The organism is Vibrio sp. 10N.261.45.E2 (assembly GCF_002875705.1).
GTDB lineage: Bacteria > Pseudomonadota > Gammaproteobacteria > Enterobacterales > Vibrionaceae > Vibrio.
On sequence record NZ_MCZZ01000093.1, the window covers coordinates 57,399 to 115,069 of the forward strand.

At 45.6% G+C, this 57,671-nt stretch carries 56 protein-coding genes (2 of these 56 cut by a window edge); 54 read left to right on the plus strand and 2 right to left on the minus strand.

Features of this window, described 5'->3' with window-relative positions; all coding sequences use genetic code 11:
* The 54 genes from BCT34_RS05190 to BCT34_RS05460 all read left to right on the plus strand — a co-directional run.
* Nucleotides 1-423, plus strand: the 3' portion of a protein-coding gene (locus BCT34_RS05190; RefSeq protein ID WP_019825277.1) for a flagellar basal body rod protein FlgF. Its footprint begins 327 nt before the window's first position; only the last 423 of its 750 coding nucleotides appear in the window; the start codon falls outside the window, past its left edge; it ends in the stop codon at nt 421-423.
* A gap of 21 nt (nt 424-444) precedes the next feature.
* Nucleotides 445-1,233, plus strand: a complete 789-nt coding sequence (gene flgG, locus BCT34_RS05195) for a flagellar basal-body rod protein FlgG (RefSeq protein ID WP_004739713.1) — start codon at nt 445-447, stop codon at nt 1,231-1,233.
* Nucleotides 1,234-1,320: 87 nt separating this feature from the next.
* Complete coding sequence (gene flgH, locus BCT34_RS05200) at nt 1,321-2,097, plus strand: flagellar basal body L-ring protein FlgH (protein WP_076651687.1); 777 nt, start codon at nt 1,321-1,323, stop codon at nt 2,095-2,097.
* A gap of 94 nt (nt 2,098-2,191) precedes the next feature.
* Nucleotides 2,192-3,283 (plus strand): flagellar basal body P-ring protein FlgI, encoded by a 1,092-nt coding sequence (locus BCT34_RS05205; protein WP_076651686.1) that lies wholly within the window; start codon nt 2,192-2,194, stop codon nt 3,281-3,283.
* A 10-nt stretch (nt 3,284-3,293) separates the two neighbouring features.
* Nucleotides 3,294-4,211 (plus strand): flagellar assembly peptidoglycan hydrolase FlgJ, encoded by a 918-nt coding sequence (gene flgJ, locus BCT34_RS05210; RefSeq protein WP_076651685.1) that lies wholly within the window; start codon nt 3,294-3,296, stop codon nt 4,209-4,211.
* A gap of 209 nt (nt 4,212-4,420) precedes the next feature.
* Nucleotides 4,421-6,301, plus strand: coding sequence for a flagellar hook-associated protein FlgK (flgK, locus tag BCT34_RS05215; protein ID WP_076651684.1), 1,881 nt, complete (start codon nt 4,421-4,423; stop codon nt 6,299-6,301).
* A gap of 10 nt (nt 6,302-6,311) precedes the next feature.
* Nucleotides 6,312-7,502 (plus strand): flagellar hook-associated protein FlgL, encoded by a 1,191-nt coding sequence (gene flgL, locus BCT34_RS05220; RefSeq protein WP_076651683.1) that lies wholly within the window; start codon nt 6,312-6,314, stop codon nt 7,500-7,502.
* Between the two features lie 420 nt (nt 7,503-7,922).
* Nucleotides 7,923-9,059 (plus strand): flagellin, encoded by a 1,137-nt coding sequence (locus BCT34_RS05225; RefSeq protein ID WP_076651682.1) that lies wholly within the window; start codon nt 7,923-7,925, stop codon nt 9,057-9,059.
* A gap of 648 nt (nt 9,060-9,707) precedes the next feature.
* Nucleotides 9,708-10,841, plus strand: coding sequence for a flagellin (locus BCT34_RS05235; RefSeq protein ID WP_010436625.1), 1,134 nt, complete (start codon nt 9,708-9,710; stop codon nt 10,839-10,841).
* Between the two features lie 583 nt (nt 10,842-11,424).
* On the plus strand, nt 11,425-12,555 hold the full coding sequence (locus tag BCT34_RS05240; RefSeq protein ID WP_076651681.1) for a flagellin: 1,131 nt from the start codon (nt 11,425-11,427) through the stop codon (nt 12,553-12,555).
* 81 nt (nt 12,556-12,636) lie between these two features.
* On the plus strand, nt 12,637-13,062 hold the full coding sequence (gene flaG, locus BCT34_RS05245; RefSeq protein ID WP_076651680.1) for a flagellar protein FlaG: 426 nt from the start codon (nt 12,637-12,639) through the stop codon (nt 13,060-13,062).
* 30 nt (nt 13,063-13,092) lie between these two features.
* Nucleotides 13,093-15,120 carry a flagellar filament capping protein FliD gene (fliD, locus tag BCT34_RS05250; RefSeq protein ID WP_076651679.1) on the plus strand — a complete coding sequence of 676 codons (2,028 nt, stop codon included), beginning with the start codon at nt 13,093-13,095 and terminating at the stop codon, nt 15,118-15,120.
* A gap of 3 nt (nt 15,121-15,123) precedes the next feature.
* On the plus strand, nt 15,124-15,429 hold the full coding sequence (locus tag BCT34_RS05255) for a flagellar protein FliT (RefSeq protein WP_076651678.1): 306 nt from the start codon (nt 15,124-15,126) through the stop codon (nt 15,427-15,429).
* A 12-nt stretch (nt 15,430-15,441) separates the two neighbouring features.
* Complete coding sequence (gene fliS / locus BCT34_RS05260; RefSeq protein WP_004736194.1) at nt 15,442-15,852, plus strand: flagellar export chaperone FliS; 411 nt, start codon at nt 15,442-15,444, stop codon at nt 15,850-15,852.
* Between the two features lie 229 nt (nt 15,853-16,081).
* A complete protein-coding gene (locus BCT34_RS05265; protein WP_076651677.1) occupies nt 16,082-17,548 on the plus strand; it encodes a sigma-54 dependent transcriptional regulator in 1,467 nt (488 codons plus the stop codon).
* Between the two features lie 184 nt (nt 17,549-17,732).
* A complete protein-coding gene (locus tag BCT34_RS05270; protein ID WP_076651676.1) occupies nt 17,733-18,773 on the plus strand; it encodes an ATP-binding protein in 1,041 nt (346 codons plus the stop codon).
* Nucleotides 18,774-18,806: 33 nt separating this feature from the next.
* Nucleotides 18,807-20,216 carry a sigma-54 dependent transcriptional regulator gene (locus BCT34_RS05275; RefSeq protein ID WP_076651675.1) on the plus strand — a complete coding sequence of 470 codons (1,410 nt, stop codon included), beginning with the start codon at nt 18,807-18,809 and terminating at the stop codon, nt 20,214-20,216.
* Nucleotides 20,217-20,348: 132 nt separating this feature from the next.
* On the plus strand, nt 20,349-20,660 hold the full coding sequence (fliE, locus tag BCT34_RS05280; RefSeq protein WP_017060684.1) for a flagellar hook-basal body complex protein FliE: 312 nt from the start codon (nt 20,349-20,351) through the stop codon (nt 20,658-20,660).
* Nucleotides 20,661-20,676: 16 nt separating this feature from the next.
* On the plus strand, nt 20,677-22,419 hold the full coding sequence (fliF, locus tag BCT34_RS05285; RefSeq protein ID WP_076651674.1) for a flagellar basal-body MS-ring/collar protein FliF: 1,743 nt from the start codon (nt 20,677-20,679) through the stop codon (nt 22,417-22,419).
* Nucleotides 22,412-23,473 carry a flagellar motor switch protein FliG gene (fliG, locus tag BCT34_RS05290; RefSeq protein ID WP_076651673.1) on the plus strand — a complete coding sequence of 354 codons (1,062 nt, stop codon included), beginning with the start codon at nt 22,412-22,414 and terminating at the stop codon, nt 23,471-23,473. Before fliF ends, fliG begins: the two co-directional genes overlap by 8 nt.
* Before the next feature lie 120 nt (nt 23,474-23,593).
* Nucleotides 23,594-24,394 carry a flagellar assembly protein FliH gene (fliH, locus tag BCT34_RS05295; RefSeq protein ID WP_076651672.1) on the plus strand — a complete coding sequence of 267 codons (801 nt, stop codon included), beginning with the start codon at nt 23,594-23,596 and terminating at the stop codon, nt 24,392-24,394.
* Nucleotides 24,394-25,713 (plus strand): flagellar protein export ATPase FliI, encoded by a 1,320-nt coding sequence (fliI, locus tag BCT34_RS05300; protein ID WP_076651671.1) that lies wholly within the window; start codon nt 24,394-24,396, stop codon nt 25,711-25,713. The genes fliH and fliI overlap by 1 nt, the downstream gene beginning before the upstream one ends.
* A gap of 19 nt (nt 25,714-25,732) precedes the next feature.
* Nucleotides 25,733-26,170 (plus strand): flagellar export protein FliJ, encoded by a 438-nt coding sequence (gene fliJ, locus BCT34_RS05305; protein WP_017631772.1) that lies wholly within the window; start codon nt 25,733-25,735, stop codon nt 26,168-26,170.
* 182 nt (nt 26,171-26,352) lie between these two features.
* The gene (locus BCT34_RS05310; RefSeq protein ID WP_076651670.1) at nt 26,353-28,473 is read left to right on the plus strand and encodes a flagellar hook-length control protein FliK; all 2,121 of its coding nucleotides are present in this window, start codon (nt 26,353-26,355) and stop codon (nt 28,471-28,473) included.
* Between the two features lie 93 nt (nt 28,474-28,566).
* Nucleotides 28,567-29,055 (plus strand): flagellar basal body-associated protein FliL, encoded by a 489-nt coding sequence (gene fliL, locus BCT34_RS05315; protein WP_076651669.1) that lies wholly within the window; start codon nt 28,567-28,569, stop codon nt 29,053-29,055.
* Between the two features lie 7 nt (nt 29,056-29,062).
* The gene (gene fliM / locus BCT34_RS05320; RefSeq protein ID WP_017631770.1) at nt 29,063-30,106 is read left to right on the plus strand and encodes a flagellar motor switch protein FliM; all 1,044 of its coding nucleotides are present in this window, start codon (nt 29,063-29,065) and stop codon (nt 30,104-30,106) included.
* A gap of 29 nt (nt 30,107-30,135) precedes the next feature.
* Nucleotides 30,136-30,546 carry a flagellar motor switch protein FliN gene (gene fliN / locus BCT34_RS05325; RefSeq protein WP_076651668.1) on the plus strand — a complete coding sequence of 137 codons (411 nt, stop codon included), beginning with the start codon at nt 30,136-30,138 and terminating at the stop codon, nt 30,544-30,546.
* Entirely contained in the window at nt 30,546-30,986 is a 441-nt protein-coding gene (gene fliO, locus BCT34_RS05330) for a flagellar biosynthetic protein FliO (RefSeq protein WP_076651667.1), read from the plus strand. Before fliN ends, fliO begins: the two co-directional genes overlap by 1 nt.
* Nucleotides 30,973-31,902: a flagellar type III secretion system pore protein FliP gene (fliP, locus tag BCT34_RS05335; RefSeq protein ID WP_174571133.1), complete on the plus strand. Its 930-nt coding sequence runs from the start codon at nt 30,973-30,975 to the stop codon at nt 31,900-31,902. Before fliO ends, fliP begins: the two co-directional genes overlap by 14 nt.
* An 11-nt stretch (nt 31,903-31,913) precedes the next feature.
* Nucleotides 31,914-32,183 carry a flagellar biosynthesis protein FliQ gene (fliQ, locus tag BCT34_RS05340; protein WP_029235191.1) on the plus strand — a complete coding sequence of 90 codons (270 nt, stop codon included), beginning with the start codon at nt 31,914-31,916 and terminating at the stop codon, nt 32,181-32,183.
* A 6-nt stretch (nt 32,184-32,189) separates the two neighbouring features.
* On the plus strand, nt 32,190-32,972 hold the full coding sequence (gene fliR, locus BCT34_RS05345) for a flagellar biosynthetic protein FliR (RefSeq protein ID WP_076651666.1): 783 nt from the start codon (nt 32,190-32,192) through the stop codon (nt 32,970-32,972).
* 9 nt (nt 32,973-32,981) lie between these two features.
* Nucleotides 32,982-34,112 carry a flagellar biosynthesis protein FlhB gene (gene flhB, locus BCT34_RS05350; protein ID WP_076651665.1) on the plus strand — a complete coding sequence of 377 codons (1,131 nt, stop codon included), beginning with the start codon at nt 32,982-32,984 and terminating at the stop codon, nt 34,110-34,112.
* A gap of 212 nt (nt 34,113-34,324) precedes the next feature.
* Nucleotides 34,325-36,424, plus strand: coding sequence for a flagellar biosynthesis protein FlhA (gene flhA, locus BCT34_RS05355; RefSeq protein WP_076651664.1), 2,100 nt, complete (start codon nt 34,325-34,327; stop codon nt 36,422-36,424).
* 27 nt (nt 36,425-36,451) lie between these two features.
* On the plus strand, nt 36,452-38,017 hold the full coding sequence (flhF, locus tag BCT34_RS05360) for a flagellar biosynthesis protein FlhF (RefSeq protein WP_076651663.1): 1,566 nt from the start codon (nt 36,452-36,454) through the stop codon (nt 38,015-38,017).
* 13 nt (nt 38,018-38,030) lie between these two features.
* Nucleotides 38,031-38,918 carry a MinD/ParA family protein gene (locus BCT34_RS05365; RefSeq protein ID WP_076651662.1) on the plus strand — a complete coding sequence of 296 codons (888 nt, stop codon included), beginning with the start codon at nt 38,031-38,033 and terminating at the stop codon, nt 38,916-38,918.
* Nucleotides 38,911-39,645, plus strand: a complete 735-nt coding sequence (locus BCT34_RS05370; RefSeq protein ID WP_017631763.1) for an RNA polymerase sigma factor FliA — start codon at nt 38,911-38,913, stop codon at nt 39,643-39,645. The genes BCT34_RS05365 and BCT34_RS05370 overlap by 8 nt, the downstream gene beginning before the upstream one ends.
* Before the next feature lie 42 nt (nt 39,646-39,687).
* Complete coding sequence (gene cheY / locus BCT34_RS05375) at nt 39,688-40,056, plus strand: chemotaxis response regulator CheY (RefSeq protein WP_016767062.1); 369 nt, start codon at nt 39,688-39,690, stop codon at nt 40,054-40,056.
* A 105-nt stretch (nt 40,057-40,161) separates the two neighbouring features.
* Complete coding sequence (locus BCT34_RS05380) at nt 40,162-40,893, plus strand: protein phosphatase CheZ (protein ID WP_076651661.1); 732 nt, start codon at nt 40,162-40,164, stop codon at nt 40,891-40,893.
* 9 nt (nt 40,894-40,902) lie between these two features.
* The gene (locus tag BCT34_RS05385; protein ID WP_076651660.1) at nt 40,903-43,089 is read left to right on the plus strand and encodes a chemotaxis protein CheA; all 2,187 of its coding nucleotides are present in this window, start codon (nt 40,903-40,905) and stop codon (nt 43,087-43,089) included.
* A 13-nt stretch (nt 43,090-43,102) separates the two neighbouring features.
* Nucleotides 43,103-44,224, plus strand: a complete 1,122-nt coding sequence (locus BCT34_RS05390) for a chemotaxis response regulator protein-glutamate methylesterase (protein WP_076651659.1) — start codon at nt 43,103-43,105, stop codon at nt 44,222-44,224.
* Between the two features lie 10 nt (nt 44,225-44,234).
* Nucleotides 44,235-45,017: a ParA family protein gene (locus BCT34_RS05395; protein ID WP_076651658.1), complete on the plus strand. Its 783-nt coding sequence runs from the start codon at nt 44,235-44,237 to the stop codon at nt 45,015-45,017.
* Nucleotides 45,004-46,122 carry a chemotaxis protein CheW gene (locus BCT34_RS05400; RefSeq protein ID WP_102305771.1) on the plus strand — a complete coding sequence of 373 codons (1,119 nt, stop codon included), beginning with the start codon at nt 45,004-45,006 and terminating at the stop codon, nt 46,120-46,122. The genes BCT34_RS05395 and BCT34_RS05400 overlap by 14 nt, the downstream gene beginning before the upstream one ends.
* A gap of 72 nt (nt 46,123-46,194) precedes the next feature.
* A complete protein-coding gene (locus BCT34_RS05405) occupies nt 46,195-46,689 on the plus strand; it encodes a chemotaxis protein CheW (protein WP_017064109.1) in 495 nt (164 codons plus the stop codon).
* Complete coding sequence (locus tag BCT34_RS05410; RefSeq protein WP_076653471.1) at nt 46,689-47,201, plus strand: DUF2802 domain-containing protein; 513 nt, start codon at nt 46,689-46,691, stop codon at nt 47,199-47,201. The genes BCT34_RS05405 and BCT34_RS05410 overlap by 1 nt, the downstream gene beginning before the upstream one ends.
* A 276-nt stretch (nt 47,202-47,477) precedes the next feature.
* A complete protein-coding gene (ccmA, locus tag BCT34_RS05415) occupies nt 47,478-48,095 on the plus strand; it encodes a cytochrome c biogenesis heme-transporting ATPase CcmA (protein WP_048607846.1) in 618 nt (205 codons plus the stop codon).
* A 1-nt stretch (nt 48,096) separates the two neighbouring features.
* Nucleotides 48,097-48,765: a heme exporter protein CcmB gene (gene ccmB / locus BCT34_RS05420; RefSeq protein ID WP_004736228.1), complete on the plus strand. Its 669-nt coding sequence runs from the start codon at nt 48,097-48,099 to the stop codon at nt 48,763-48,765.
* Nucleotides 48,766-48,913: 148 nt separating this feature from the next.
* On the plus strand, nt 48,914-49,654 hold the full coding sequence (locus tag BCT34_RS05425) for a heme ABC transporter permease (RefSeq protein ID WP_017064107.1): 741 nt from the start codon (nt 48,914-48,916) through the stop codon (nt 49,652-49,654).
* Nucleotides 49,655-49,668: 14 nt separating this feature from the next.
* Entirely contained in the window at nt 49,669-49,875 is a 207-nt protein-coding gene (gene ccmD, locus BCT34_RS05430; RefSeq protein ID WP_009848525.1) for a heme exporter protein CcmD, read from the plus strand.
* Nucleotides 49,872-50,354 carry a cytochrome c maturation protein CcmE gene (gene ccmE, locus BCT34_RS05435; RefSeq protein WP_017631756.1) on the plus strand — a complete coding sequence of 161 codons (483 nt, stop codon included), beginning with the start codon at nt 49,872-49,874 and terminating at the stop codon, nt 50,352-50,354. The genes ccmD and ccmE overlap by 4 nt, the downstream gene beginning before the upstream one ends.
* Nucleotides 50,351-52,321 (plus strand): heme lyase CcmF/NrfE family subunit, encoded by a 1,971-nt coding sequence (locus BCT34_RS05440; protein ID WP_076653474.1) that lies wholly within the window; start codon nt 50,351-50,353, stop codon nt 52,319-52,321. Before ccmE ends, BCT34_RS05440 begins: the two co-directional genes overlap by 4 nt.
* Before the next feature lie 5 nt (nt 52,322-52,326).
* Complete coding sequence (locus BCT34_RS05445; RefSeq protein ID WP_076653477.1) at nt 52,327-52,878, plus strand: DsbE family thiol:disulfide interchange protein; 552 nt, start codon at nt 52,327-52,329, stop codon at nt 52,876-52,878.
* Nucleotides 52,875-53,363: a cytochrome c-type biogenesis protein gene (locus BCT34_RS05450; protein WP_076653480.1), complete on the plus strand. Its 489-nt coding sequence runs from the start codon at nt 52,875-52,877 to the stop codon at nt 53,361-53,363. The genes BCT34_RS05445 and BCT34_RS05450 overlap by 4 nt, the downstream gene beginning before the upstream one ends.
* The gene (gene ccmI / locus BCT34_RS05455; protein ID WP_076653482.1) at nt 53,363-54,583 is read left to right on the plus strand and encodes a c-type cytochrome biogenesis protein CcmI; all 1,221 of its coding nucleotides are present in this window, start codon (nt 53,363-53,365) and stop codon (nt 54,581-54,583) included. The genes BCT34_RS05450 and ccmI overlap by 1 nt, the downstream gene beginning before the upstream one ends.
* A 124-nt stretch (nt 54,584-54,707) precedes the next feature.
* Nucleotides 54,708-55,493 (plus strand): MlaA family lipoprotein, encoded by a 786-nt coding sequence (locus BCT34_RS05460; protein WP_076653484.1) that lies wholly within the window; start codon nt 54,708-54,710, stop codon nt 55,491-55,493.
* A gap of 89 nt (nt 55,494-55,582) precedes the next feature.
* On the opposite strand, the gene BCT34_RS05465 is transcribed toward BCT34_RS05460, so the two are convergent.
* Nucleotides 55,583-56,878: an outer membrane protein transport protein gene (locus BCT34_RS05465; RefSeq protein ID WP_076653486.1), complete on the minus strand. Its 1,296-nt coding sequence runs from the start codon at nt 56,876-56,878 to the stop codon at nt 55,583-55,585.
* A gap of 296 nt (nt 56,879-57,174) precedes the next feature.
* On the minus strand, nt 57,175-57,671 hold the final stretch of the coding sequence (locus BCT34_RS05470) for an OmpP1/FadL family transporter (protein WP_076653489.1). 769 nt of this gene lie beyond the right edge of the window; only the last 497 of its 1,266 coding nucleotides appear in the window; the start codon falls outside the window, past its right edge — the gene reads right to left on this strand; its stop codon occupies nt 57,175-57,177.

Below are 57,671 nucleotides of genomic sequence, written 5' to 3' on the forward strand. Positions count from 1 at the left end.
AACGGTTTGCTAACCAATGCAAGTGGCCATCTAGTGTTGGGTGAGAACGATGCGCCAATCACACTGCCTATCCCAATCAGTAAAGTAGAAATTGGCACTGACGGTACGATTTCGGTGATTCCTCAAGGCGCTCCAGCTGAAGAATTGGCCGTAGTTGATCGTATTAAGCTTGTACGTCCAGACAACCAAAGTTTGTTTAAAGATACGAATGGTCTATTCCGTTCGAAAAACCCAGATCAGGCATATGAAGCAGATGCAGCGGTAACGTTGTTAAAAGGTGCTATCGAAGGCAGTAACGTAAATGCCGTAGGTGAGATGACCAGCCTAATTGACTTACAACGTCAGTTTGAAATGCAGGTCAAGATGATGAGCACAGCAGAGGAAATGGACAAGTCGTCTGATTCACTGCTTCGTATGAGCTAATAGAATTTAAAGGAAATTGCTATGCATCCAGCATTATGGGTAAGTAAAACTGGTTTAGACGCCCAACAAACCAACATCTCAACGATTTCAAACAACCTTGCCAACGCCTCAACCATCGGTTTTAAAAAGAGTCGCGCGGTATTTGAAGATTTGTTCTACCAGAATATTAATCAACCGGGTGGTCAATCATCTCAGAATACAGAGCTACCAAGTGGTTTGATGTTGGGTGCTGGTTCTAAAGTTGTGGCAACTCAAAAGGTTCACACTCACGGCAACGCACAAACGACATCAAACAGCCTAGATATGATGATCGAAGGTGATGGTTTCTTCCAAGTTGAAATGCCAGACGGCGAAACAGGTTACAGCCGAAATGGTCAATTTACACTGAACGGTGACGGCGCGATCGTAACATCAGGTCAAGGTTATCCTCTACAACCAGAAATCGTGATTCCTGAAGATGCAATCTCGGTGACGGTAGGTAACGACGGTGAAGTATCGGTTCGTCTACGTGGTGAACAAAACAACGTCGTGGTTGGCCAAATCACCATTACTGATTTCGTAAACCCAGGTGGTTTAGAGCCAGTAGGTCAAAACCTTTACTTACCAACGGGTGCAAGTGGTGACCCACAAGAGGGTGTTCCGGGTTTTGATGGCCTAGGTAACATCCGCCAGTCGATGCTAGAAACATCGAACGTAAACGTAACCGAGGAGCTAGTAAACATGATTGAAGCTCAGCGTGTGTACGAAATGAACTCGAAAGTTATCTCGTCGGTCGACAAGATGATGAGCTTTGTTAACCAACAGCTGTAATTGGTTTATTCGCCGTTTACTTTTTAATTATTAGATCTGTTTCTGCTAATTGATTTATTTACCACTGTCTGCCGAGAGTATATCGCCATGAAACGTATTTTTTGTTTAGCTTTGTTTATGTCTATGACGGGTTGTTCTGTGCTGGATCCGATCGAGACTCCAGCAGAAGAGAATGCAACCACAGTGGTTGATGCAGTGGAAGGTGATAAGTCGGCGGGTGAGAGCTCTGGTATTATCGACACGCTTCGTGGTAGAACTGACCCAATTGCTGGTGATCCAGCATGGGCGCCAATTAATCCAAAACAAAAGCCAGAGCATTACGCAGCGGCAACAGGGTCACTGTTCAATGTGAACCACATTGGCAGCATGTACGACGATTCCAAACCTCGTGGCATTGGCGACATCATTACCGTAGCGCTGGATGAAAATACCCGTGCGACCAAAAAAGCCAACGCAGATATGTCTAAGTCGAATGATGCATCAATGGAGCCTTTGGCTGTTGGTGGCCAAGAGTTGACTATCGACAAGTACAACTTATCTTATGACCTGAGCAACACTAATACCTTTGCGGGCGACGCGTCAGCCAACCAAAGTAACAGCATCAGCGGCTACATTACCGTAGAGGTCATCGAAGTATTAGCCAATGGTAATCTAGTGGTTCGTGGTGAAAAGTGGATGACATTGAACACGGGCGATGAGTACATCCGCCTAAGTGGCACCATTCGTCCGGACGATATTGATTTCGAAAACACCATCGCTTCAAACCGTGTTTCTAACGCGCGAATTCAGTACTCCGGTACGGGCGTGCAGAAAGATATGCAAGAGCCTGGATTCTTGGCACGATTCTTTAATGTAACTCTGTAGAGCTTAAGAGGGTGTCGACATACTGACAGCCTCTATTACTCCGCCATATTTAGCTAAGCTATTCTAAATTCAAGCAATACGGACAGGTTACTCAATGAAAAAACTCACACTCGTACTATTCGGCATGCTCTTTCTTGCCACCAGTGCCCATGCTGCGCGTATCAAAGACGTGGCAAAAGTGGCGGGTGTTCGCAGTAACCAACTTGTCGGCTACGGTTTGGTGACAGGTTTGCCGGGTACCGGTGAGACAACTCCCTTTACCGATCAAACATTTAACGCGATGCTGCAAAATTTTGGCATCCAATTGCCGCCCGGCACGAAGCCAAAAACCAAAAACGTAGCGGCAGTAATTGTTACCGCTGAACTACCAGCCTTCTCTAAGCAAGGTCAGGAAGTTGACGTGACCGTTTCTTCTATTGGTTCAGCAAAGAGCCTTCGTGGTGGTACCTTGCTACAAACCTTCCTAAAAGGTTTGGACGGTCAGGTGTATGCTGTGGCGCAAGGTAACTTGGTGGTAAGTGGCTTTAGTGCGCAAGGCAACGACGGTTCTAAGATTGTTGGCAACAACCCTAACGTCGGTATCATCTCTAGCGGCGCAACAGTGGAACAAGAGATCCCAACACCATTCGGCCGTGGTGACTACATCACGTTCAACCTAATTCAATCTGACTTCACAACGGCGCAGCGCATGGCTGACGCGGTTAATAATTTCCTCGGCCCACAAATGGCATCAGCGGTAGACGCAACTTCAGTAAAAGTGCGTGCACCTCGAGAAATCAGCCAGCGTGTAGCTTTCTTATCGGCAATCGAAAACATAGAATTCGACCCAGCAGAGGGCTCTGCAAAGATTATTGTTAACTCTCGTACCGGTACCATTGTGGTTGGTAAGCACGTTCGTTTAAAAGCGGCTGCGGTAACGCACGGTGGTATGACGGTCGCCATCAAAGAGAATCTAAATGTAAGTCAGCCGAATGCATTCTCTGGCGGCCAAACGGTAGTGGTTCCTGATACTGATATCGAAATCACGGAAGGCGATGGCAAGATGTTCAAATTTGAACCTGGTCTAACGCTGGACGATTTGGTTCGCGCAGTCAATGAAGTGGGCGCTGCACCTTCTGATTTAATGGCAATCCTTCAAGCACTGAAACAAGCTGGTGCGATTGAAGGGCAGTTGATCATTATCTAAGGAACAGAGCATGATTAAGAATAACAATGACATCGGCTTTATTCACGATATCGGCAGCCTAGACCGTCTTCGTCAACAAGCGGTAAATGGTGAAGAGGGTAGCGAGAAAGAAGCTTTGACTGCGGCGGCAAAGCAGTTTGAATCGATCTTTACCTCAATGTTGTTTAAATCGATGCGCGATGCGAACTCAAGCTTCAAGTCGGACATGTTGAACAGCCAGAACGAACAGTTCTATCGTCAGATGCAAGATGACCAAATGGCGAGTGAGTTGAGTGCTTCAGGTTCGTTAGGTCTTGCGGATATGATTGTGGCGCAGTTAAGCGCGGGTCAAGCAAGCGATGCGACGGAAGATAAGGTTCGTAGTGAAGGCTTTGATACTTCATTACAAAGACCTCAATTCTCAGGTCGCTCAGAAGAGAGAGCATCTGAAGTTAAATCAGCGTCACAGGTTAAACAACCCGTCTCTTTCGATTCTCCAGAGTCGTTTGTAACCTCTATGAAGCCTTACGCAGAAAAAGCAGCGAGAGCGCTTGGTGTAGATTCATCTCTACTATTGGCACAAGCGGCACTTGAGACAGGTTGGGGTTCTAAAATGGTCAAGAACTCACTAGGTAACAGTAATAACCTATTCAACATCAAAGCTGACAGAAGTTGGAAGGGCGATAAGGTCGCGACTCAAACTCTCGAGTTCCACGGTAAAACAGCTGTTAAAGAATCTGCGTCTTTCCGTTCTTACTCAAACTTTGAAGATAGCTTTAACGACTATGTGAAGTTCTTGAACGAAAACCCAAGATACGAAACGGCATTGCAGCATCAAGGTAACTCAGAGAACTTCATCAAAGGTATTCACCAAGCCGGTTACGCAACTGACCCTAACTATGCAGACAAGGTTTTGCGAGTGAAAGCCAAGATTGACGAGATGAACTAGCGTTATTGAATGTATACGGGAGCTTGCCATTGGCAGGCTCTTTTCTTATCTATCACCTTAAATTTTGCTGCGAAGTCTGTAGTTATCTCCTTACACTTCAATAAATTATTGTCTTTTAACTCTCCATTATCTCTGTTGGCACATATATTGCTTTTTAAACGAGTAGTTAATCAGTTTATCCTGATTTGGTTAAGTTTTTTGGGGGCATTATGGCGTCGGATCTTCTGAATGTAGGGGCACAAAGTGTTCTTACTGCTCAGAGACAGCTAAACACCACAGGTCATAACATTTCTAACGCCAACACAGAGGGCTATAGCCGCCAATCTGTGATTCAAGGTGTGAATGACCCGCGTCAGTACGGTGGCCAAAGCTACGGTATGGGTGTGCATGTGGAAAATGTTCGCCGCTCTTGGGATCAGTTTGCCGTTAAAGAACTTAACTTATCGACAACCAATGCCGCTAACAAAGGCGATACTGAAGCCAACCTCGATATGCTGTCGAACATGTTGTCATCGGTCGCTTCAAAGAAGATTCCGGAAAATCTCAACGAATGGTTTGATTCTGTTAAAACACTGGCTGATACACCAAATGATGTGGGTGCGCGTAAGGTCGTGCTAGAGAAAGCAGGGCTATTAACTAAAACGTTGAACGAATTTCATGAAACAGTGCGCCAACAGTCTGATTCTACGAATAAAAAATTAGACATGGGTATCGAGCGAGTAAACCAACTCGCGATCGAGATCCGTGACGTACAACGCTTAATGATGCGAACTCCTGGGCCACATAACGACCTTCGAGATCAGCACGAAAAGTTGATCAATGAGCTGTCTGGTTACACCAAAGTCACGGTAACGCCGCGCTCGAATGCCGAAGGATTTAACGTTCATATCGGCAATGGCCACACCTTGGTCTCAGGTAGTGAAGCAAGCCAACTGAAAATGGTTGATGGCTTGCCCGATGCACATCAGCGTCGTTTGGCGATTGTTGAAGGAAAATCCTTAAAGCCAATCACTAGCAGTGATATCGATGGAAAAATCGGTGCCATGCTCGATATGCGAGACGAGCATATTCCAGCAATCATGGATGAGCTTGGACGTTTGGCGACGGCGTTCTCGTACAAGGTAAATAGTCTTCAAGAGCAAGGTTTGGATCTCAACGGCAACGTTGGCCAAGATATTTTCACCGATGTGAACTCTGAGCTAGTGGCAAAATCTCGTGTTACGGCTAGCGGGCAATCAAAAGCAGATGTTGCGGTATTCATTGATGATACTTCAGCTTTAAAAGGCGGTGAGTACGGTCTTAAGTATGACGGCAGTGACTACGTCGTGACTAAGCCGAACGGTGAGACCGTTAAGATGGTAACCGACTCTAGCGGCAACGCATTTTATCTTGATGGAATGCGAGTGGAAGTGCGCAATCCTCCTGAACTTGGAGAGAAACTGTTACTGCGTCCAACGCGTAATTTTGCTGCTCAGATTCAGATGGAAACCAAAGATCCTAAAGACATTGCCGCGCAAAGTTACGAGGCATCGACCACGTTTGCCAAAGGTACTGCGGGGTTCAAAATTCTCGCGGCTGGTCAATTGCGTGAATTCGAAGTGGTGGTATCACCCAAGGGTGAGCAATTTGCCGTTACCGACCCGAAGGGCAATATTTTAATGCAGCCTCAACCCTATCCGCCTGAAGGTCCAGTAACCATCAACGGAACAACGTTTGAGCTCACAGCGGGTGCGGTGGCAAACGATAAATTTACGGCAAACCTTGTCCCTTCAGAAGGCGACAACGGAAACCTGCGTAAGCTGCAAGATCTTCAAACAGGAAAGATCTTGAATGATGGTGAGTCTACGATTCTAGACCTTTACCACAACTTGAATACTAACACGGGCTTGAAGTCTTCAACGGCCAATCGCTTGAGTGATATTGCGACGTTAGAAAAACAGTCGGCTCAAGAACGTATTGCCTCTATCTCGGGGGTAAACCTCGATGAAGAAGCGGCAAATATGATGAAATTTCAGCAGGCGTATATGGCTTCGTCACGTATCATGCAAGCAGCCAACGATACGTTTAATACGATTTTGGCTCTGAGATAGGAAGGTATAAATGTTGAATCGTATCTCTAGCTTCCACAATTATCAGTCAGTACAAAATGACTTGCGCCGCCAAGAGAACAAGGTGCATCACAACCAAGCGCAACTCGCTTCAGGTAAGAAGTTACAATCGCCAAGTGATGACCCATTGGCTACGCACTATTTGCAGAATATTGGTCAGCAGTCAGAACAGCTTAAACAGTATGTAGATGCGATTACTCTTGTAAGAAACCGTCTTGAACATCATGAGGTGTTGGTTTCTAACACTGAAGGCTTTGCTGACGAAGCAAAACGAACCGTGATGGAAATGATCAACGGTGCACTTTCTCCAGAAGACCGTCTAGCTAAGAAGCGTGAAATTCAAGAGTTGGCGAATAACTTCCTGCATTTAGTTAACTCTCAAGATGAGTCAGGCAACTACACATTTGCAGGTACTAAGCCGAAGAATCAGCCTTTCTTTAGAGACAATCAGGGAAACGTGACTTATCAAGGCGATGATTACCAACGCAAGATGCGTGTAGCAAGTAGCTTTGAAATGGCAATGAATGACCCGGGCAGCAAGATGTTTATGGAAATAGACAACCCGTTCGGTGACTACGAGCCACAGTATGAGCTTGAATCTGCTTCTGAGTTGTTGCTAGAGCGCGCGACCAACAGAACTAAAGATTCATCAACGTACAAAGTGACGTTTGTCGATATGCAGACCGGAAACTATGCCTACCAGCTTGAGAAAGATGGGACAGTCGTCGCCGCGGAAGATTTTGATCCTTCGACAGGCATTGTTTACGAAGGTCTGAATATTCAACTTAAAGGCCAGATCACGAAAGGTGATTCGATCACCTTAGAGCCGAGAAAGACATTCTCCATCTTTGATACCTTTAAAGAAGCTGCTGAGCAAGCTGAAAACCCAGTATCAGATGCATCGGCTACGGCGAAATTGCATCAAGTGACAGAAGAGTTTCATGCTGCGTTTATCCATCTAACCAAGGCGAGAACCGATGTCGGTGCACGCTTGAGTACCTTGGATATTCAAGAGCAACAACATGAAGATTTTAAGTTGTCTTTGGCGAAAGCAAAAAGCAACTTTGAAGACTTGGATTATTCGAAAGCCATCATTGAATTCAATGAAAACTCTCGAGCACTCCAAGCTTCACAACAAGCGTTTGGCAAAACAAAAGACCTGACCTTGTTTAACTATATTTAATGATCAATCGGTATTGAGTGGTGAACGGCTGTTCATCACGGAGTCTATTCTTTGCCTTATGTGCTATGCCATACGTGCGAATGACTTCAATGCTTGCCGCTTTTTTGTACGAAACATTTTGTTTTTCAAGATAGCGGCAAAAAACGGCAATCAGGAGGGTATACGTTGTTCCACCCTCAAAGAGTAAACAATTACAATCGCGTTTAATTTTGTGTAAGTTTTTGATTTTTAATTAATTAAAAAATTATTTATACAAAATTAAACTTGGCATACAACTTGTATCTGTGTTGGTTATAAATGATTAATACAGGTCTTAAACCCTGAATAGGGTTTATCGAGTAATACACGGTCAGTGCTTATCCATATGAGAGTAAAGCTGGCCGCTTCGCAGAAAGTTTGCGAACTCATAAGGAGAGCAAAATGGCTATCAATGTAAGCACTAACGTATCTGCTATGACAGCACAACGTTACCTGAATAAAGCGTCGAATGACTTAGCGACTTCTATGGAGCGTTTGTCATCTGGTCACAAGATCAACAGCGCGAAAGACGATGCTGCGGGTCTGCAAATCTCGAACCGCTTAACAGCACAATCTCGTGGTCTTGATGTAGCAATGCGTAATGCTAACGACGGTATTTCGATTGCTCAAACCGCTGAAGGTGCGATGAATGAATCAACCAACGTACTACAACGTATGCGTGATCTAGCGATTCAATCATCAAACGGCACTAACTCTCCAGCAGAGCGTACAGCACTGAATGAAGAGTCAATGGCACTTCAAGATGAGCTTAACCGTATCGCGGAAACAACCTCTTTTGGTGGCCGTCGTCTATTGAACGGTTCATTTGGTGAAGCGTCGTTCCAGATTGGTTCTAACTCTGGTGAAGCGATGATCATGGCGTTGACTAGCATTCGTGCAGATGATTTCCGCATGGGTGGTACTACGTTTGATTCAGAAAACGCGAAAGATAAAGATTGGCAAGTGCCGCCAACCGCAAGCGATCTTAAGTTCGAATTTAAGACTAAAGCGGGCGAAGACATCATTCTAGATATCAACACCAAAGCGGGTGACGATATTGAAGAACTGGCGACTTACATTAATGGTCAATCTGATCTAGTGAACGCATCGGTTACCGATGAAGGCCGCTTACAGCTGTTTGTTGCTGAACCTGATCTTGAGGGTTCAATGTCTATCTCTGGTGGACTAGCATCTGAGCTAGGTATTAAGAGTGAAGGCCGTGCTACATCAGTTCAAGATATCAGCCTAACAAGCGTTGCAGGCTCACAGAACGCAATCAGTGTGATTGATTCTGCAATGAAGTACGTAGATTCACAGCGTGCTGATTTGGGTGCGAAACAGAACCGTCTAAGCCACAGTATTAATAACTTGGCAAACGTACAAGAGAACGTAGACGCTTCTAACAGCCGAATCAAAGATACGGACTTTGCGAAAGAGACGACGCAAATGACCAAGTCACAAATTCTGCAACAAGCAGGTACTTCGATACTTGCTCAAGCAAAACAGTTGCCTAACTCTGCAATGACATTGTTGCAATAGTTATTGGTTGAACTTGCTGCTCGTGTTCAGACGTGAGCCATGCAGCAAAGGAAACTGGCAAGCATACTTACTATTGAGTGTTTAGCTCTCTCATCTCTCACCTGCTATCCATTTTTACGGTAAGAATGCAACGGCAAGTCGGAAATGTGTTCATTTCTCGATGATCTCCACACAGGCTCTGACGCGCCAACTAGCCCCGGTTCTCTCAAAGGAAAAGGGGCTTTTTCCTTTCTGTGTTTCTTTTTTTTGCTATTTACTTCCCTGCGAATTTTCTCGCTCTACCTTTCTTAGATCTCTATTTGACTGCTCTTCTTCACGACAAATAATTTCATCTATTGCACAAAATTTGCCTACCCCGGAGATCTTTGATGATTGATCATTTCTCCACGTTGAGCAATTTAGACGGCGATTCGTACGTTTTTCAAACAGGTTAAGATCTTTTCTCAGTTGAAATCTATTGCTGTATTAGAAAATGATGAAAATTAAGTGACTGATAAATATAAAATTAATATTTTTTTTGTGGTTTTTTAAAAGTTTTTCTAAAGCTTCTGAATTTTGAGCCGTTATTAAAAGTAACTTTGAGAGAACTACTTGGTTTTCCGAGACGTCGGAAACCGCTATACCGGAAAATCAATTGGAGAAATCACCATGGCAGTGAATGTAAATACAAACGTTTCAGCGATGACAGCGCAACGTTACCTAAACAACGCAAACAGCGCACAACAAACATCAATGGAGCGTCTAGCTTCAGGTTCAAAAATCAACAGCGCAAAAGATGACGCTGCGGGCCTACAAATCTCTAACCGTTTGAACGTTCAGAGCCGCGGCCTTGATGTTGCAGTACGTAACGCGAACGACGGTATCTCTATTGCACAAACTGCTGAAGGTGCAATGAACGAGACAACGAACATCCTGCAACGTATGCGTGATTTGTCTCTACAATCTTCAAACGGCTCAAACTCAAAATCTGAGCGTGTAGCGATTCAAGAAGAAGTAACAGCTCTAAACGACGAACTAAACCGTATTGCGGAAACGACGTCTTTTGGTGGTAACAAGCTGCTTAACGGTACTCACGGTACTAAATCATTCCAAATCGGTGCGGATAACGGTGAAGCGGTAATGCTTCAACTGAAAGACATGCGCTCTGATAATGCTCAGATGGGTGGTAAGAGCTACCAAACTGAGAACGCGAAAGACAAAGACTGGAACGTTCAAGCGGGTTCTAACGACCTAAAATTGTCGTTCACTGATAACTTCGGTCAAGCACAAGAAATCGACATCAACGCAAAAGCGGGTGACGATATCGAAGAGCTAGCAACGTACATCAACGGTCAACAAGACTCTGTGAAAGCGTCTGTAACTGAAGATGGTAAGCTACAAATGTTTACTGGTAACAACAAAGTTGAAGGCGAAGTGGCATTCTCTGGCAGCCTTGCTGGCGAACTAGGCATGCAACCTGGCAAAGACGTAACGGTTGATACTATCGACGTAACGTCTGTTGGTGGCGCACAAGAGTCTGTAGCAGTAATCGATGCGGCACTTAAGTATGTAGACAGCCACCGTGCTGAGCTAGGTGCTTTCCAAAACCGTTTCGACCACGCTATCAGCAACTTAGACAACATTAACGAGAACGTTAACGCATCTAAGAGCCGTATTAAAGATACCGATTTCGCGAAAGAAACGACTCAGATGACTAAGTCTCAGATTCTTTCTCAAGCTTCAAGCTCGATTCTTGCTCAAGCGAAGCAAGCGCCGAACTCGGCACTTAGCCTACTAGGTTAATCGATTGAAAGGCTACGTTGACTATAATCATAAGCGTTAACGTTAGGCTTCCACAAATTAGCTCGTGGTGAGAGATGAGCGCTAAACAGACCCAGCTTCGGCTGGGTTTTTTATTGCCTGTTATTTGGTGAGAAAGGGGCTTGGGGAACTGTAGTCTTGGTGACCAGAAGCAAAAAGCGAGATTCCCTATCACGTTCGTTCCTCACTGTAGGGCATTACGAGTTGCTCATAAACTAATGGGGGTATCTGCCGTCATTCCAGAATCGAGTAAAACGAGATATCAGGGATCTCTTTTCGTTTTATATTCAACACCACACTCAATAATCGAGAAGCCGGGAAATTTTAGCGCATATCGGTCGATTAATTGAATGACGATCACACTTTTCCTTGTTGTTGAAAATAATACGAAAAAAAGCACATTTTTTATTAAAGCTTCTAATTAAGGGGCCGTTAAAGGGATTGAGAGAAATGATATGTACCAATGTAAGGTGAGAGAGACACTGGTGCGTAAACAAATTGATATGTATTTGTGTGAGGTGAGAGTCACATAGGTGCATTAAAAAATGCCTAAAGGAGATCAACTATGGCGATTAATGTAAGCACTAACGTGTCTGCAATGACGGCTCAGCGCTACCTAAATAGCGCGGCTGAAGGTACTCAAAAATCAATGGAGCGTTTGTCTTCTGGCTATAAAATCAATAGCGCAAAAGACGATGCTGCAGGCTTACAAATCTCTAACCGCTTAACGTCGCAAAGCCGTGGCCTAGATATGGCTGTGAAAAACGCGAATGACGGTATCTCTATTGCACAGACAGCTGAAGGTGCAATGAATGAGTCAACCAACATTCTGCAACGTATGCGTGACCTTTCTCTTCAATCTTCAAATGGTTCAAACAGCAAATCTGAGCGTGTTGCGATCCAAGAAGAAGTCTCTGCTTTAAATAAAGAACTTAACCGTATTGCTGAAACGACTTCTTTTGGTGGTAATAAGCTTCTTAACGGCTCTTACGGTAGCCAATCTTTCCAAATCGGTGCAGACTCTGGTGAAGCTGTAATGCTATCAATGAGCAACATGCGTACTGATACCAAAGACATGGGCGGTAAGAGCTACGGTGTAGAAGAAGGCAAAGATGCTTCTTGGCGTGTAGGTGCTGGTGCTGATCTAACGATCAAGTACAACGATAAGTTTGGTGAAGCTCAAGAGTTGTCAATTTCTGCGAAAGAAGGCAACGATATCGAAGAGCTAGCAACTTACATCAACGGTCAAAGCCAAGACGTTAAAGCGTCTGTTGGCGAAGGCGGTAAACTACAACTTTTCGCTTCAAGCCAAAAAGTTGAAGGTGATGTTGAGTTTGGCGGCAGCCTTGCGGGCGAGCTAGGTATCGGTGCTGGTAAAGACGTTACCGTTAACGACATCGATGTCACTTCTGTTGCGGGTGCAAACGAAGCGGTATCTATCATCGATGGCGCTCTAAAATCAGTGGATAGCCAACGTGCTTCTCTAGGTGCTTTCCAAAACCGTTTTGACCACGCAATCAGTAACTTAGACAACATCAACGAAAACGTTAATGCGTCTAAGAGCCGTATCAAAGATACCGATTACGCGAAAGAAACAACGGCTATGACTAAGTCTCAAATCCTACAACAGGCGAGTACTTCTATCCTAGCTCAAGCAAAACAATCACCATCAGCAGCTCTAAGCTTATTGGGCTAAACTTACCTTAGTAAGTAGCGGTAAACTCTACTCTGGGTAGAGTTTTACTGTTTGGCTCATAAAGGAGGGAGGGAGAGTGTTATGGAAATACCATCCAACGCATCGAACATCCAGCCTTATGGCTCACCTAATGGCATTAAAATTGCAAGCGATGAAGGTAGTAGTGCGTCGAGTGTTTCGCGACTAAAAGAAGCAACATCTTATGGCAAGGTAGAGAAATCGAAAGAGGAAGCTACCGAAGCGGCGAGTCAATTAGCTCAACATAGACAAGAGTTAAATGATGAAGAGCGAGTCAAAATGGTGGAGAAGGTAAACGAGTTTATCTCCTCTCTCAATAAAGGTGTGGCCTTTAAGGTCGATGAAGAGTCGGGGAGAGATGTGGTAACTATTTATGAGACCACAACAGGTGATATTATTCGCCAGATCCCTGACGAAGAAATGCTTGAAATTCTAAGACGCCTAGCAGCCCAAAACTCGAATAGTCGAATAGTCGAATATTTGAGGTGAAGGTTTAAGTCGTATTATTGAGGTGATTTAATGAGTTTTGGCCCAATGGGGATTTCGTCTGGCATGGATATCAATTCCATGGTCAGCAAAATTGTTGATTCGGAGCGTGTACCTAAACAGCAGCGAATCGACAATGAAAGAGCGCGAATCGATACCAGCATTAGTGCCTATGGAAGACTCAGAGAATCCCTTGATTCGATGAAAAACCTGATGACAAACTTTCGTCAGGAAAAAGCTTTCGCTGTGCGAACAGTTGAAAGTACCGATGAAGCTCTTGTTTCTGCAACCGCGACTACCGAAGCGATCGCTGGTAAATATGCCATCGATGTGTTGCAGCTTGCCCAAAGCCATAAAGTGGCTTCTGATGTACTGTCAGAGGACATGAAATTTGGCCCAGGTAAGCTGCAGGTTTCGCTTGGTGATAATAGCTTTGATGTACAAGTAGGCGACAGATCGAAACTTATCGATGTTGTTCGCAGTATAAACGGCGCAGATAGCAACCCAGGCGTTCGTGCATCGATTATCAATGATGTCGAAGGTCCAAGACTTATTATTGCCTCGAACCAATCAGGTTCAGATCAACAGATCAGCATTAATGTTGAGTCAGATGCTGCCAACCCCCTAAAAAAACTCGAATACAAAACGCTTGAAGAACGTGTTAAAGCTTTAGAGAAAGCGCGCGTGGCTGCTCAAGATATTCTAGCTCTAACCCCTGCAGGAAAAGCCGTTGAACTCATCGATGAAGTGAGCGAAAACGATGAACCAAATACGAGTGAAACACTCGACGAAGATGGCAATGTAATCCCCTCAGCTCAAACCGATCCTACTTCAGATGTTGACGGAGACTCTAAAAGCCTTAGCTACGGCGAGAAAGCTGCTGCCGATGGCCAAGCTGCCCTAGACGCAGCTCAAGCGGCAAAGTCGGTGATGCCTGAAGATAATATCCCTGGTTGGACTGAAACAGCGTCAGGGACTCTCTTAGATTCTTACTACACACCCGAGCTTGAGCTTGATGAAAAAGCGATAGAGAAGGCACCCGATGTGCCAGGGTGGTCAAATGCTGCCTCAGGTACTCTGACCGATTCATACGTGACACCGAAAGAAGCCCAACAGAAGCTAGAGGCCGAACAAGCGCGTATCGAAGATAAAATCTCCCAAGAAAAAGCGGAGTTGGCTGAGAAAGTTGAAAAAGGCGAACTCACCGCAGAACAAGCCAAGAAAATAGAGCGTGCCAAACTAGAACCTGAAGAGCGTGAGCTTTTAGAGAAGGTCGATAAAGCGCAAGCTGATCTAGAACAAGCACAACAATCTTTTGATACCTACAGCGGCATGACTGAAGTTCAGGCTGGCCAAGATTCTATGGTCGTCCTAGATGGTGTTGCTCAGCTCTCTAGCAACAACAATGTGATTGAAGATGCTGTTGAAGGTATCGATATTACGGTGAAAGGAAAAACGCCAAAAGATAAGCCACCGGCAGAAATTGGTGTGGAGTACGACCGCAATAGTGTGCGTCAAGACATTGAAGCTTTCGTTAACTCTTACAATCAGTTTTACCAAGTGTCTAAGAGCTTGGCCGGTGTTGATCCAACGACGGGTCAAAAAGGCCCGCTTTCTGGCGACAGTACCGTGCGTAATGCCGACTCCCGATTGAAAGGGGTGTTCTCATCAAGTATCGAAGGTGCGCCAGACAATCTAAAGTCTTTGACCGAATTCGGTATCACGACCACAAGACAAGGCTCGTTAGAAATCAACTACGACATGCTTGACCGTCAACTGAACAATAACTTTGATAAGTTGGGTGAGTTTTTTGGTGGCAACAACGGCTTCGCCAAAAAAGTGGAAGATGCGATTCAAGGCATCACAGGTATCACGGGTTCAATCCGTACTAGGGAAAAGAGCTTAGTCGAGCAAAACTACCGTTTGGTTGATGATCAAAGCGCCCTTGATCGCCGCATGGACAGCTTAGAGAGCCGTACTCACTCTAAGTTCACTGCTATGCAAGATGCGACTAGTAAGATGCAATCTCAGTTGGGGAGCATGATGAATGCGTTGGGCTAATAGATGAATAGCCAGCTGCAAGAGCTTTGTGAACTCGATCAATTAATTTTCTCTAAGCTTGAATTTAGTGAAATTAATGCTGAAGAAATAACGCTGCTTGTCGATAACAGAGAACAGTTATTGCAAAACGTGCTTCAAATTATCGACTCACATCCCGACGTTAAGCAAAGTTCTGAATGGTTTGAAGCCATTACCAGAACCAGAAAATTAGTCGAATTGATGCAGACTGAGACGAGTCGAGTAGGTAAGGCCCTACATAAGTATCGTCACGGCGCTAAATCAGTTCAACAATACAAAAAGTTTTTATAGAAGAGGTTTACTATGCGCGGTTCTTTACAGGCATATAAAAAGGTATCAGTGGATAGTCAGCTAACGGCTGCCTCACCGCATAAGATTGTACAAATGCTAATGGCAGGCGCTATCGAGCGTTTGATTCAAGGCAAAGCGGCAATGCAAGCAGGCAATATCCCAGTGAAAGGTGAGCGACTTGGTAAGGCTCTAGATATCATTATTAGCCTACGTAGTTGCCTATCTATGGACGATGGCGGCGATATTGCGAAAAACCTAGATCAACTTTATGAGTTCATGATCACGCAAATTTCTGCGGCAAATCACAAAAATGACCCACAGCCTATTGATGATGTTATCGATATTATTCGCGAAATTAAGAGCGCTTGGGACCAAATTCCGAACGAATATCACAACTTGACGTCCGCTGACGTAGGTATTTAAAGAAAAATTGCAGTTTTAACCAATCTCATATCCCTTAATTGGTTGGTTGCCTTATTTTTTTAATCAAATAAAATAGAAGCCATTAGATAGCCTAATGGCTTTTTTTCGTTGCTGATTTCCTAAATTTGTCCACGTAGACCATAACCATTGATACTTTTCACTGTTTTATAAACTACGTCGCTCACCGTTTTTCTGCATCGCACCAAAATAAAGGCAATAATTCCTACTTATGCAAGGTTTGGCAAAACTGCTTGTCGTCGACGATAGTGCTCAAGATCGTCACAATTTAAGCACAATATTAGAGTTTGTAGGAGAGAGCTGCGAAGTAATCAGCTCTGAACAAGCACGTAAAGTGGACTGGTCACTACAGTGGGCCGGTTGCATTATTGGTACCATTAAAGGTAAAGGCTTCAACGCATTACTGAATGAAAAGCTTGTTCACGCCAATCACATCCCTTTACTGGTGATTGGTAAAAACAACCACCCAGTTGACGAGTTGACTAACTATGTTGGTGAACTTGAGCTTCCTCTTAACTACCCGCAATTAAGTGATGCATTAAGGCACTGCAAAGACTTCTTAGGCCGCAAAGGTGTTCAAGTTGTGTCTTCGGCACGTAAGAACACACTGTTTCGCAGCTTAGTAGGGCAAAGTGCTGGTATTCAAGAAGTACGTCACTTAATTGAACAAGTCTCTTCTACGGAAGCAAACGTGCTGATTCTTGGCGAGTCAGGTACAGGCAAGGAAGTTGTAGCGCGTAATATTCACTATCACTCTAAACGTCGTTCTGGGCCTTTTGTGCCAGTGAACTGTGGTGCGATCCCACCTGATTTACTTGAAAGTGAACTGTTTGGTCATGAAAAGGGGGCATTTACTGGTGCGATTACCGCACGTAAAGGTCGTTTTGAATTGGCTGAAGGTGGCACACTGTTTCTTGATGAAATTGGCGATATGCCAATGGCGATGCAAGTTAAGCTGCTACGAGTGCTGCAAGAGCGATGCTTTGAACGTGTCGGCGGCAACAGCACCATCCAAGCAGATGTTCGAGTGATAGCGGCAACACACCGCAACCTTGAAGACATGATTGATGACGATTCATTCCGTGAAGATCTCTACTACCGCTTGAATGTCTTCCCGATTGAAATGCCTGCACTTCAAGATCGAAAAGAAGACATTCCACTGCTGCTTCAAGAGCTGATGACTCGAATGGAAGCGGAGGGCAGCATGCCTATCTGTTTTACCGCTCGTGCAATCAATTCTTTGATGGAGCATTACTGGCCGGGCAACGTTCGTGAACTCGCGAATCTTGTTGAGCGAATGGTTATCTTGTATCCAAATAGCTTGGTTGATGTTAATCACCTGCCAACCAAATATCGATACAGCGATATCCCTGAGTTCCAACCTGAGTTTAATAGCTTTGGGTCGGAAGAGGAGCAAGAGCGTGATGCACTTGCTGACTTATTCTCAGAAGATTTCAGCTTTGATCAGCAAGATGACATTGCCGACAATGCTAATGCTCCTCAAGAGTTACCGCCAGAAGGGGTTAACTTGAAAGAGCTACTCGCGGATATGGAAGTGAATATGATCAATCAAGCTTTGGAAGCGCAGGGCGGCATTGTTGCTCGTGCTGCTGACATGCTTGGAATGCGTAGAACCACTCTGGTGGAAAAAATGCGTAAATATAACTTGCAGCGATAGTGTCCAGTTTTAGATGAAAACGAAAAACTAGCACACATTTTTTAGCTATTTGGTAACTCTAGCTAAGTGAATAGATAAACCATAGTCGAGTTGTTGCTTGCTTAACTATGTGATAAATATAGCAAATAGCCTGATTCGTGTTGTACGTCTCAGGCTGTTTTAGTATTTGAGGCAAATTTTTGACATGCACGTATCTAACGAACCAGAAAATCAATCGCACCTAGATTCTGTTGAACAGCAGGTTGAGCGCTATAAGCAAGTACTCGACGTGATGCCAGCGGGGGTCATTTTGTTAGATACACATGGCGAAGTGAGAGAGGCTAACCCTGAAGCGCACCGTATTCTTGGGGTTGAGTTAGTCGGGGAGAAATGGTTTTCAGTAATTCAAAGCGCCTTCGACCCAAAAGACGATGACGGTCATGAGATCTCATTGAAGAACGGGCGAAAAGTACGCTTGGCGATTTCTGCTTCTACCACGGGTCAGCTGATTTTGATTACAGATCTGACCGAGACTCGTTTGCTGCAATCACGTGTCAGTGATCTGCAGCGTTTGTCGTCATTAGGACGCATGGTAGCGTCACTTGCTCATCAGGTTCGTACACCGCTTTCTAGTGCGATGTTATATGCGTCAAACCTTGCCGCCCCCAATTTACCTCCGGCAACAAAGACACGTTTTCAATCTAAGCTTATGGATAGATTGCATGACTTAGAGAAGCAAGTGAACGACATGTTGTTGTTTGCCAAGGGCGGTGACAACAAAGTGGTGAAGCCATTTACTGTGGCTGAATTGATCACCGAATTTCACCCTATGGTGGAAGCGGCATTGAAAACCAACCAGATTGATTATTGCCAGGAAGTGGAAGGCGAACAGACTCAAATGTTCGGCAACGCCAATGCTATCGCTTCAGCGTTAAGCAACCTAGTGTTGAACGCGGTTCAAATTGCGGGTAAGGAATCGCAGATTGATGTGTTTTTTAGACCCGTAAACGGTGAGCTTAAAATATCAGTACAAGACAGCGGCCCCGGCGTACCGAAAGAGCTTCAAGGTAAAATTATGGAACCCTTCTTTACCACTCGCTCGCAGGGTACAGGCTTAGGCTTAGCGGTTGTACAAATGGTATGTCGAGCGCACGAAGGCCGACTGGAATTGATATCAGAAGAAGGGGACGGCGCATGTTTTACTATGTGCCTACCGCTGGAAAGAAGCACTTCTTCTGAAGACTAATAAGTTTTAACTGAATTTACACTGGAGAATCCTATGGCTCAAAGCAAAGTGTTAATCGTCGAAGATGATGAAGGTCTACGCGAAGCCCTTGTCGATACACTCGCGCTTGCCGGATATGAATGGCTGGAAGCAGATTGTGCGGAAGATGCTCTGGTCAAATTAAAATCTAACTCCGTTGATATTGTCGTCTCTGATGTACAGATGGCGGGTATGGGCGGCTTAGCGCTATTAAGAAACATTAAGCAGCATTGGCCAAACTTACCCGTATTGCTAATGACCGCATATGCCAACATTGAAGATGCCGTTGCTGCAATGAAAGAGGGCGCCATCGACTACATGGCAAAGCCATTTGCGCCGGAAGTACTGCTCAACATGGTGAGCCGTTACGCGCCTGTAAAGTCGGACGACAATGGTGATGCCATCGTTGCCGATGAGAAAAGCATCAAGCTAATGATGCTGGCTGATAAAGTGGCAAAAACCGATGCAAACGTCATGGTGTTGGGCCCGAGTGGTTCTGGTAAAGAGGTGATGTCTCGTTACATTCACAATGCTTCTAGTCGTAAAGATGGCCCGTTTGTCGCAATTAACTGTGCGGCGATCCCTGACAACATGTTAGAAGCGACCCTGTTTGGTTATGAAAAAGGCGCATTTACTGGCGCTATTCAAGCATGCCCGGGGAAATTCGAGCAGGCGCAGGGCGGTACGATTCTATTGGATGAGATCAGTGAGATGGATCTTAGCCTACAAGCCAAACTACTGCGTGTACTACAAGAGCGTGAGGTTGAGCGTTTAGGTAGCCGCAAGAGCATTAAACTCGATGTTCGTGTACTAGCGACCAGCAACAGAGATTTGAAGCAGTATGTTTCTGAAGGGAATTTCCGTGAGGATTTATACTACCGCTTGAATGTCTTCCCAATTTCTTGGCCACCGCTGTGTGAGCGTAAAGGCGATATTGAGCCTTTAGCCAAGCATTTAGTTGAGCGTCACTGTACCAAACTGGGTATGCCTGTGCCGGTTATGTCAGCGCAAGCGATCAGTAAACTCGTCAATTATCCGTGGCCGGGTAATGTCCGTGAGTTGGACAATGTGGTACAGCGTGCGTTAATCTTGAGCGAACAAGAAAACATCTCTGGTGAACACATCCTTCTTGAAGGTGTCGATTGGCAAGATGCAAGCAGCCTGCAACAAATCGTCGAAGGTAATGATGTTGCAACGCCAGAAATTAAACCGATTGCCGAAGTAAACCCAATCAATAAAATCGCGGCTAGCAGCGAAGGGCTCGGGAATGAGCTTAGAGATCAAGAGTATGCGATCATCCTTGAAACATTGATCGCGTGTAATGGCCGACGTAAAGACATGGCGGAAAAACTGGGTATTAGCCCGCGGACATTGCGTTACAAGTTAGCAAAAATGCGTGATGCTGGAATAGATATCCCAAACTGAGGATAGATTAGTAGTGTCAGCTTTCTGACTAGTGTAATACGATATCTAGTCAATTTAATGTGTGGCACGCTAATTGCTCTGTCAATAATACAGCTAAATAGATAGTCATAATTTTGACTCCTGAGGTAGTAGATGAGAATAGATGGTTTACAAGGCGAAATGCAGGCAATGATGGTCGAAGCTGCCAGCGCTCGTCCCGCAGCAACGGGTCAAGCGGTCGGTGCAGATTTTGGCAACATGCTGACTAATGCCATCAATAATGTGAACTCATTACAAAAGACCTCAGGTGATCTTCAAGCTCGTTTTGATAGTGGCGACCAAAGCGTGTCTCTATCAGACGTGATGATTGCTCGTAATAAATCTAGTGTGGCTTTTGAGGCGACAATCCAAATTAGAAATAAGTTGGTTGAATCGTACAAAGAGCTGATGAACATGCCGGTATAAGTTGGGTAGTTAAATAGTGGCAGATAATAGTCAAACAACAGATTTAACCGTAAGCGGTAGCAACGACCACGCACTTATTGCAGGTTCTGAGCTAGACGGAGAAGGGCAAAATCCCGATCTAGGTGAACGCAGTTCATCAAAGTTCGATATGGCTGTCGGTGATCTCGATTTACTTCGTCAGGTCGTTTTAGTCCTTTCTATATCAATTTGTGTAGCGCTAATAGTGATGCTGTTTTTTTGGGTAAAAGAACCAGAAATGCGTCCACTAGGGGCTTACGAAACAGAAGAATTAATCCCAGTTCTTGATTACTTGGATCTGCAAAAGATCGAGTACACACTTGAAGGCAATACCATCTCAGTACCGGCGAATGAGTACAACTCATTGAAGCTTAATATGGTACGAGCGGGCTTGAACCAAGAGCGAAACGCGGGTGATGACATTCTCATGCAAGACATGGGCTTTGGTGTATCACAACGTTTAGAGCAAGAACGCCTTAAATTAAGCCGTGAAAGACAGCTTGCGAAAGCCATTGAACAGATGAAGCAGGTACGTAAAGCTCAAGTTTTATTGGCTCTACCTAAGCAAAGCGTTTTTGTACGTCATAATCAAGAAGCCTCCGCTTCCGTATTCCTAACCCTAAAAACCGGTACTAACCTCAAGCAGCAAGAAGTCGATTCTGTTGTGGATATGGTAGCGAGTGCCGTTCCGGGAATGAAAACCTCACGTATTACGGTGACCGATCAGCATGGTCGATTGTTGAGTTCAGGCTCTCAAGACCCTATGTCAGCGGCGCGTCGTAAAGAGCACGAGCTAGAACGCAATCAAGAACAAGCACTACGTGAAAAAATTGACTCTATTCTGATTCCTATTCTTGGGTTTGGTAACTACACCGCTCAAGTTGATATTCAGCTCGATTTTAGTGCCGTGGAACAAACGAGAAAACGTTTTGATCCGAACACACCGGCGACTCGAAGCGAATACACCTTAGAAGATTACAACAACGGCAATACTGTAGCGGGTATTCCTGGCGCGTTGAGTAACCAGCCTCCAGCTGACGCCTCAATTCCACAAGATGTTGCTCAAATGAAAGATGGTGCAATGACGGGGCAAGGCTCTGTTCATAAAGAGGCGACCCGAAACTTTGAGCTAGACACAACCATAAGCCATGAACGCAAACAGACTGGCACGGTTAACCGTCAGACGGTATCTGTGGCGATCAAAGACCGTCAATCATTGAACCCAGATACGGGTGAAGTGGTTCATACCCCAATTCCGGCGAACGAAATCAATGCGATTCGTCAAGTGTTAATTGGTACTGTCGGTTTTGATGAAAGCCGTGGTGACTTACTTAATGTCTTGAGCATGCAGTTTGCCCCTCAAGTAACAGATGTTGTGGCTGATGTGCCAATCTGGGAGCATCCAAACTTCAATGATTGGGTTCGTTGGTTTGCGAGTGCGTTAGTTATTATTGTGGTGGTATTAGTCCTTGTTCGCCCTGCAATGAAGAAACTGCTTAACCCAGCCGCTGACAACGACGATCAAATGTACGGCCCTGATGGAATGCCAATTGGTGCCGATGGTGAAACCAGCTTAATTGGTGGTGATATTGAAGGCGGTGAGCTGTTTGAATTTGGTTCAAGCATCGACTTACCAAACCTTCATAAAGACGAGGACGTGCTGAAAGCAGTACGTGCACTTGTAGCGAATGAACCAGAGCTAGCAGCTCAAGTAGTTAAGAATTGGATGGTAGATGGCTAACGAAATAGTTCCTCAACAAGCTGAAGGCGGTGAAGCGCTTGATGTTTCGAGCGTTGATATCGGCTCTATCTCAGGCGATGAGCGTGCTGCGATCTTGTTACTCAGTTTAAATGAAGAAGATGCTGCTGGTATTATTCGTCACTTAGAGCCAAAGCAGGTTCAGCGTGTGGGTAGTGCGATGGCGAGAGCTACAGACCTATCCCAAGAGAAAGTAGGCGCAGTGCACCGTGCTTTCTTAGATGATATTCAGAAGTACACCAACATTGGTATGGGCAGCGAAGACTTTATGCGTAATGCGTTGGTTGCTGCTCTGGGTGAAGATAAGGCGAATAACCTTGTTGACCAAATTCTTCTCGGCACAGGTTCGAAAGGTTTGGACTCACTTAAGTGGATGGATCCTCGTCAGGTGGCGAGTATCATCATCAACGAGCACCCTCAAATTCAAACTATTGTGTTGTCTTACCTCGATGCCGATCAGTCGGCTGAGATCCTGTCTCAGTTCCCAGAACGCGTTCGTCTGGATCTGATGATGCGTATTGCCAACCTTGAAGAAGTTCAACCGTCAGCGCTTGCTGAACTGAACGAAATCATGGAGAAACAGTTCGCGGGTCAAGCGGGTGCTCAAGCTGCCAAAATTGGTGGCCTGAAAGCCGCGGCTGAGATCATGAACTACATGGACAACAACGTCGAAGGCGTCTTGATGGATCAAATCCGTGACCAAGACGAAGACATGGCAACACAGATCCAAGACCTGATGTTTGTCTTTGAAAACCTTATTGAAGTTGACGACCAAGGTGTTCAACGTCTACTACGTGATGTTCCACAAGACATTCTACAGAAAGCACTTAAAGGTGCCGATGAAGGTCTGCGTGAGAAGATCTTCAAGAACATGTCTAAACGTGCTGCCGATATGATGAGAGACGATATTGAGGCGATGCCGCCAGTGAAAGTCTCTGACGTTGAAGCGGCTCAGAAAGAGATTTTGGGTATTGCGAGGAAGATGGCCGACAGTGGCGAGATTATGCTGTCTGGTGGCGCCGACGAGTTCCTTTAATACAGAAACCTCAAAAGCCCCATACTGTTGGGGCTTTTCTTTATCCAATCTCGAACTACAGATTAACTCAGTTTAACTGATTGAATTCACAGTTAAGCTCACTCATAGATAGGTACTGATATGTCAGGTGATAGAAAACGTGGCTTCCTTCGCCCTGAAGAAGATAATACGGTTGCCCAACCTCAGAAATGGGGGCTGCCTGACTACACCTCTGATGTGAGTAAACAAGCCAAAGAAACTGCCTTTAACTACGACCCTAGTTGGATGCCAACGGTTGAAGAAGCCATTGAAGATGAAGAGCTGGTTCTGACTGAAGAGCAAATCGAACTGATTAAGCAAGGCGCTTATCAGGAAGGTCTTCACCAAGGCCAAGAGGCGGGCTTTAAACAAGGCTATGAAAAAGGTAAAGAAGAAGGATTTGTTGCTGGCCACGAAGAAGGCAACGAAGCCGGTAAGCTTGAAGGCGTAACCGCAGGTCAAGAGTACATTCAACAGCAAGTTGCCATCTTTATGGGGCTTGCCAACCAGTTTGCTCAGCCGTTAGAGTTGATGAACGCTCAGGTGGAGAAGCAACTGGTCGACATGGTGCTCACCATGGTCAAAGAAGTGGTGCATGTTGAAGTGCAAACTAATCCACAAATCATATTAGATACTGTCAAAGAGTCGGTAGAGTCTCTGCCAATCTCTGGTCACGCAATCACATTGAAGCTTAACCCTGAAGATGTGGCGATCATTCGCTCTGCGTATGGTGAAACTGAATTGGATTGTCGTAATTGGACGCTAGTTGCCGAGCCTGCACTCAACCGTGGTGATGTGCAAATTGAAGCGGGTGAGTCGAGCGTTAACTACCGTATGGAAGATCGCGTGAAAAACGTCATTCAAAACTTCTGCGGCGCTAACCGTCACCAGGGCCATGAGTAATGCTTGAGTTAGCGAACCGTCTCAGTCAATACAAAGTCGAAGGGCTAAAATCGCGACCAATTGCCTCAGGTAAGTTAGTTCGCGTTGTTGGATTAACGCTTGAAGCGACAGGCTGTAAAGCGCCAATCGGCAGTTTGTGCTTAGTTGAAACCATGTCTGGTCAGATGGAAGCCGAAGTCGTTGGCTTCTCTGGCGATAATCTATTTTTGATGCCAAGTGAGCAAATTACCGGGATCTTACCTGGCGCTCGTGTCACGCCAATGACCTCAGAAAGCGGCATTCCTGTCGGCATGGAATTGCTTGGTCGAGTAATCGACGGCGTAGGTAATCCACTCGACGGGTTAGGTCCAATTTATACAGAGCAACGTGCTTCCTTTAATGCTGAGCCAATCAACCCTCTAGCTCGTAAACCGATTTCTGAACCACTTGATGTTGGCTTGAAGGCGATTAACGGTTTACTAACCGTGGGTAAAGGGCAACGTATTGGCCTGTTTGCAGGTTCTGGTGTTGGTAAATCCGTAACACTAGGCATGATGACTCGAGGCACAACTGCACAAGTGGTTGTGGTGGGTTTAATCGGTGAACGTGGGCGAGAAGTTAAAGAATTTATCGAAGAGATTCTTGGTGAAGACGGTCGTAAGCGTTCGGTTGTTGTTGCCGCTCCTGCCGATTCATCGCCATTGATGCGCTTAAAAGGCTGTCAAACGGCGTTGGCTGTCGCCGAGTACTTTCGTGACCAAGGCTTAGATGTGTTGCTTCTAATGGATTCATTGACCCGTTTTGCTCAGGCTCAGCGTGAAATTGCCCTGTCTGTGGGGGAGCCGCCAGCAACCAAAGGTTATCCGCCTTCAGTCTTCGCCAAGCTTCCTGCGCTGGTGGAACGAGCAGGTAACGGCAATGATGAACAAGGTTCTATCACTGCATTCTTTACCGTGTTAACCGAAGGCGATGACTTACAAGACCCGATTGCTGATGCGTCGCGAGCTATTCTCGATGGTCACGTTGTGTTGTCGCGTGAGATGGCTGATGCCGGTCACTACCCAGCGATTGATGTCGAGAAATCCGTCAGTCGTGTGATGCCGCAAATCACCACTGAAGAGCATGTCTTAATGTCGAAAGCGGTAAGGCAAGTGCTGTCTATCTGCCGTAAGAACCAGGATTTGGTTTCGATTGGTGCTTACAAACCGGGCACTGATCCAGCAATCGATAGTGCCTTCACTCTGAAGCCAAAACTGGATGAGTACCTGCAGCAGAAGATGAAAGAGACCGTCCCATACGACATGTGCGTCAACATGTTGAAGCATGTATTGGGTGGCTAACGAGTGAATAAGGTTAGTCATGGATAACGCATTAGAATTTTTGCTCGATCAAGCCAAAGATCAAGAGAACCAGGCGGTACTTGCACTCAACAAAGCGAACTCAGAACTGCAAGGTTACTATGAGCAGGTTGCGCAGATTGAAAAGTATCGACTGGATTACTGTCAGCAGCTCGTTGACCGCGGTAAGGCTGGCTTAACGGCGAGCCAATATGGCCACCTGAACCGCTTCTTAACTCAATTAGATGAAACATTATCCAAGCAGAGAGAAGCGGAACACCACTTTAAAAATCAAGTCGACAACTGCCAAAATTACTGGATGGAGTTACGCAAAAAACGTAAATCCTACGAGTGGTTGATGGAGAAAAAGCAGAAAGAGAAAGCAAAACTGCAAGATCAAAGAGAACAAAAGCAAATGGATGAGTTCTCAACTCTGTTATACAGCCGAAAGAAGATGTGATCCTAAGCCACGAATGATGTAGCTGCTGTTTTCTATATTGTGAGAACAGAACTTATAGGCATGTTTCTTGCTCCGTTTTATATAAAATTGCATGTTATGCCCACCAAAGGCATAAAAAGCATCCGACTTTCTTTTTGTTGCCTGATTCATGGCAGCAAAGCTAGTAGATAGAGCTTGTATATATGAATGTTAGTCTTTCCTCAAATTCAGTGACCAACAAGACATCCTCGTTGTTGGACACCGGTTCCTCCTCTTCCAAGGTAGAAGAAACTGGTGACTCAAAAGGTTTCTTTGAATCCTTTAAAGAAGCGCTCGGCTTTGAAGAAAGTGATAATAAAGCCACAATAAAAGACGCAGAAAGTACCGCGAAACCTGATGTTAAACAGGCATCTACTGAAGGTGAAGCGGCAGCCGAAGCGAACAAAGGTGATTCAGCTGAATCAAAGGCTACTGATGAAGTGAGCGAAGCGCAAAGCAAGCAAGCAGCTTCAGAAGTAGAAGGTGAGAAAGCAGCAGAGAAAACGCCAGTGGAAGCTGCGTCTGGATCTGAGGCTCAGCTCAAAGCCAATTCAAGTATAGATAGCACCGTCGCTGACGCAGAGAGCATTGTTGCTGATAAGGCGGATGGCAAAGATGCGCATACTACGACCAAAGATTCTAAAGAACAGGTTGTTCAATCCCAAGCTCGGGAGGCAGCAGCTGTAGATGATTCTATGCAGGCATCGCAAGCGACTGCCGCTATGAATGAAGGCAATAAATTGCTTGGTCAGTTGGATGAGGCAAACAAAACTCTAAATCAAACGCCAAACGGCAAAGGCTTGCCTCAACAAGGTCAAGTAGATCAAGCGCGAGGCAATATAACAGGGGCTTCTGTTGCAGGAACTTCCGTTACGGGTAAGGCGACACAACAAGCCAATGCAACAAATCAAGAGAAGAGCCTTGAAGTCGATTCTGAAATCGCTGTACTTACCGGAGGTAAGGGTGTTTCTCAGCTGACTGATGATGAAATCCGACAGCTAATGGACAAGGGTGTGACCCCTGAGCAGATCGAAGCAAGTATGAGCCGAGAGCTGAACCAAAAAAATGCGGCTAGCGCGGTTACTACCGATCAAAGCCAAGCACTCTCACCAGCTGAACTTGAGCTAGCGAAACAGGTTGATGCTCATACCAAAGCGTTGAACCAATTGAACGCTCAGATTGAATCAGAGCAGTCTGTAGTGGATGGTTTGCTTCAAAAACAACAAAGTGGTGCTAAGTTGACGGTCGACGAGCAAGCTGCCTTAGCTAAAGCTACCTCTAATATAGAAGTGTTGAATCAACAGCTCGCCAACGTTCAACAGCAAGCTAGTGCTTTACTAAGCCAAGCCCCGAATGCGAGTGGCACCTCAGGTAACCCAACCGCGATTGATTGGGATAACGCAGATTCGAATGAAGCTAAAGCCTTAGCGGCAGTAGCATCGACAGCAGCTGTCGCGACCGCTGCTCAACAAGTGACATCACAGGCCTCGTCTCAAGCTGCAGCCAATGCAGTCTCAGACAAGGCAGCAATGTTGCATGCCAATAATGCGCACGCGGCTCAACAAGCTAATGTTGCTTCACCTCAGCAGCAAGCAACGTTGGACCCAGCTTTAACCGCGCAAGGTTTGGCGGTGAATGCAATGCCAGTTGCCACAAAAGCAGGCTCGACTGATGCGCTTCTTAAAGCGGGCGCTGGCGCGGCAGCACTATCTGGTTTGGGCAAAACGGGAGCGAAAGAAGACTCTAAAGATTCGACTTTTGCTCAGCAGATCGCTTCTGCGGCTGGCACACAAGGTACAGCAACGGTGGGTTCAGCGCCTACGCGAGCTGAAATTCAAGCTGCTCAACAGGCGCCTTTACAGCTCACCAAAGAGCTAGCTAATGAACAGGTGGCTGAAAAAGTACAAATGATGATGTCTAAGAACCTTAAGAATTTGGACATCCGTCTCGACCCACCAGAGCTGGGTCAGATGAAAATTCGCATGACCATGAATAATGACGTGGCAAACGTGCACTTTACGGTGAGCAATCAGCAAGCGAGGGATGTGATTGAACAAACCTTACCTCGCTTGAGAGAGATGCTTGCTCAACAAGGTCTGCAACTTGCAGATTCGTCTGTTCAGCAACAGAACTCAGGTCAGGGACAAGATAGATACAACAGTGGTGAGCAACAATCAGGCTCTAACCGCACAAATGATACGCAAGGTGATGAAAACCTTGATAGTGGCAGCAATCTTGAATTGAATGTCGCATCAAAGCGTGATGGAATTAGTTATTATGCCTAATATCAGGCTAAGTACACTTAGTTACTAGAAAGTACTGTTAGTTAATAGAAAGAATCGGCAGTTAATCGAAAGAACAGGAAGTTAGAGTAAAGTATGGCAGAAGAACAAGATGCACCTAAAGGGAAGAGCAAACTCCTCATAATCATTATTGCAGTAGTCGTGCTACTGCTTGGTATAGGTGGTGCGTTGTACTTTTTCTTAGGTTCTGACGATAGCTCCTCTGAGTCTCAGTCTCAGCCAGCAACTGCAGTGGTCGCGGCAGAGCCTGTTATGTATGTTAATATTCCTCAGCCCTTCTTGTTTAATGTGACAGGTGATAAAAAAGACCGCCTAGTTCAGATAAAAGCACAGCTGATGGTCCGTGGCAGTAAGAATGAAGACCTAGCTCGCTACCACTCTCCACTCGTAGAAAGTACGCTACTGGCGACGTTCGCTTCGGCAACAGTCGATCAATTGCGCTCACCAACAGGACGAGTTGAACTACGCGACAAGGCAACAGAAGATATTAAAGCAAGCCTGGCTCAAGCTGTTGGCCAGCCTGTGATTGAAAAAGTGTTATTCACTGACTTCGTAATTCAATAGGTAATTTGTGACCGATTTATTAAGCCAAGACGAAATTGATGCGCTATTACATGGCGTTGATGATGTTGAAGAAGTTGAAGATGTCTTAGAAACCGAAAATGACAATGCAGTCAATTTTGACTTCTCATCTCAAGATCGAATCGTCCGTGGTCGAATGCCGACCCTTGAACTTATTAACGAGCGTTTCGCACGTCATATGCGTATCAGCTTGTTTAATATGTTACGTAAAACGGCTGAAGTATCGATCAACGGCGTGCAAATGATGAAGTTTGGTGAGTACCAAAACACATTGTATGTACCCACCAGTTTAAACATGGTTCGTTTCCGTCCACTTAAAGGTACGGCACTGATCACCATGGAAGCTCGTCTAGTTTTCATTCTCGTAGAGAACTTTTTTGGCGGTGATGGTCGTTTCCACGCCAAGATTGAAGGTCGAGAATTCACACCAACCGAAAGACGAATCATTCAGTTACTGCTGAAAATTGTTTTTGAAGATTACAAAGAAGCTTGGTCGCCAGTGATGGGGGTTGAGTTTGAATACTTGGATTCTGAAGTGAACCCAAGTATGGCGAACATTGTGAGCCCAACAGAAGTGATTGTTGTAAGTTCATTCCACATTGAAGTGGATGGCGGTGGTGGTGACTTCCATGTGGTGATGCCTTATTCCATGGTTGAGCCGATCCGTGAATTGCTTGATGCGGGTGTTCAATCAGACAAGATGGAAACTGATGTTCGTTGGAGTACTGCACTGCGTGATGAGATCATGGATGTGCCTGTTAACTTCCGTGTGAACCTGTTAGAGCAAGACATTTCCCTTCGTGATTTGATGGAGCTTCGCCCTGGTGATGTCATCCCAATGAACATGCCTGAGCACGCGACGATGTTCGTCGAAGAACTGCCGACTTATCGTGTGAAAATGGGACGCTCTGGTGAGAAGCTTGCCGTACAGATTTCGGAAAAAATTCAAAGACCACATGTGGTTAAAACTGATCTCGCTTTTCTAGGTAAAGACTTAATGTCTGAACTCGAAAACAGCGATGATGACGAATAGAAAAATAGATAAAAGTATAGGAATTGGTAATGGAACCTAGTGAAGATCAAAAGCTAGCAGACGAATGGGCTGCAGCACTTGGTGAAGACCCTTCAGCGCCGTCAATTGATGTTGATGATGTGCTTGCGGCACCACTTGATGAGCTATCCGATTCATCATCTCCGATTTCTGAAGATGAGCGTCGTAAGCTGGATACCATTATGGATATTCCAGTGACTATTTCGATGGAAGTTGGCCGCTCTCAGATCAGTATCCGTAACTTACTTCAATTGAACCAAGGCTCGGTTGTTGAGCTTGATCGAATTGCCGGTGAATCTCTGGATGTGATGGTTAACGGTACTCTGATTGCCCACGGTGAAGTGGTTGTAGTCAATGACAAATTTGGTATTCGTTTGACTGACGTTATTAGCCAAACAGAACGAATTAAGAAGCTGCGTTAATGAGCTTTTTGCCACAAAGACTAGCCGGCTCTTCTCTCGGGATGACAGGTTTGTTGCGAGTAATCTTGGGAGTAGGGCTATTAACGGTTCCTTCCATTGCTTTTGCAGCAACGCCGCCTTCTCTTGATTTAGCGACCACCTTTGGGTCGCTAATTTTCGTTATAGCCTTCATCTTATTTATTGCTTGGCTGCTGAAACGAATGCAAGTACCAGCGATGTCCAATCAACAAGGTTTAGCGATTGTTAGGCAAATCCCAGTGGGCACAAAAGAGCGTATCGCAATTGTGCAAGCGGGCGATGAACAGTTCTTGGTAGGAATTACCACACAATCGATTCAGCTGATCTCTAAGCTTGATAAACCTCTTACTCAGGAGATGCTGGAAAAAAGTACATTTTCAAGTCAGCTTTCCCAGCTAATAAAAAAAGATGCAAACAAGTAACGGACTTTTGAACTCATCTTACTTTCACCAAGCCGGAGTTTTCCGAACGGTGAAAGTGTGGTTGGCTCAGCTTATTCTCCTGTGCTCAATCGTATTCAGTGTGTCGGTATTTGCACAAGCTGAAGACGGCACCGTCATTCCTGCGAATACCGCTGGCTCGGAATCGGTCACCATCAGCACGATGGAGCAAGACCAAGCCAAATCGACAACCATGACCACGGGTAGCTTGACTGGCAATGGTGGCGGCATACCTGCCTTTACCATGACAACCAATGCCAATGGTGGTGAAGACTACTCGATTAACCTGCAAATTCTTGCGTTAATGACCATGCTTGGCTTCTTGCCTGCAATGGTGATTTTGATGACATCGTTCACTCGTATTGTGGTGGTGATGTCTATCCTGCGTCAAGCAATGGGTCTGCAACAAACACCATCGAACCAAGTTATCATCGGTATCGCGATATTCTTGACCTTCTTCATCATGTCGCCAGTGATTAATCAAGTAAACGAACAAGCAGTTCAGCCTTATCTTAATGAACAGATATCGGCGCGACAGGCATTTGATGTTGCCCAAGAACCGATTAAGTCCTTTATGCTTAAACAGACTCGCATCAAAGATCTTGAAACCTTTGTTGAAATTTCTGGCGCGGAAGTGACTAACCCTGAAGATGTCTCCATGGCGGTTCTGATTCCAGCATTTATCACATCGGAATTAAAAACGGCTTTCCAAATCGGCTTTATGCTGTTCTTGCCGTTCCTAATTATCGACTTGGTGGTGGCATCGGTATTGATGGCTATGGGTATGATGATGTTGTCACCGATGATTGTATCGCTGCCGTTTAAGTTGATGCTATTTGTTCTGGTGGATGGCTGGAACTTGATACTCTCCACACTCGCCGGCAGTTTTGCCTTGTAGCTGGGGGAATAATGAATCCTGAAATATTCGTAGAGTTGTTCCGAGATGCCCTTTGGATGGTACTAATCATGGTTTGTGCCATCATTATTCCCAGCCTGCTGATCGGTTTGGTTGTGGCTGTTTTCCAAGCCGCAACCTCAATCAACGAACAAACATTGAGTTTCCTGCCGCGTTTGATCGTAACTTTGCTTGCGTTGATGCTATTTGCACACTGGATGACCCAGATGATGATGGAGTTCTTTTTCGAGCTCATCGAACGCTTGCCACAAGTTCTGTATTAAACTGATATGGAATACCCAACGAGCCTTGTACTAGAGTGGGTAGCCAATTATTTTTGGCCATACACTCGCATCTCAGCGATGCTGATGGTAATGACGGTAACAGGGGCACGCTTCGTGTCTCCGCGTATTCGTCTGTATTTAGGCTTGGCGATTACTTTTGCGGTGATGCCTGCGATTCCGGCGGTTCCCAAAGAGATTGAACTCCTGTCCTTTCAAGGCTTCCTGACTGTCTTTGAACAGATCGTGATTGGCGTTGCCATGGGCTTTGTTACTCAGTTTATGATTCAAACCTTTGTTATGCTCGGCCAAATCCTTGGTATGCAATCGAGCTTGGGCTTCGCCTCAATGGTCGACCCAGCTAACGGGCAAAACACGCCGGTACTTGGTCAGCTGTTCATGCTGTTAGCAACCATGTTTTTCTTGGCGACCGATGGTCACTTGAAAATGCTGCAACTGGTGGTGTTTAGTTTTAAGACCCTACCGATTGGCAGTGGATCTCTGACCTCTGTGGATTTTAGAGAGCTCGCATTGTGGCTCGGTATCATGTTCAAAACCGCGTTGGCGATGTCCTTATCGGGAATTATTGCGCTGTTAACAATTAACTTGTCGTTTGGTGTAATGACGCGTGCAGCACCTCAGCTAAACATCTTTTCTTTGGGTTTTGCATTTGCGCTACTCGTGGGTCTGTTACTTTGTTGGTACATCCTTGGCGGCTTGTATAGCCATTACGAGCTATTTTGGATGCAAGGCGAACAACAGATATGTCGTCTAATCCGGTTAGATTGCTAGGAGACTGAAATGGCAGAGTCAGACGGTCAAGAACGCACAGAAGACGCCACGCCCAAACGCTTGCAACAGGCCAAAGAGAAAGGGCAGGTTGCAAGGTCAAAAGAACTAGCGTCAGCATCGGTACTAATTGTCGGTGCGATTGCATTAATGTGGTTTGGCGAATCGATGGCGAAGGCTTTGTTCGAGGCTATGCAACGCCTGTTCTCTTTAAGCCGCGACGAGATTTTTGACACCAATAAACTCCTAGAAATTGCGGGTGGCGCTTTAGTCAATCTACTGTTCCCGCTGTTTTTGATACTGATAACCCTGTTTGTTGCTGCCGTGATCGGCGCTGCGGGTGTTGGTGGGATTAACTTCTCAATGCAAGCGGCGATGCCTAAGGCGTCTAAGCTCAATCCACTCAGTGGTATTAAGCGTATGTTTGGCCTGCAAAGCTGGGTCGAACTGCTCAAATCTATCCTGAAAGTGGCGCTTGTATCGGGTATGGCGATTTATCTGATTCAAGCCTCTCAGCATGATTTAATGCAGCTGAGTATGGATGTTTACCCGCAGAACATCTTCCATGCCTTGGATATCCTGCTCAACTTCATCCTGTTGATCAGTTGTTCGCTGCTTATTGTGGTGGCGATTGATATCCCGTTCCAGATCTGGCAACACGCTGACCAATTGAAGATGACCAAACAAGAAGTCAAAGACGAATTTAAGGACACGGAAGGTAAGCCGGAAGTGAAAGGCCGAATTCGTATGCTTCAACGGGAAGCGGCTCAGCGTCGAATGATGGCAGACGTCCCTCAAGCAGATGTGATTGTGACCAACCCGGAACACTTTTCAGTTGCGCTGCGCTATAAGCAGAATCAAGACAAAGCACCGGTTGTTGTTGCCAAAGGTGTCGACCATATGGCGATGAAGATCCGAGAGATTGCGCGTGAAAATGACATCTATATCGTTCCAGCACCGCCATTGGCGAGGGCGCTTTATCACACCACTGAGTTAGAACAACAAATTCCTGACGGTCTGTTTACGGCAGTTGCACAAGTGCTTGCATATGTTTTCCAACTTAAACAGTACCGAAAACGAGGTGGTGAAAGACCAAAACTGCAAGATTCTAATATGCCGATCCCACCTGATTTACGCCATTAGATCAATTGCTTGAGCTCTGCGTGATGAACCCTGATAATAGCGAGCTAGCTACTCTTCCTTTTATTGAGGTGATGGCGATAATTTGACGTGAGATGTTGGTACAGTGTTTGCTGTAGTAAGCCTGAACATTATAAGCCCATAGCAAAACAGCCCTGACTAAGATCTAATCCACTTGTTCAGAGAGCTACAACATAGCGAAACTGTCTAGATTTATGAAATTCTCCCTGCCTTTTGCGGACAAGCTACCTAAAATTCCTAACCGTGCCATGCCTGCGATTGGTGCACCTGTTATGGTACTTGCAACACTTGCTATGGTGGTGTTGCCTATTCCAGCATTCTTGTTGGATATGTTCTTCACCTTCAATATTGCACTGTCTATGGTTGTGCTATTGGTATCGGTTTATACCCGCAGGCCTTTAGACTTCGCTGCATTCCCGACTGTCCTATTGATAGCGACTCTACTTCGATTAGCCTTGAACGTTGCTTCGACACGTGTGGTATTACTCCATGGCCATGAAGGCGGCGACGCGGCAGGTAACGTAATTGAAGCCTTCGGTAACGTGGTTATCGGTGGTAACTACGCGGTAGGTCTAGTGGTGTTCTTGATCCTGATGATCATCAACTTCATGGTTGTAACCAAAGGTGCGGGTCGTATCTCGGAAGTAAGTGCGCGTTTTACCTTGGATGCATTACCGGGTAAACAGATGGCAATCGATGCCGACTTGAATGCAGGTTTGATCGACCAAGACCAGGCACGTTTGCGACGTTTTGAAGTAACCAAAGAAGCCGACTTCTACGGTTCGATGGACGGTGCGTCTAAGTTCGTTAAAGGTGATGCGATCGCGGGTATTTTGATCCTGTTCATCAACATCATCGGCGGCTTGAGCATCGGTATGGCTCAGTTTGGTTTAGGTTTTGGTGAAGCAATCGAAATCTACACGTTACTGACTATCGGTGATGGTCTGGTTGCACAAATCCCGTCGCTATTACTTTCTATTGCTGCCGCGATGATGGTAACTCGTCAAAATACTGATGAAGACATGGGGCAGCAGCTCGTCTTCCAGATGTTCGACAATCCAAAAGCCTTGATGATCACTGCCGCTATCCTAGGCATTATGGGTATTGTTCCGGGCATGCCACATTTCTCGTTCTTGAGCCTTGCAGTCATTGCGGGTGCAGGTGCGTATTACATCGATAAAAAGAACAAGAAGAAGGCAGAAGAACCTAACCTTCCGGCGGCGGTTGAAGCGAATGGTGAAGTAGGAACTCAGAAAGAGTTGTCGTGGGATGACGTACAACCCGTTGATATTATTGGCTTAGAAGTGGGTTACCGTTTAATTCCTTTGGTTGACAGAGACCAAGGTGGTGAACTGCTTGAGCGTGTTAAAGGTGTGCGTAAAAAGCTGTCTCAAGACTTTGGTTTCTTGATCCCTGCGGTACACATTCGCGATAACCTCGAACTGACGCCAAACAGCTACCGAATTACCTTGATGGGCGTAGCGGTGGGCGAAGCTGAGATTAAGCCTGACATGGAGCTTGCGATTAACCCGGGCCAAGTCTACGGCATGATCGATGGTGAGCCGACGATTGACCCTGCATTTGGACTTGAAGCGGTATGGATTCGAGAAGAGCAGCGTGAACACGCACAAGCTCTAGGTTATACCGTTGTAGATTCTTCTACAGTACTGGCGACACATCTCAGCCAATTACTAACCAACAACGCATCGCAGCTCATTGGTCACGAAGAAGTTCAAAACTTGCTTGAGATGCTCAGCCGCTCAACACCTAAGTTGGTGGAAGGCTTTGTACCGGATCAATTACAGCTTGGTGTGGTCGTGAAAGTGCTCCAGAACCTATTGAATGAAGCCATTCCAATTCGTGATATTCGAACTATAGTCCAAACTTTGTCGGAGTACTCAGGTAAGAGTCAAGAACCTGACATACTTACTGCGGCAGTTCGCATCTCATTGAAACGACTAATTGTTCAAGAAATCAATGGTATAGAGCCAGAATTGCCGGTTATTACCTTGATTCCTGAGCTGGAACAAATCTTGCATCAAACCATGCAGGCATCCGGCGGAGAATCTGCTGGTATTGAACCTGGTTTGGCCGAACGTTTACAGACCTCCCTCAGTCACGCTACACAAGAGCAAGAGCTGAAAGGTGAGCCTGCGGTATTATTGACCTCTGGCGTGTTGCGTTCGACTCTGGCTAAGTTTGTGAAGAACACGATCCCAAGCTTGAGAGTCTTGTCTTACCAAGAAATACCGGACGAAAAGCAGATACGTATAGTACAAGCTGTTGGTAATTAAGCCGCCTAATTAGAACGGACGATCGAATTGAAAATTAAACGATTTTTTGCAAAAGATATGCGAACGGCTCTGCTCCAAGTTAAAGAAGAACTTGGTTCAGAAGCGGTGATCATGTCTAACAAAAAGGTCGCAGGTGGCGTGGAAATTGTTGCCGCTATTGATGGCGAATCCAGCCCGTCGACAGCGAGCCAGAGACTAAATAAACCTCAGCAGCCTGCACAAAGCCAATATACGCAGATGGCCGCGCCTGCAGCTCCTGCTGGGCGACGCCAACTCGACGATGACAAGGTTAGCCTGCAGTCGAATGCTGAAGGTGGACGCTCAATGACCAAGCGCTTTGCAAATATGCTAAAGCAATACAGTCATGGCGCTGATGATGAACCACAACATCGTGCTGAAAATGAAGATTCATTGTCAGCATTGCTCAATCGCCAATCAAGCACAGGCCATAATCCGCACAGTAATCATCAGACTCAAAGTAGTCAGCAGTCTTATGGCCATCAGCAATCTCACAATAACCAACAGTCTCACGGCAACCTTGATTCAGCGTTTGCTCGCGAAACGGGTTTGTCCAAGTTGATTGCCGAAGACCGTAGAGTAGAGCGTCCAGCTCCTCGTTTGGATCCTACTCGTTATGATCGCGGTCGTGAGAATACTCATTCCAAAGGTTCTGATTCTGAAATGGAAACGATGCGCGAAGAGATGACCTCAATTCGTCGTCTGTTAGAACATCAAGTATCAGGGCTAATGTGGCAAGAAGTTGAGCGTCGTGAACCACTCAGAGCCATGCTTATTAAGCGCCTTGAGCGTATGGGTGTATCTGCAGAGCTTGCCGATCAAATGGCTTGTTACATTCCAGAAGATACCAAACCAGCGCGAGCATGGAAGGCTTTGTTAGCTCTGGTAGCTGACCAAATCTCTGTTACTCAAAAAGATATTTTAAAACGCGGCGGTATTGTGGCTCTACTTGGACCAACCGGCGTAGGTAAAACAACGACTGTTGCAAAGCTCGCTGCACGTGCTGCGATGGAATATGGCGCAGATAACGTCGCACTAGTGACAACTGACACATATCGTATAGGTGCACATGAGCAGTTATCGATCTATGGTCGAATTATGGGTTGTCCTGTAAGAGTTGCTAAAGATTCTAGCGAACTGGCCGATGTAATATATCAGTTACGTAATCGTCGCCTGATTCTGGTCGATACTGCGGGTATGGGACAACGAGATGTTCGCCTATCTGAGCAGTTAGACACACTGATGCAAGAGAGTGGTTCCGTTATCAATAGTTACCTTGTGTTGCCTGCAACCGCGCAACGCAAAGTGCTGCAAGAAACAATTGAACACTTTAGAAGAATCCCGTTGTCGGGATGCATCATGACTAAGCTGGATGAATCCCTAAGTCTAGGTGAATTCATCAGTGTCGTAATACAAAATGCATTACCAGTTGCTTACATAGCAAATGGTCAACGAGTTCCTGAAGATATCGTTATAGCTCAGCCAAAGTACATGATTGCTAAGGCCAATGAGCTATTAGAAAAATCTACAGAGAATGAACCTCATTACTGGAATAGCGATTCAGAAGGGCTCTAGGCGGCGGATAAATATGAATGAAAATATGATACATGATCAAGCTAGCGGCCTCCGTCGCTTAACCAAGCCTTCACTCACCAAAGTTATTGCGGTAACGGGCGGTAAAGGCGGCGTTGGTAAATCTAATGTGACGTTAGGTATGGCTATTTGCATGGCACGCCAAGGCAAAAAAGTTATGGTGCTAGATGCCGACTTGGGTCTTGCTAATGTCGATATCATGCTAGGTATTCGTTCTAAACGAAACCTTGGGCATGTGTTGGCTGGTGAATGTGAACTTAAGGATGCGATTGTCGAAGGGCCGCACGGAATTAAAATTATTCCAGCGACATCGGGCACACAAAGCATGACTGAACTTTCACATGCACAGCACGCAGGTTTGATTCGCGCATTCGGTTCGCTTGAAGACGAGATGGACATCTTGTTGGTCGACACCGCAGCGGGGATTTCGGACATGGTGATCAGTTTCTCAAGAGCAGCGCAAGACGTGGTTGTTGTGGTATGTGATGAACCTACCTCAATCACAGATGCATATGCCTTGATTAAACTTTTGAGCAGAGAGCACCACGTTCAGCGATTCAAAGTTGTTGCAAATATGGTCAGAAGCTACCGCGAAGGCCGAGAATTATTTGCAAAGTTGACTTTGGTCACAGAGCGCTTCTTGAATGTGAGCCTCGAACTCGTAGCATGTATTCCTTTAGATGATAAAGTACGCCAATCAGTCAAGAGACAGAAAATCGTAGTCGATGCGTTTCCTCGCTCTCCAGCTGCACTGGCAATCAGCTCTTTGGCTAACAAAGCATTGACCTGGCCAATACCAAAAACACCAAGTGGACACTTGGAGTTCTTTGTTGAAAGGCTGCTGAATCGTACTGAATTTATAGAGGAACCATTTGGTGAATAAAGCGCTTACTTACGACCAACATGCTAATCACAATAGCCAACAGGCTTTTTTTGAGAAGTATTCTGTGTTGGTTAAACGTATCGCTCATCACTTGTTGGGGCGATTACCGCCTAATGTATTGGTTGATGACTTAATTCAAGCTGGCATGATCGGCTTGATTGAAGCGCAACAAAACTATGATGGTACCAAAGGCGCAAGCTTTGAGACGTATGCTGGTATTCGAATCCGTGGCGCAATGTTGGATGACATTCGCCGTGGGGACTGGGTACCGAGATCGGTTCATAAAAACAATCGAGAAATCAGCAGTGCAATCGCGGAATTAGAGGGAACCCTCAACCGTGACCCGAGCGATGCCGAAGTGGCAAAACACATGGGGCTCAGTTTAGAGCAATATCACAGTGCTTTAACTGACATTAATTGCTCAAGATTGGTTGGTATCGAAGATTTAGGCGTCTCAGATGATGTAATATCTCCGAACGAAGACTCTCAAGATAATGCGCCTTTTCAAGGGGTTGCAGATGAGTCATTCCGCCAAGCTTTGATCGATTCGATAAAACAACTTCCGGAAAGGGAAGGCCTTGTGCTTTCGCTTTATTACGACGAAGAACTCAATTTAAAAGAGATTGGGGAAGTGTTAGGTGTCAGCGAATCTCGTGTCAGCCAAATACTGAGCCAATCTATGCAGCGTTTACGCACTAAGTTAAGTGCTTGGACACAGAACGACTAACAACACTGATCCTATTCAGTGGAGGCTAATTTGAACAAAAACATGAAAATTCTCATTGTTGATGATTTTTCAACGATGCGCCGAATTGTTAAAAACCTACTTCGCGACTTAGGTTTCAACAACACTCAAGAAGCAGATGATGGCTTGACCGCGTTACCTATGCTGAAAAAAGGCGAATTTGATTTCGTGGTAACTGACTGGAACATGCCAGGCATGCAAGGTATTGACCTGCTTAAACACATTCGTGCCGATGCAGAACTTAAGCACCTTCCAGTGCTTATGATCACGGCAGAAGCGAAACGTGAGCAGATCATTGAAGCAGCGCAAGCGGGTGTTAATGGTTACATTGTGAAGCCTTTCACTGCAGCAACGCTGAAAGAGAAACTTGATAAGATTTTTGATCGCTTATAAGCATCAATAAATTTGGGCATTTCTAGGTAAACACTGGCTGATAAGTCACCTGTTTATCTCGATAGCCTAAGCGCACAAAGTATGCGGAGTAAGGCCGAACTCAGGATGATTTCATTAGAACAAGCAAAAAAATTAGTAGAGCTGCTTGAGAACGATGAGCAGCAAGATGCTGATTCTCTTGTTAGAAGCATTTATGAAGACAATTTTAGTCTTCAAGACAATCCAATGCTTCAAGAAATAGGAAGTCTGACACGCGACCTCCATGACTCTTTGACTCAATTCAATTTCGATGAACGCATTAGCGTTATCGCAAATGACGAAATCCCTGACGCAAGGGATCGCCTTCAGTATGTCATTGATAAAACGGAAGTAGCGGCAAACAAGACGATGGACGCAGTTGATCGCTGTATGCCAATCGCAGACAACCTACACGAGTGTTTACTTCAAGTAAGGCCTCAATGGAATGAACTGATGCATGGCCGCATTGAGCTGGCACAATTTAAAGCTTTATGTCACCGCATTGATGGATTGCTTGTCCAAGTAGAAGGCGACAGTACTGAACTACGCGGACAATTGACTGAAATCTTGATGGCTCAGGATTTCCAAGACTTAACTGGGCAGATAATTAGCAAAGTTATTACCTTGGTGAATGAGGTGGAAGGACGTTTGGTCGAGATTCTCACGGTATTCGGTGCGAATCAAAAAGAGCCAACTCCAGAGTCAGAGAAGAAAGCATCGATTGCGCCTGAAGGTCCAATTATGAACCCAGAAGAGCGCGAAGACGCTGTCGCATCTCAAGATGAAGTCGACGATTTGTTATCCAGTCTTGGATTTTAAAGGTAACGTATGAGCTACGATTTAGACGAAGATATTCTTCAGGACTTTTTAGTCGAGGCAGGAGAGATCCTTGAACTTCTATCAGAACAACTGGTAGAGCTTGAGAATAACCCTGACGACAAAGACCTATTAAATGCTATTTTCCGTGGTTTCCATACAGTAAAAGGTGGTGCTGGTTTCCTAGCATTAACTGAGCTGGTGGATACTTGTCATGGTGCTGAGAATGTGTTCGACATTCTACGAAACGGCCAACGCAGCGTAACATCAGGTTTGATGGATACCATGCTGCAGGCGCTAGATACAGTTAATGTACAGTTTCGCGCCGTGCAAGATCAGGAACCTTTGGTACCTGCTGACCAATCTTTATTGGACGAACTTCACCGTCTCTGCAAGCCAGAGTCTGCAGATGAAGCGGCTCCAGTAGAAGCGCCTGCACCTATTATCCCTGAACCTGTTGTTACTGCGCCTGAGCCTGTTGTTGAAAGCTCAAGCATCAGTGCGTCTTCTGTTGATGATATCTCTGAAGATGAGTTTGAACGCCTGCTTGATGAGCTTCATGGTAAAGGTGGTTCACCAACATCATTTTCTGCGCCAACACCGCCGCCTGCACCTGCTGCAGCTCAGCCTGTAGTGGACAGCGGTGATATCACTGACGATGAATTCGAAAAGTTACTGGATGAATTGCACGGTGCGGGTAACAGCCCGACAAGTGCTGGTTCAACGCCTCCTCCACCGCCAGCACCTACTGCAGCACCAGTATCGGCGATGTCTGAAGGCGATGACCTGATGACAGATGAAGAGTTCGAGAAGTTACTTGATCAGTTACACGGCTCAGGTAATGGACCATCAGTTGAAGAACTCGATGCCGCGACTAAGCCTGCACAAGTGAAGCCAGAGCCAGTTGCACCGCAAGCTGCGCCGAAGCCACAGCCTGCCGCGCCAGTTGCCGTAAAAGCTGAGCCGAAGCCGAGTGCTCCAGCAAAAGCTGAAGTTAAAGCACCGGTGAAGAAGCAGCAAGCTGAAGCGACAGTTCGTGTAGACACATCAACACTGGATACCATCATGAACATGGTGGGTGAACTGGTATTGGTGCGTAACCGACTTGTCAGCCTTGGCCTAAACAGCAACGACGAAGAAATGTCGAAAGCTGTCTCTAATTTAGATGTTGTTACTGCAGACCTACAAGGTGCGGTAATGAAAACTCGTATGCAGCCGATCAAGAAAGTATTTGGTCGCTTCCCTCGAGTTGTCCGTGACCTTGCTCGTAGCTTGAAGAAAGACATCGTTCTTGAAATGCGTGGCGAAGAAACGGACCTTGATAAAAACTTAGTGGAAGCACATGCCGATCCCCTGATTCACTTGGTGAGAAACTCAGTTGACCACGGTATTGAAATGCCGGAAGACCGAGTTATGGCGGGTAAATCAAGAACCGGTAAAGTAATTCTGTCTGCCTCTCAAGAAGGTGACCACATTGAACTGGCTATCGTTGATGACGGTGGCGGTATGGACCCTGATAAGCTTCGTGCTATCGCGGTTAAACGTGGCCTGATGGATGAAGATGCAGCGTCTCGCTTATCAAATAAAGAGTGTTTCAACCTAATCTTCGCACCAGGCTTCTCAAGTAAAGAGCAGATCTCTGATATCTCTGGTCGTGGTGTAGGTATGGACGTTGTGAAAACAGCGATCAACACATTGAATGGCTCAATTGATATCGATTCTGAAATGGGACAAGGCACCAAGATCACCATCAAGGTTCCACTAACTCTAGCGATTCTACCAACCTTGATGGTCGGTGTTGCGGGTCACCCATTTGCATTGCCATTGGCATCGGTTAACGAGATTTTCCACCTAGATTTAAGCCGCACAAACGTGGTTGATGGTCAGCTGACGATCATTGTTCGAGATAAGTCTATTCCGTTGTTCTACTTGCAAAACTGGCTTGCACCTAAAGCGGGTATTGTTGAACTACGTAAAGGGCATGGCCATGTTGTTATCGTACAACTTGGGAGCCAACGTGTTGGTTTTGTTGTCGATACGCTAATCGGTCAAGAAGAAGTCGTGATCAAGCCACTTGATAAGCTTCTGCAAGGCACGCCAGGTATGGCAGGCGCGACAATTACAAGTGACGGACATATTGCATTGATTCTCGATGTGCCGGACTTGTTGAAGCAGTACGCAGCTGCGTCAAGAATTTAATTTAAGGATAAATATGGCGATTAAAGTATTAGTCGTTGATGATTCGAGTTTCTTTCGTCGTCGCGTTAGCGAGATCATCAACTCAGAGGCTCGCCTAGAAGTCATTGATGTAGCAGTAAACGGTAAAGAAGCCGTCGAGAAAGCGAAACAGCTAAGACCTGACGTCATCACTATGGACATTGAAATGCCTGTTATGGACGGCATCACTGCCGTTCGTGAGATCATGGCCGCGTCTCCAACGCCTATTTTGATGTTTTCATCGTTAACGCATGATGGCGCGAAAGCCACCTTAGATGCGTTAGATGCAGGTGCTCTAGACTTCCTACCGAAGAAGTTTGAAGACATCGCACGTAACCGCGACGATGCGGTTGCATTGCTTCAACAGCGTGTGATTCAGATAGCAGCAAAGCGTGCGTTTATGCGCCGAGCTCCTATCACGCCGAGAGCTACAGCAACTTCAACATCTACACCATTGCGCCAACCGATTTCAACAGCAGCTTCGACTTCGACAGCGAAGCCTGCGGTCGCATCAACGGCGAAATTCAGAGCGTCAGGTAAGAAGTATCAATTAACAGCAATTGGTACTTCGACTGGCGGTCCTGTGGCTCTACAGAAGATTTTGACTCGCATCCCTGCTAACTATCCACATCCTATTGTGTTAGTTCAGCATATGCCGGCAACATTCACCGCTGCTTTTGCTAGCCGGTTGAACACCTTGTGTAAGATTGAAGTTCGTGAAGCGCAAGACGGTGATGTGTTAAAGCCTGGGGTGGCGTATCTTGCTCCTGGTGGTAAACAGATGATGGTTGATGGCCGCGCAGGAGCTGCACGCTTAAGAATCATCGATGGCGGCGATCGCATGAACTACAAGCCTTGTGTGGATGTTACATTCGGCTCTGCAGCGAAGATTTACGGCGACAAAGTTCTGTCTATGATACTGACAGGAATGGGCGCAGATGGTCGAGAAGGGTCGCGTATGTTGAAAACTGCGGGTTCGACGATTTGGGCACAAGACGAAGATAGCTGTGTTGTATATGGTATGCCTCAAGCTGTAGCAAAAGCTGGCATTTCTACTGAAGACCTACCTCTAGACCGCATTGCGGAAAGGATCCTGGTTGAAGTTGGGTTAGCTTAGGTAAATCGAAATGATTGTTTGGAGTGTTGCAAACCAAAAAGGTGGTGTTGGTAAAACGACCACGACCGTGACTCTAGCAGGTTTACTTGCGTTGAAAGGGCACCGTGTTCTATTGGTTGATACTGACCCACATGCATCACTGACCACCTATCTGGGTTACGACTCAGATACGGTGGAATCGAGCCTGTTTGATCTGTTCCAGTTACGTGAGTTCAATTCACAGACGGTAAGACCTTTGCTTTTACAAACAGAAGTTGAAGGTATCGATATTATCCCAGCGCATATGTCTTTAGCGACTTTAGACCGTGTTATGGGAAATCGAAGCGGCATGGGGTTGATCTTGAAGCGCGCTTTAGCCGCTTTGAAAGACGACTATGACTATGTGTTGATCGATTGTCCGCCAATTCTGGGTGTGATGATGGTCAATGCATTGGCTGCTAGTGACCGTATTTTGATTCCGGTACAGACTGAGTTTTTGGCGATGAAGGGCTTAGAGCGCATGATTCGTACTTTAACTATCATGCAGAAGTCTCGTAAAACACCGTTCAAGGTGACGATTGTCCCGACGATGTACGACAAGCGAACCAAAGCCTCACTGCAAACGCTAACGCAGCTCAAAGGTGATTATCCGAATCAAGTTTGGACATCAGCTGTGCCGATAGATACCAAGTTTCGAGATGCGAGCCTAAAACGCTTGCCAGCATCTCATTTTGCATCGGGTAGCCGTGGTGTATTTGCTTATAAACAGTTGCTTATTTATCTCGAGAGGTTGGCGATAAATGAGCGCGAATAAAGAATCAACATTGGTGCAGCCAAGTCTCTCGAGTGAGCAAGCACTCGATGATTACTTTACTGCGCTGTTAGGCGATGAAAGCTTTGAATCTGATGACTTATTTGTTGACGAGTCAAGCGACGAATCACAACCTGAAGAGCCAGAGCCAGAGCCAGAGCCAGAGCCAGAGCCAGAGCCAGAGCCAGAGCCAGAGCCAGAGCGCCAATTTTCGAGTCACCACTCAAGCTACGCAGAAATACGGGCGGCTGAGTTTGAAGTACCTAACCTTGAGGATGTTCAGAAGCTACTAAGTCGTTTAGAGGCGACTAATGTTGTTGATGAGCTGAATCTAGATGAGTTGATGGATCAGAACACACAGAAAATCGCCCAGCAAGCAGATATGCAAATGTTTGATGCTGCGGTGGAGTCTGTTCAAGTGTTTGAAGAGCCGGAGATTCAAGATTGGAATCTTCCAAACCCCGATTTATCAATAGCTGTAGAGCCACCGGTTGAATCGCAGCAAATTGAAGTGTTACAAGCTGAACCGGAAGAGAACGAACAAGTAGAGGTTAAGGCTATTGAGTCTGAACTTGAAGTTCCTGAGGTCGAAACAGCGATTGAGCTTGAAACTCAAGCCGGAGGTGCTGACCAGTTTACCTCTTGGGAAAGTACGGTCCGAACAGAAGACTTTCAAGTTTTGTATTTTGATGTAAACGGCGTGACCTTTGCAGTGCCGCTTGATGAGCTTGGTGGTATCCATCGCCTTGAAGAGTTAAGTCATATCATTGGTAAGCCAGCTTGGTATTTAGGTTTACAAACCAACCGTGATAGTCAGCTAGATGTGGTCGACACCGCAAAATGGGTGATGTCTGAGAAACTATCAGGTGACGAATACAAAGAAAACTATCAATATATAGTGATGCTTGGAGAGAGCTTGTGGGGTCTTGCAGGAACAGAGCTAAAAGGCACCGAGCTACTCAATACAGATAAAGTACGTTGGCGAGAAATGGCAGGGAAACGCCCATGGCTCGCTGGTATGGTAAAAGAAAAAATGTGTGCTTTGATCCATGTTGAAGCATTAATCGCCATGCTAAACGCAGGGCTAGATGTAAAAGCATTGAGCTAATAACAAGCATTAGGCTAACAATAAGCATCAAGTTAATAATAGTGGTCGGTAACGACGGCAAGAGGATTATCTATGTCTCATATGAGTGAAGTTGAAGTAAGAAAAGAGCAAACGAATGATGAAGTACTTCAATGGGTCACATTCCAGCTAGAAGAAGAAACTTACGGCATCAACGTAATGCAAGTACGTGAAGTACTGCGTTACAGTGAAATTGCTCCAGTTCCGGGTGCTCCAGATTACGTTCTAGGTATTATCAACCTACGTGGTAACGTTGTTACTGTTATCGACACTCGTTCTCGCTTTGGTTTGATGCAAGGTGAAATCACAGATAACACTCGTATTATCGTTATTGAATCTGAACGTCAAGTAATTGGCATCTTAGTAGATAGCGTTGCTGAAGTGGTTTACTTACGTTCTTCTGAAATCGACACTACGCCAAGTGTTGGTACTGATGAAAGTGCTAAGTTCATCCAAGGTGTTAGCAACCGCGATGGCAAGCTGCTTATCTTAGTAGATCTAAACAAACTACTAAGCGAAGACGAATGGGATGAGATGGCTCACCTGTAATGTTTGAAGCGCTTCTTTTAAGCCCTGTCGCTCTGATATCAGGTGTTGGGGTTTTTACGTTATTCATCGTGATTTTGATTAGCAAAGTAAAACGTGCGATTCAAAAGCAGCTCGATCAGTCACGTCTGCAAGTCCGTAACCTGGACAAAGAGCTTCAAAAATCGAGTAAGCAATTACTTGAGGTTCGCTCTGTCGTGGTCGGCCTTGGTCAGAAAGTGACTGAGCAGCAAGATCTGATCAAGCACTTGAATGAGCGCATTGTTGAGTTAGAGCATGCTGACACAGATGGACGCTTGTACACACGTGCAACGAAAATGGTTCAGCTTGGTGCTGGGATAAATGAACTGATCGAAGAGTGTGAATTACCTAAAGCGGAAGCTGAGCTAATGATGTCTCTACAGAATAAGCTCGCGGGTAAGGAAAAAATACCTTCGCTAAGAAGCAACCCTTCATCATTTGATGAACAACCAGTATCTTCTCGTGATCGCAGAGAACCGCCTCGACGTCGTTAAATTGTGCGCTAATCGTGAATGAACATTTTGTGTTTATCACATACTCATTTAAAAGAAGCTTCGGCTTCTTTTTTTGTGTCTGCATTACTGTTTATAGAACGATGTTTATAAGTGCTTGTTACTACAGCAATATCTCATTTTTGGTCAAAATGTGTAAATTGTGATGCAGTAGTAACAGTTTCTTACCGACTTTGTTCTATCGAAAACGCCTAGTCCTGTTTTGTCACCATGTTGGTGTGCTACTATAGCGCTCTCATTACTCGACTAAATTTACCTATGCTAGAAGTCTCAAATTTAACTGCTATTCGTGACGACAGGGTTCTGTTTGAATCGTTGTCTTTTCAATTGAAACCAGGTGAGTTGGTTCAGGTTGAAGGTCGTAACGGTACTGGGAAAACGACACTCCTTAGGATTATTACTGGCTTAGGTGACCGCGATGACGGCACTATCTCTTGGGATGGTGAATCCATAGAATCGAGTCGAGATGTTTATCACCAAAATTTGCTTTTTCTTGGTCACCAAACTGGCGTAAAGCGCGAGCTTAGTGCCTATGAGAACCTTAGCTTTTATCAGTCTATTCACAGTGGCGGTACGAGCAAAGAAGAGCTTTATCACGCGCTGGCTCAAGTGGGGCTTGCGGGTAGAGAAGACGTACCTGCTGGGCAACTTTCAGCGGGGCAACAGCGTCGAGTAGCGTTGGCTCGTCTTTGGTTGAGCAAGCAAATGTTGTGGATTCTTGATGAGCCTTTGACTGCTATAGATAAGCAGGGCGTGAAAGTTCTCGAATCTCTTTTTTCTCAGCATGCAGACAACGGTGGCATTGTGTTATTAACCACACACCAAGACATGTTTGCTGATAGCCCGAAACTAAGAAAAATTAAGTTGGGTGAGTAATATGATCTCTTCAATGACCACGATTATCCGACGTGAATTGCTTATCGCGTTCCGACGTCAAGCGGATATCTTTAATCCTTTGTGGTTTTTCATCATTGTTATAACTCTATTCCCTTTGAGTATTGGCCCAGAGCCAAACCTACTTGCGCGTATTGCCGCGGGTATTGTTTGGGTGGCTGCTTTGCTCTCTGCATTGCTCTCTTTAGAGCGTCTTTTCCGCGATGATTTTCAAGATGGCGCCCTTGAACAGATGATGCTGATGCCCATCCCGTTGCAGTTGGTAGTATTGTCCAAGGTCATAGCACACTGGTTGTTGACCGGGTTACCATTGATTTTGATCAGTCCATTGTTGGCTGTTTTGTTGTCTTTAGATTTTGATACATGGCTCTCAGTTGTGTTGACCTTGCTGGTAGGAACACCCGCGTTGAGCTTTATTGGTGCGATTGGTGTTGCGTTGACTGTTGGGTTACAGAAGGGCGGAGTCCTGTTGAGCCTGTTAATCTTGCCGCTCTACATCCCAATTTTGATCTTCGCGACGTCAGCGATTGACGCTGCGGCTTTGGGCGTTGCGTACAACGGCCAATTGGCGGTGCTTGGAGCAATGTTAATGGGTGCGATGACTCTGACGCCTTTTGCGATCAGTGCCGCACTTAGAGTGAGTGTGAACTGATTGGGGTTCCGTTATCGTATAGCTAATGTGAACCAAATGTGTCGAGTGGACTCATAGAGTCAGCAAAACAGAAAGCAAGACAAATAAAATTATTATAATTATAGCTTTAATAGCTGTAAGCAATATGAAGTAAGAGTGAGATTACAACATGTGGAAATGGCTCCATCCCTATGCCAAAGCAGAAACCTCTTATCAGCTTGCTGGTAAACTTTTGCCATGGTTTTCGATCCTCGCGTTATTGTGTCTATCCGTCGGTACCGTGTGGGGGCTTGCATTTGCGCCTTCTGATTACCAGCAGGGCGATAGCTTCCGTATCATCTACATCCATGTTCCGTCTGCAATCTGGTCTATGGGCGTTTACATGTCGATGGCGATTGCTGCCTTTATCGGCTTGGTATGGCAGGTAAGGCTATCAGACATGGCCGCGTTGGCGATGGCACCAATTGGTGCTGTATTTACCTTCATTGCACTATTAACTGGTGCTGTTTGGGGTAAACCAATGTGGGGTGCTTGGTGGGTTTGGGATGCGCGTTTAACCTCAGAGCTTATTCTTCTATTCCTATACCTGGGTGTGATTGCACTACACCACGCTTTTGATGATCAAAAAACCGCGGCGAAAGCAGCCGGCATTTTGGCTATCGTTGGTGTTATCAACCTACCTATCATTCACTTTTCAGTGGAGTGGTGGAACACACTTCACCAAGGCGCGACGATCACTAAATTCGATAAGCCTTCTATTTCAAGTGACATGCTCTGGCCGCTTCTTCTTAACATCTTTGGCTTCGCCTTTTTCTTTGGTGCTGTGACTATGGTTCGTTTCCGTAACGAAATCATTAGTAAAGAGAGTCACCGTCCATGGGTTCGTAAGCTTGCGGCTGAAAAAGCGTAGTAGGGTAGGTAATTATGTATTTTGAATCTTTGAGTGATTTCTTTGCCATGGGAGGTTATGCCTCTTATGTATGGAGCGCATTTGGAATCACATTTCTCGCGATGATCATTTTACTGGTCGTAAGCGTTCGTCGTGGTAAGCAATTACTAAATGAAGTACAAGCTAAGATTGATCGTCAAGCTCGTATCGATGCAGCAAAAAATATGGAGAACACTCTATGAACCCAAGACGTAAAAAGAGGCTGGGCATTGTCTTAGCGATCTTTTTTGGTATCAGTGCGACTGTTGGATTGATGGTTTACGCACTTAACCAGAACATGGATCTGTTCTACACGCCAACTGAGCTGGTTAACGGCAAAGACGGTAAAAAACCTGAGGTTGGTCAACGCCTACGTATTGGTGGCATGGTCGTAGTCGGCTCTGTAAGCCGTGACAATGAATCTCTACGTGTAAGCTTTGATTTGCAAGATGTAGGCCCTAAAGTAACGATTCTATACGATGGTATCCTTCCTGATCTTTTCCGCGAAGGCCAAGGTATTGTTGCTCAGGGTGTCCTTAAAGATGCAACGACAATCGAAGCGTTTGAGGTGTTGGCAAAGCACGATGAAGAGTACATGCCTTCTGAAGTTGCTGAAGCAATGAAGAAAACCCATGAGCCTTTGCAATACACGACTGAACAAAAAGAAGGAAAAGCTCAATGATAGCCGAGATCGGCCATTTTGCGATGATCCTGTCCTTGGGACTTGCATTGCTGCTGAGCGTGCTCCCACTGTATGGAGCCGCTCGAAATAACACATTATTGATGAACAGCGCACGACCGTTGTCGTGGGGTATGTTCGGATTCTTAGCGATTTCGTTCTTTATCTTATGTTACGCGTTCTACACTAATGATTTTACGATTCAATACGTAGCAAGTAACTCAAACAGCCAACTGCCTTGGTATTACCGAATTACGGCGGTTTGGGGTGCTCACGAAGGTTCACTGCTGCTTTGGGTTCTTATCCAAGCCGGTTGGACGGTTGCAGTAGCGACATTCAGCCGTGGTATGCCTCAAGAGTCTGTGGCTCGCGTACTGGCTATTATGGGTTTGATTACTGTCGGCTTCTTGCTGTTTATTATCGTAACGTCTAACCCGTTCCTACGTACGTTGCCTTTCTTCCCTGTTGATGGCCGTGACTTGAACCCGCTCTTGCAAGACCCGGGCTTGATCATTCACCCGCCAATGCTTTACATGGGTTATGTAGGTTTCTCGGTAGCGTTCTCTTTTGCAATCGCTTCTCTAATGAGCGGTCGTTTAGATACGGCATGGGCTCGTTGGTCTCGTCCTTGGACAATCGCTGCTTGGTTATTCCTAACGGTAGGTATCGCACTAGGCTCATGGTGGGCTTACTACGAACTTGGCTGGGGTGGCTGGTGGTTCTGGGATCCAGTAGAAAACGCTTCATTCATGCCTTGGTTGGCAGGTACTGCATTAATGCACTCACTTGCGGTAACCGAAAAGCGTGGCACATTTAAAGCTTGGACAGTATTGCTGGCTATCTCTGCATTCTCGCTAAGCCTACTGGGTACATTCTTAGTTCGTTCGGGCATCTTGGTATCGGTTCACGCATTCGCGTCGGATCCTGCTCGTGGTATGTTTATTCTAGGTTTCCTAGTCTTTGTTATCGGTGGTTCGCTGCTGTTGTTCGCGGTTAAAGGTGCATCGGTTCGTGTTCGCGGTAACTTCGATTTGGTTTCTCGTGAAAATGCACTACTGGGTAACAACATCTTATTGATTGCAGCGCTTGTCGTTGTGTTAGTTGGTACGCTATTACCATTAGTTCACAAACAGTTAGGCTTGGGCTCGGTATCTATCGGTGCTCCATTCTTCGACATGTTGTTCTTCTGGTTAATGATTCCGTTCTCGTTCTTACTGGGTATCGGTCCTCTGATCCGCTGGAAACGTGACAACCTGTCTAAGCTTGTTAAACCAATGCTGATTTCAGGTGCATTCGCACTTGGCTTGAGTGCTCTAATGGTGACAATGCTAGCTGACCGCTTTAGTGGTACTGCGTTTGCCGGTTGGGTGATGGCATTCTGGATCATCTTCATGCACGGTTTTGAACTGCATGAACGTGCGACTCACCGTCATAGCTTTATGAAAGGTCTAACTAAGCTACCTCGTAGCCACTGGGCGATGGTGTGTGGTCACATCGGTTTAGCGGTAACGGTAATCGGTATCGCAATGGTGCAGAACTACAGCATTGAACGCGATGTTCGTCTAGCGCCAGGTGAAAGCTACCAACTTGAAGAATACAGCTTCCTGTTTACAGGGGTTCGTGACAAAGATGGTCCTAACTACGATGGTTACATTGCTGACTTCGAAATTACGAAAGAAGGCAAGTACATCAATACGCTTCACGCTGAAAAGCGCTTTTACACGACGGCTAAGTCTATGATGACAGAAGCTGCGATTGACCGTGGCGTGACGCGCGACCTTTACATCGCTATGGGTGAACGTTTAGACGACAACAAATCTTGGGCTGTACGTATCTACTACAAACCATTTGTACGTTGGATCTGGGCGGGTTCTTTGATCATGTCTCTTGGTGGTGCTATTGCTATCAGTGACCGTCGCTACCGTTTCCGTAAGCCAACCAAAAAGTCGGCTAAAGAGCAGGAGGCTTAATTAGAATGAACAAGAAGATTTTATTCATTCCATTGATTGCGTTCATGGTTCTAGCTGGAATCTTTGCAACGCAATTGATGCGCAACCAGTCGGGCGATGACCCGACTAAGCTTGAATCCGTATTGATTGGTAAGCCTGTTCCTGAGTTCGGTCTAGAAGACTTAGAGCAACCAGGTAAGTTTCATGATCAAGCAATCTTTAAAGGTGAGCCGCTGCTTCTTAATGTGTGGGCGACTTGGTGTCCTACTTGTTATGCCGAGCACTCTTACCTGAACAAGCTTGCGGATCAAGGTGTTAAGATCATTGGTCTGAACTACAAAGATGATCGCAACAAAGCGGTTGGTTGGTTAAAAGAGCTGGGTAACCCTTATCTAATCAGCTTGTTTGATGGTAATGGCATGTTAGGCCTTGACCTTGGCGTGTACGGCGCTCCTGAAACCTTCCTAATCGATGCTAACGGTGTGGTTCGTTACCGCCATGTTGGTGACGTGAACCCAACCAACTGGGCATCGACGCTTGAGCCTATGTATCAAGAGTTGTTGGAGGAAGCGAAATGATTAAAAAGGCACTGATTGCTCTGTTTGCTACTTTCGCAATTTCAGCGACTGTTTCTGCTGCGCCCATCGAATTCCACGAATTTGATACCGTGGATCAAGAACAGCAGTTCAAAGAGTTGAGCAACACGCTCCGTTGCCCTAAATGTCAGAACAACACGATTGGTGATTCGAACGCAGAGCTCGCGGTGGACTTACGCCAGAAAGTGTACGAAATGACAAAAGACGGCAAGTCAAAGCAAGATATCATTGATTACATGATTGCTCGCTACGGTAACTTCGTTACTTACAACCCACCGCTGACACTGGCAACTTCAATTCTTTGGGTTGGTCCATTTGCGGTCGTTGTGTTTGGTTTCGGTTTGATTATTTTACGAAGCAGAAAGTCAAAGTCGAAAGCCGTAGAGTCAGATAAAGACTGGGATGCAGACAAAGAAGCTCGCTTAAAAGCGTTACTCGACGATGAGAACGACGGAGATAAGAAGTAATGACTCTATTTTGGATTTCTACCATTATCCTTTCGCTAGCGGCAATTTTATTAATTGTTCTGCCCTTCATTAATAAGAAGGCGAACAATGACGAAATGCTTCGCGATGAGTTGAACAAAGCATTCTATAAAGACCGTCTTATTGAGTTAGAAGTAGAAGCAGAAGAAGGGCTTGTTGATAATCAACAAGAACTGATCGCTGATTTGAAACAGTCTCTACTGGATGATGTGCCTGCTCAGCAAGAGATGAAGAAGACTCAGATTTCAACGCTTGGTGTGGTTGTACCGTCGATCATCCTTGTCGTAGTTGTGACCTATGGTATGTACTTTAAGTTTGGTGCATTGGACAAAGTTCAACACTGGCAAGAAGTGAGTTCAAACCTTCCTGAATTGTCTAAAAAACTTATGTCATCGGAAGGCGGTGCATTAACGGATGACGAACTGGAAGATTTGACTCTAGCACTTCGTACCCGTCTACATTACCAACCAAAAGATTCAACTGGTTGGTTGCTATTAGGTCGTATTGCACTGGCTAACCGCGACGCTGAAACAGCAAAAGATTCTATGGAACGAGCTTACAAGCTTGAACCTAAGAATGAAGATGTTCAGTTAGGTTTTGCACAAGCACTGATGCTTTCTCCTGATGAAGCTGATCAAAACCAAGCTCGCTTGATTTTGAGCCGATTGATTCAAAACGACTACGTCGACCTTCGCGTGTTCTCACTGCTAGCGTTTGATGCGTTTGAGCGTCAAGACTATCCAGGTGCTGTGAAGTATTGGAGCATCATGCAGCAAATGATTGGTCCACAAGACAGTCGCTACGAAATGCTTTCGCGCAGTATTGAAAGTGCTCAACAGAAAATGGGCGACGCTATGGGTGTCGATCAAGGTAAGACTGTTGCTGTAACACTAGACCTTTCTGCTGATGTGAACGCAGATCCTAACTCTGTGTTAATCGTGTCAGTACACAGAGCTGATGGTTCTCCAATGCCTATCGCTGCGGCTCGTTATCCACTAGGGACTTTCCCTCGTACTGTTGTGCTTGATGATGGCAACAGCATGATGGAAGGGCAAAAGTTGTCTAGCCTTGAATCTCTGATGGTTAGAGCTAGGCTTGATACAGATGGCAACGTTTCAACTCGCGACGGTGATTGGTTCGGTGAAAGTGAAGTGGTAGAACTGGGTGCGCCAGTGACCATTGATATCAATAAGCAATATTAATCATCACTTTGCATAGGTGTTAGCTATTCCGATTTGTAGGTAAACGGTATAGACTTAGCCAAACAATTGAGGCCAGCGATTGCTGGCCTTTTTTATTATTTGAATTCCTTATGGAAAAGGTGATATGTCTGCCAGTGTTTTAAGACTCTCGAGTTTACTTTTTATCGCAAGCTTAACGGTTGGGTGTTCAAGTGCGCCGGACGAAAGTGTTAGCGATGATAACCTCGAAACCTCTGAATACGTCGAAGAGTCCCACCCGAATGATCCTTTTGAAGGCTTCAACCGCGCGATGTGGGATATCAATTACGAATATCTAGACCCTTATCTGGTTCGCCCTGTTTCCCTCGCTTATGTTGACTACACCCCTGTGCCAGTGCGTTCTGGTATATCCAATTTTCTAGCCAACTTAGACGAGCCATCAAGCATGGTGAACAACCTTATTATGGGCAACGGTGAAAAAGCACTCGACCATTTCAATCGTTTTTGGATTAACTCAACGATCGGTCTGTTAGGCTTAATCGATATTGCTAGTGAGGCAGGGATCACCAAGTACGATGATAAGTCGTTCTCTGATGCGATAGGCCATTATGGGGTAGGGAATGGTCCGTACTTTATGGTACCGGGTTATGGTCCATTAACAACGCGTGAAGTAACTGAAACTGTCGATGGTTTGTATGTCCCTCTGTCGTTCTTGAACTTCTGGGCAAGCTTAGGCAAGTGGGCATTTGAAGGCATGGAAACCCGCGCTCAGCTAGTATCACAAGAAGCGCTATTGGATGACTCTCCGGATCCGTATGCGTTAACACGTGATGTTTACATTCAACGTCGTGACTTCAAAGCTGAGATTGAACCCGAAGAGGTAGACCTTGAAGAAGAAGATTTCATTGATGGTTATCTAGAAGATTACTAGAAATACGATTTAGATAATCGATAAAAGAAAGGCTCGATGTTGTATCAACATCGAGCCTTTTTAATGCTTTCTACTTTTAGAACAGTAGATTAGAAGCGGTAGTTAGCTTGTACACCGACTAGCCAAACATTACCCGTTGTTGTACCAACAAATTGACCGCCAACTGCTTCTGCAGCGTCGTCAGATGCATAACCACGAGACTCAGTGATTGGCGCATCTTTAGCAATGATGTAAGTAAAGCCAGCGTCTAATGAAAGTTGCTCAGACCATTGGTAACCAGCACCAATACTTAACCAAGTGCGGTCTGTTTCTGGAATCGTGATGGTACGGTTTTTGTCACTTACAGCAGAAGTATCGTAAGCTACACCTGTACGCAGTGCTAGTTTAGGGTCAACTTGGTAAGTCGCGCCTAGAGCTAGTCGGTAGTTGTCTTCCCAGTTCTCAACCTTAACTGTATGGCTACCGTAGTTGTTTAGCTCTGCCTGTAGTTTCTCGAAAGAGCTCCAATCAGTCCAGTTGAAGCTAGCATGAACGGCTAATTCTTTTGTTAGCTGGTGGAAGCTCGCAAGCTCCGCTGTAGCTGGGAGAGCTAGCATCATGTGACCATTGTCACGTTGACCCGATGCTAAGCCAAAGCCAATGCCTTCAGCATGGCCTTCTAATTTAAGTTCAACCTCAGACTTGTAGGCAAAACCGATACGGTTATTCTCGTTGATCTGCCAAGCGGTACCAACTTGCCAACCCCAAGCTGTATCGTCACCTTCCATGTATTTCAGTGTTGTGCCTTCTGGGGCTCCGATTGCATTTTTTGCTGGTGTTGTTGCGCCAAAGCTACCTTCTCCCATCACATATCGAATACCACCACCAACACTTACTTGTTCAACAATTTGATAAGCAAAGTTTAGGTTAGCTTCTTTAGTGATTACGCTTGCTTCGTTACCGAAGTGAGAAGCGTTGAAATCATCACCTAAGTTGGTTTCCATGCCGTAGTTCGTGCCAAATGCAAAACCGATAGCAAACTTCTCGTTGTAACGGTGAGAAATGTAAAGGTTCGGGATAATTGCGTCATCTGCGAAATCGTTTGAAGATGCTTGGCTTGTACCGATTGCAGGGTGAGCGTGGTTTACTTCTCCTTTAACATCAATGTTTGGGTTTACGTAGATGCCACCAACAGAAACTTGAGTACCTTCTAGGTAAGTCAGCATTGCAGGGTTACGCCATTGTGCGTCTGCACCGTCAGCCATTGCTGCTTCACCAGCATACGCACGGCCTAGGCCTGTTGCTGAGTATTCTGCTAGTTGAAAACCTGCAGCTTGAGTCACAGTAGAAGTTGAAAGTAGTCCAACTGCCACTGCAGCAGATAGAAGTGTCTTATTCATTTTCATTATTATGTTCGCTGAATCATAAGTATTTAGTGGCGTGATTCTACTTTTAGAGTCATTACTTTAAAAACGAAATTCGAATAAAACAGTGTTTTAGGGATTTAATGAGTAATTGTGACTAATTATTAGGTAAATAGTCTGAATGTTTCGGCTGTGTTGCGGAATTTGAGCGTACACTTGTAGTCATATATTGACCTTGCAGGCTACAGCTGTAAGCTTAAATTTATATTGGTCAGTGGTTTAGGCAACAAAAAAGGGTCGCATAAAGCGACCCTTAAAGATAATAATCTTAGCTTATATTAGAAGCTGTAGCTGTATTGAATACCCGCCAGAATAGCATCTGCGTGAGTCGTTGCTGTTAGTGCACCATCACCTTCAGTCACATCTACATCTTCACCTAGTAGGTAAGTAAAGCCGAAGTCAACAGTATGCTGCTGTTGGAATGCGTATGTGAAACCTGCAGAGAACCATTGACGATCAGAATCAGGAACAGAAATTGAAGTTACTTTATCTTGAGCTGCTGTATCGTACATATAACCAGCACGTAGAGTCCAAGCATCGTTCAGGAAGTAAGTACCACCGATTGCGTAGTGCCAACCGTCTTGCCATTGGTAGTTACCAATTTCTTGCTTACCAGCAACAGAATCTGCCTCTAGAGTGTCAAATGTGCTCCAGCCAATCCATTGAACAGAGTAGTGAACTGCAAACTTAGTATCTTTAATCTCGTGGTAACCAGAGAACTCAGCCATACTAGGCAAAGATAGGTATAACGTATCTAGTGGAAGTGCACCACCTA

Excerpts from the sequence above, each read along its gene's own strand:
- BCT34_RS05460 (WP_076653484.1), top strand. The coding sequence starts at position 54,708 with ATGTCTGCCAGTGTTTTAAGACTCTCGAGTTTACTTTTTATCGCAAGC.
- flhA (WP_076651664.1), top strand. The coding sequence starts at position 34,325 with ATGAAATTCTCCCTGCCTTTTGCGGACAAGCTACCTAAAATTCCTAAC.
- flgH (WP_076651687.1), top strand. The coding sequence starts at position 1,321 with ATGAAACGTATTTTTTGTTTAGCTTTGTTTATGTCTATGACGGGTTGT.
- flgK (WP_076651684.1), top strand. The coding sequence starts at position 4,421 with ATGGCGTCGGATCTTCTGAATGTAGGGGCACAAAGTGTTCTTACTGCT.
- BCT34_RS05410 (WP_076653471.1), top strand. The coding sequence starts at position 46,689 with ATGTTTGAAGCGCTTCTTTTAAGCCCTGTCGCTCTGATATCAGGTGTT.
- fliO (WP_076651667.1), top strand. The coding sequence starts at position 30,546 with ATGAGCTTTTTGCCACAAAGACTAGCCGGCTCTTCTCTCGGGATGACA.
- fliI (WP_076651671.1), top strand. The coding sequence starts at position 24,394 with ATGCTTGAGTTAGCGAACCGTCTCAGTCAATACAAAGTCGAAGGGCTA.
- BCT34_RS05225 (WP_076651682.1), top strand. The coding sequence starts at position 7,923 with ATGGCTATCAATGTAAGCACTAACGTATCTGCTATGACAGCACAACGT.
- BCT34_RS05385 (WP_076651660.1), top strand. The coding sequence starts at position 40,903 with ATGAGCTACGATTTAGACGAAGATATTCTTCAGGACTTTTTAGTCGAG.
- BCT34_RS05440 (WP_076653474.1), top strand. The coding sequence starts at position 50,351 with ATGATAGCCGAGATCGGCCATTTTGCGATGATCCTGTCCTTGGGACTT.
- fliD (WP_076651679.1), top strand. The coding sequence starts at position 13,093 with ATGAGTTTTGGCCCAATGGGGATTTCGTCTGGCATGGATATCAATTCC.
- BCT34_RS05465 (WP_076653486.1), bottom strand. The coding sequence starts at position 56,878 with ATGAAAATGAATAAGACACTTCTATCTGCTGCAGTGGCAGTTGGACTA.
- fliN (WP_076651668.1), top strand. The coding sequence starts at position 30,136 with ATGGAACCTAGTGAAGATCAAAAGCTAGCAGACGAATGGGCTGCAGCA.
- flgG (WP_004739713.1), top strand. The coding sequence starts at position 445 with ATGCATCCAGCATTATGGGTAAGTAAAACTGGTTTAGACGCCCAACAA.
- BCT34_RS05390 (WP_076651659.1), top strand. The coding sequence starts at position 43,103 with ATGGCGATTAAAGTATTAGTCGTTGATGATTCGAGTTTCTTTCGTCGT.
- flgJ (WP_076651685.1), top strand. The coding sequence starts at position 3,294 with ATGATTAAGAATAACAATGACATCGGCTTTATTCACGATATCGGCAGC.
- ccmD (WP_009848525.1), top strand. The coding sequence starts at position 49,669 with ATGTATTTTGAATCTTTGAGTGATTTCTTTGCCATGGGAGGTTATGCC.
- fliR (WP_076651666.1), top strand. The coding sequence starts at position 32,190 with ATGGAATACCCAACGAGCCTTGTACTAGAGTGGGTAGCCAATTATTTT.
- fliH (WP_076651672.1), top strand. The coding sequence starts at position 23,594 with ATGTCAGGTGATAGAAAACGTGGCTTCCTTCGCCCTGAAGAAGATAAT.
- BCT34_RS05205 (WP_076651686.1), top strand. The coding sequence starts at position 2,192 with ATGAAAAAACTCACACTCGTACTATTCGGCATGCTCTTTCTTGCCACC.
- fliG (WP_076651673.1), top strand. The coding sequence starts at position 22,412 with ATGGCTAACGAAATAGTTCCTCAACAAGCTGAAGGCGGTGAAGCGCTT.
- BCT34_RS05445 (WP_076653477.1), top strand. The coding sequence starts at position 52,327 with ATGAACAAGAAGATTTTATTCATTCCATTGATTGCGTTCATGGTTCTA.
- fliQ (WP_029235191.1), top strand. The coding sequence starts at position 31,914 with ATGAATCCTGAAATATTCGTAGAGTTGTTCCGAGATGCCCTTTGGATG.
- fliP (WP_174571133.1), top strand. The coding sequence starts at position 30,973 with ATGCAAACAAGTAACGGACTTTTGAACTCATCTTACTTTCACCAAGCC.
- flgL (WP_076651683.1), top strand. The coding sequence starts at position 6,312 with ATGTTGAATCGTATCTCTAGCTTCCACAATTATCAGTCAGTACAAAAT.
- BCT34_RS05380 (WP_076651661.1), top strand. The coding sequence starts at position 40,162 with ATGATTTCATTAGAACAAGCAAAAAAATTAGTAGAGCTGCTTGAGAAC.
- fliE (WP_017060684.1), top strand. The coding sequence starts at position 20,349 with ATGAGAATAGATGGTTTACAAGGCGAAATGCAGGCAATGATGGTCGAA.
- BCT34_RS05235 (WP_010436625.1), top strand. The coding sequence starts at position 9,708 with ATGGCAGTGAATGTAAATACAAACGTTTCAGCGATGACAGCGCAACGT.
- BCT34_RS05270 (WP_076651676.1), top strand. The coding sequence starts at position 17,733 with ATGCACGTATCTAACGAACCAGAAAATCAATCGCACCTAGATTCTGTT.
- BCT34_RS05425 (WP_017064107.1), top strand. The coding sequence starts at position 48,914 with ATGTGGAAATGGCTCCATCCCTATGCCAAAGCAGAAACCTCTTATCAG.
- BCT34_RS05240 (WP_076651681.1), top strand. The coding sequence starts at position 11,425 with ATGGCGATTAATGTAAGCACTAACGTGTCTGCAATGACGGCTCAGCGC.
- BCT34_RS05275 (WP_076651675.1), top strand. The coding sequence starts at position 18,807 with ATGGCTCAAAGCAAAGTGTTAATCGTCGAAGATGATGAAGGTCTACGC.
- flhB (WP_076651665.1), top strand. The coding sequence starts at position 32,982 with ATGGCAGAGTCAGACGGTCAAGAACGCACAGAAGACGCCACGCCCAAA.
- ccmA (WP_048607846.1), top strand. The coding sequence starts at position 47,478 with ATGCTAGAAGTCTCAAATTTAACTGCTATTCGTGACGACAGGGTTCTG.
- BCT34_RS05400 (WP_102305771.1), top strand. The coding sequence starts at position 45,004 with ATGAGCGCGAATAAAGAATCAACATTGGTGCAGCCAAGTCTCTCGAGT.
- fliL (WP_076651669.1), top strand. The coding sequence starts at position 28,567 with ATGGCAGAAGAACAAGATGCACCTAAAGGGAAGAGCAAACTCCTCATA.
- fliJ (WP_017631772.1), top strand. The coding sequence starts at position 25,733 with ATGGATAACGCATTAGAATTTTTGCTCGATCAAGCCAAAGATCAAGAG.
- fliS (WP_004736194.1), top strand. The coding sequence starts at position 15,442 with ATGCGCGGTTCTTTACAGGCATATAAAAAGGTATCAGTGGATAGTCAG.
- flaG (WP_076651680.1), top strand. The coding sequence starts at position 12,637 with ATGGAAATACCATCCAACGCATCGAACATCCAGCCTTATGGCTCACCT.
- ccmB (WP_004736228.1), top strand. The coding sequence starts at position 48,097 with ATGATCTCTTCAATGACCACGATTATCCGACGTGAATTGCTTATCGCG.
- BCT34_RS05310 (WP_076651670.1), top strand. The coding sequence starts at position 26,353 with ATGAATGTTAGTCTTTCCTCAAATTCAGTGACCAACAAGACATCCTCG.
- BCT34_RS05395 (WP_076651658.1), top strand. The coding sequence starts at position 44,235 with ATGATTGTTTGGAGTGTTGCAAACCAAAAAGGTGGTGTTGGTAAAACG.
- cheY (WP_016767062.1), top strand. The coding sequence starts at position 39,688 with ATGAAAATTCTCATTGTTGATGATTTTTCAACGATGCGCCGAATTGTT.
- BCT34_RS05365 (WP_076651662.1), top strand. The coding sequence starts at position 38,031 with ATGAATGAAAATATGATACATGATCAAGCTAGCGGCCTCCGTCGCTTA.
- ccmE (WP_017631756.1), top strand. The coding sequence starts at position 49,872 with ATGAACCCAAGACGTAAAAAGAGGCTGGGCATTGTCTTAGCGATCTTT.
- BCT34_RS05450 (WP_076653480.1), top strand. The coding sequence starts at position 52,875 with ATGATTAAAAAGGCACTGATTGCTCTGTTTGCTACTTTCGCAATTTCA.
- BCT34_RS05265 (WP_076651677.1), top strand. The coding sequence starts at position 16,082 with ATGCAAGGTTTGGCAAAACTGCTTGTCGTCGACGATAGTGCTCAAGAT.
- BCT34_RS05255 (WP_076651678.1), top strand. The coding sequence starts at position 15,124 with ATGAATAGCCAGCTGCAAGAGCTTTGTGAACTCGATCAATTAATTTTC.
- BCT34_RS05405 (WP_017064109.1), top strand. The coding sequence starts at position 46,195 with ATGTCTCATATGAGTGAAGTTGAAGTAAGAAAAGAGCAAACGAATGAT.
- ccmI (WP_076653482.1), top strand. The coding sequence starts at position 53,363 with ATGACTCTATTTTGGATTTCTACCATTATCCTTTCGCTAGCGGCAATT.